The organism is uncultured Psychroserpens sp. (genome assembly GCF_947492715.1).
Classification (GTDB): Bacteria; Bacteroidota; Bacteroidia; order Flavobacteriales; family Flavobacteriaceae; genus Psychroserpens.
Map to the genome: position 1 here is coordinate 57672 of NZ_CANLNS010000009.1, position 57671 is coordinate 115342.

General features: G+C 34.3%; 45 protein-coding genes and 1 tRNA gene (2 of these 46 cut by a window edge). 41 read left to right on the plus strand and 5 right to left on the minus strand.

The features are described 5' to 3' along the window. Together Q0787_RS17800 and Q0787_RS17805 are read left to right on the plus strand one after the other, a co-directional pair. Positions 1-162 carry the final stretch of a metallophosphoesterase gene (locus Q0787_RS17800; protein ID WP_298904507.1) on the plus strand. The gene continues 1065 nt to the left of window position 1, outside the view, so 162 of the gene's 1227 nt are visible here — the last part of the coding sequence; its start codon lies beyond the left edge, outside the window; its stop codon occupies positions 160-162. A 144-nt stretch (positions 163-306) separates the two neighbouring features. Continuing rightward, complete coding sequence (locus tag Q0787_RS17805) at positions 307-603, plus strand: co-chaperone YbbN (RefSeq protein ID WP_028871703.1); 297 nt, start codon at positions 307-309, stop codon at positions 601-603. Position 604: 1 nt separating this feature from the next. On the opposite strand, the gene Q0787_RS17810 is transcribed toward Q0787_RS17805, so the two are convergent. Further along, positions 605-1240, minus strand: coding sequence for a polysaccharide deacetylase family protein (locus Q0787_RS17810; protein ID WP_298904417.1), 636 nt, complete (start codon positions 1238-1240; stop codon positions 605-607). An 11-nt stretch (positions 1241-1251) separates the two neighbouring features. Then, positions 1252-4575 carry a DUF2723 domain-containing protein gene (locus tag Q0787_RS17815; protein ID WP_298904419.1) on the minus strand — a complete coding sequence of 1108 codons (3324 nt, stop codon included), beginning with the start codon at positions 4573-4575 and terminating at the stop codon, positions 1252-1254. Positions 4576-4725: 150 nt separating this feature from the next. Here Q0787_RS17815 and Q0787_RS17820 point away from each other — a divergent pair. Next, positions 4726-4798: transfer RNA gene (locus tag Q0787_RS17820), tRNA-Gln, on the plus strand. A gap of 52 nt (positions 4799-4850) precedes the next feature. Here the strand turns inward: Q0787_RS17820 and Q0787_RS17825 are convergent. Further along, positions 4851-5675, minus strand: a complete 825-nt coding sequence (locus Q0787_RS17825) for a universal stress protein (protein WP_298904421.1) — start codon at positions 5673-5675, stop codon at positions 4851-4853. A 153-nt stretch (positions 5676-5828) separates the two neighbouring features. Here Q0787_RS17825 and rimP point away from each other — a divergent pair, with 153 nt between their 5' ends. The 3 genes from rimP to infB all read left to right on the plus strand — a co-directional run bounded on the left by rimP (position 5829) and on the right by infB (position 10354). Then, positions 5829-6293 carry a ribosome assembly cofactor RimP gene (rimP, locus tag Q0787_RS17830; RefSeq protein WP_298904423.1) on the plus strand — a complete coding sequence of 155 codons (465 nt, stop codon included), beginning with the start codon at positions 5829-5831 and terminating at the stop codon, positions 6291-6293. Positions 6294-6302: 9 nt separating this feature from the next. Further along, the gene (gene nusA, locus Q0787_RS17835) at positions 6303-7535 is read left to right on the plus strand and encodes a transcription termination factor NusA (protein WP_298761434.1); all 1233 of its coding nucleotides are present in this window, start codon (positions 6303-6305) and stop codon (positions 7533-7535) included. 65 nt (positions 7536-7600) lie between these two features. Further along, on the plus strand, positions 7601-10354 hold the full coding sequence (gene infB, locus Q0787_RS17840) for a translation initiation factor IF-2 (RefSeq protein ID WP_298904425.1): 2754 nt from the start codon (positions 7601-7603) through the stop codon (positions 10352-10354). 88 nt (positions 10355-10442) lie between these two features. Here infB and Q0787_RS17845 read toward each other — a convergent pair whose 3' ends face one another. After that, a complete protein-coding gene (locus Q0787_RS17845) occupies positions 10443-10823 on the minus strand; it encodes an SPOR domain-containing protein (RefSeq protein ID WP_298904427.1) in 381 nt (126 codons plus the stop codon). A 244-nt stretch (positions 10824-11067) separates the two neighbouring features. Between Q0787_RS17845 and Q0787_RS17850 the strand changes: the two genes are divergently transcribed. From Q0787_RS17850 to Q0787_RS18005, 32 genes are all read left to right on the plus strand, one after another. Continuing rightward, complete coding sequence (locus Q0787_RS17850) at positions 11068-12381, plus strand: c-type cytochrome (protein WP_298904509.1); 1314 nt, start codon at positions 11068-11070, stop codon at positions 12379-12381. 33 nt (positions 12382-12414) lie between these two features. Further along, complete coding sequence (locus Q0787_RS17855; RefSeq protein ID WP_298904429.1) at positions 12415-15585, plus strand: TAT-variant-translocated molybdopterin oxidoreductase; 3171 nt, start codon at positions 12415-12417, stop codon at positions 15583-15585. 30 nt (positions 15586-15615) lie between these two features. Further along, complete coding sequence (gene nrfD, locus Q0787_RS17860; protein WP_298904431.1) at positions 15616-17352, plus strand: NrfD/PsrC family molybdoenzyme membrane anchor subunit; 1737 nt, start codon at positions 15616-15618, stop codon at positions 17350-17352. Positions 17353-17361: 9 nt separating this feature from the next. Then, a complete protein-coding gene (locus Q0787_RS17865) occupies positions 17362-17892 on the plus strand; it encodes a DUF3341 domain-containing protein (RefSeq protein ID WP_298904433.1) in 531 nt (176 codons plus the stop codon). 9 nt (positions 17893-17901) lie between these two features. Then, positions 17902-18483, plus strand: coding sequence for a cytochrome c (locus Q0787_RS17870; RefSeq protein WP_298904434.1), 582 nt, complete (start codon positions 17902-17904; stop codon positions 18481-18483). A gap of 24 nt (positions 18484-18507) precedes the next feature. Then, on the plus strand, positions 18508-19896 hold the full coding sequence (locus Q0787_RS17875; protein ID WP_298904436.1) for a quinol:cytochrome C oxidoreductase: 1389 nt from the start codon (positions 18508-18510) through the stop codon (positions 19894-19896). 27 nt (positions 19897-19923) lie between these two features. After that, positions 19924-20988: a cytochrome c oxidase subunit II gene (locus tag Q0787_RS17880; protein ID WP_298904438.1), complete on the plus strand. Its 1065-nt coding sequence runs from the start codon at positions 19924-19926 to the stop codon at positions 20986-20988. Between the two features lie 23 nt (positions 20989-21011). After that, positions 21012-22802 (plus strand): cbb3-type cytochrome c oxidase subunit I, encoded by a 1791-nt coding sequence (locus tag Q0787_RS17885; protein ID WP_298904440.1) that lies wholly within the window; start codon positions 21012-21014, stop codon positions 22800-22802. Between the two features lie 87 nt (positions 22803-22889). Next, the gene (locus tag Q0787_RS17890) at positions 22890-23348 is read left to right on the plus strand and encodes a hypothetical protein (protein ID WP_298904441.1); all 459 of its coding nucleotides are present in this window, start codon (positions 22890-22892) and stop codon (positions 23346-23348) included. Between the two features lie 65 nt (positions 23349-23413). Further along, the gene (ruvB, locus tag Q0787_RS17895) at positions 23414-24436 is read left to right on the plus strand and encodes a Holliday junction branch migration DNA helicase RuvB (RefSeq protein WP_298904443.1); all 1023 of its coding nucleotides are present in this window, start codon (positions 23414-23416) and stop codon (positions 24434-24436) included. Positions 24437-24482: 46 nt separating this feature from the next. Next, positions 24483-25766, plus strand: coding sequence for an APC family permease (locus Q0787_RS17900; RefSeq protein WP_298904445.1), 1284 nt, complete (start codon positions 24483-24485; stop codon positions 25764-25766). Between the two features lie 6 nt (positions 25767-25772). Continuing rightward, a complete protein-coding gene (locus Q0787_RS17905; protein WP_298904447.1) occupies positions 25773-26672 on the plus strand; it encodes a mechanosensitive ion channel family protein in 900 nt (299 codons plus the stop codon). Further along, positions 26673-27545: a YihY/virulence factor BrkB family protein gene (locus Q0787_RS17910; RefSeq protein WP_298904449.1), complete on the plus strand. Its 873-nt coding sequence runs from the start codon at positions 26673-26675 to the stop codon at positions 27543-27545. A 42-nt stretch (positions 27546-27587) separates the two neighbouring features. Then, complete coding sequence (locus tag Q0787_RS17915; protein WP_298904511.1) at positions 27588-28922, plus strand: cytochrome P450; 1335 nt, start codon at positions 27588-27590, stop codon at positions 28920-28922. After that, positions 28922-29848 carry a tRNA epoxyqueuosine(34) reductase QueG gene (gene queG / locus Q0787_RS17920; RefSeq protein ID WP_298904451.1) on the plus strand — a complete coding sequence of 309 codons (927 nt, stop codon included), beginning with the start codon at positions 28922-28924 and terminating at the stop codon, positions 29846-29848. Before Q0787_RS17915 ends, queG begins: the two co-directional genes overlap by 1 nt. Before the next feature lie 47 nt (positions 29849-29895). Then, complete coding sequence (locus tag Q0787_RS17925) at positions 29896-31737, plus strand: histidine kinase (protein WP_298904452.1); 1842 nt, start codon at positions 29896-29898, stop codon at positions 31735-31737. Then, the gene (locus tag Q0787_RS17930; RefSeq protein WP_298904455.1) at positions 31730-32467 is read left to right on the plus strand and encodes a LytTR family DNA-binding domain-containing protein; all 738 of its coding nucleotides are present in this window, start codon (positions 31730-31732) and stop codon (positions 32465-32467) included. Before Q0787_RS17925 ends, Q0787_RS17930 begins: the two co-directional genes overlap by 8 nt. Before the next feature lie 112 nt (positions 32468-32579). Continuing rightward, complete coding sequence (locus Q0787_RS17935; RefSeq protein WP_298904457.1) at positions 32580-33353, plus strand: hypothetical protein; 774 nt, start codon at positions 32580-32582, stop codon at positions 33351-33353. 170 nt (positions 33354-33523) lie between these two features. Then, positions 33524-35152 (plus strand): vitamin K epoxide reductase family protein, encoded by a 1629-nt coding sequence (locus Q0787_RS17940; RefSeq protein WP_298904458.1) that lies wholly within the window; start codon positions 33524-33526, stop codon positions 35150-35152. A gap of 82 nt (positions 35153-35234) precedes the next feature. Beyond that, the gene (locus tag Q0787_RS17945; RefSeq protein ID WP_298904459.1) at positions 35235-35429 is read left to right on the plus strand and encodes a hypothetical protein; all 195 of its coding nucleotides are present in this window, start codon (positions 35235-35237) and stop codon (positions 35427-35429) included. A 124-nt stretch (positions 35430-35553) separates the two neighbouring features. Further along, entirely contained in the window at positions 35554-35724 is a 171-nt protein-coding gene (locus Q0787_RS17950) for a hypothetical protein (RefSeq protein WP_298904460.1), read from the plus strand. A 103-nt stretch (positions 35725-35827) separates the two neighbouring features. Beyond that, positions 35828-38011 carry a peptidase domain-containing ABC transporter gene (locus Q0787_RS17955; protein WP_298904461.1) on the plus strand — a complete coding sequence of 728 codons (2184 nt, stop codon included), beginning with the start codon at positions 35828-35830 and terminating at the stop codon, positions 38009-38011. An 80-nt stretch (positions 38012-38091) separates the two neighbouring features. Then, positions 38092-38256, plus strand: coding sequence for a hypothetical protein (locus tag Q0787_RS17960; RefSeq protein WP_298904462.1), 165 nt, complete (start codon positions 38092-38094; stop codon positions 38254-38256). 58 nt (positions 38257-38314) lie between these two features. After that, positions 38315-39601 (plus strand): HlyD family efflux transporter periplasmic adaptor subunit, encoded by a 1287-nt coding sequence (locus tag Q0787_RS17965; protein ID WP_298904463.1) that lies wholly within the window; start codon positions 38315-38317, stop codon positions 39599-39601. 116 nt (positions 39602-39717) lie between these two features. Next, positions 39718-41997, plus strand: coding sequence for an NADP-dependent malic enzyme (locus Q0787_RS17970; RefSeq protein WP_298904464.1), 2280 nt, complete (start codon positions 39718-39720; stop codon positions 41995-41997). Between the two features lie 82 nt (positions 41998-42079). Continuing rightward, the gene (ruvA, locus tag Q0787_RS17975; protein ID WP_298904465.1) at positions 42080-42661 is read left to right on the plus strand and encodes a Holliday junction branch migration protein RuvA; all 582 of its coding nucleotides are present in this window, start codon (positions 42080-42082) and stop codon (positions 42659-42661) included. 6 nt (positions 42662-42667) lie between these two features. Next, positions 42668-50104 carry a cell surface protein SprA gene (sprA, locus tag Q0787_RS17980; RefSeq protein ID WP_298904513.1) on the plus strand — a complete coding sequence of 2479 codons (7437 nt, stop codon included), beginning with the start codon at positions 42668-42670 and terminating at the stop codon, positions 50102-50104. A gap of 60 nt (positions 50105-50164) precedes the next feature. Continuing rightward, on the plus strand, positions 50165-50545 hold the full coding sequence (gcvH, locus tag Q0787_RS17985) for a glycine cleavage system protein GcvH (protein WP_298904466.1): 381 nt from the start codon (positions 50165-50167) through the stop codon (positions 50543-50545). Then, positions 50517-50900, plus strand: coding sequence for a VanZ family protein (locus Q0787_RS17990; RefSeq protein ID WP_298904467.1), 384 nt, complete (start codon positions 50517-50519; stop codon positions 50898-50900). The genes gcvH and Q0787_RS17990 overlap by 29 nt, the downstream gene beginning before the upstream one ends. Positions 50901-50964: 64 nt before the next feature. Further along, positions 50965-51690 carry an energy transducer TonB gene (locus Q0787_RS17995; protein ID WP_298904468.1) on the plus strand — a complete coding sequence of 242 codons (726 nt, stop codon included), beginning with the start codon at positions 50965-50967 and terminating at the stop codon, positions 51688-51690. A 116-nt stretch (positions 51691-51806) separates the two neighbouring features. Then, a complete protein-coding gene (locus Q0787_RS18000; protein WP_298904469.1) occupies positions 51807-52607 on the plus strand; it encodes an energy transducer TonB in 801 nt (266 codons plus the stop codon). Between the two features lie 119 nt (positions 52608-52726). Further along, positions 52727-54838, plus strand: coding sequence for a gliding motility protein RemB (locus Q0787_RS18005; protein ID WP_298904470.1), 2112 nt, complete (start codon positions 52727-52729; stop codon positions 54836-54838). A gap of 5 nt (positions 54839-54843) precedes the next feature. On the opposite strand, the gene Q0787_RS18010 is transcribed toward Q0787_RS18005, so the two are convergent. Next, positions 54844-55728 (minus strand): MBL fold metallo-hydrolase, encoded by an 885-nt coding sequence (locus Q0787_RS18010; RefSeq protein WP_298904471.1) that lies wholly within the window; start codon positions 55726-55728, stop codon positions 54844-54846. Between the two features lie 186 nt (positions 55729-55914). Between Q0787_RS18010 and cyoE the strand changes: the two genes are divergently transcribed. From cyoE to Q0787_RS18025, 3 genes are all read left to right on the plus strand, one after another. Beyond that, positions 55915-56808: a heme o synthase gene (cyoE, locus tag Q0787_RS18015; protein ID WP_298904472.1), complete on the plus strand. Its 894-nt coding sequence runs from the start codon at positions 55915-55917 to the stop codon at positions 56806-56808. Position 56809: 1 nt separating this feature from the next. Further along, positions 56810-57391, plus strand: coding sequence for a cytochrome c oxidase subunit 3 (locus tag Q0787_RS18020; RefSeq protein ID WP_298904473.1), 582 nt, complete (start codon positions 56810-56812; stop codon positions 57389-57391). A 138-nt stretch (positions 57392-57529) separates the two neighbouring features. Next, a protein-coding gene (locus tag Q0787_RS18025; protein WP_298904474.1) for a cytochrome c oxidase subunit 3 crosses the window boundary here: on the plus strand, positions 57530-57671 show its start. The gene runs 857 nt beyond the window's last position; only the first 142 of its 999 coding nucleotides appear in the window; it begins with the start codon at positions 57530-57532; the stop codon falls past the right edge of the window.

Sequence of the window (57671 nt, forward strand, 5' to 3'; positions counted from 1 at the left end):
CCTGTAAAATGGCGTTATAAGTATTGGGCAGGAATTTATGAAGAGTTGGGTCAGTATATAAATGTGAATAGAGGGTTTGGATATTTAGGATATCCTGGTCGTGTTGGAATTTGGCCAGAAGTAACAGTTATTACACTTAAAAAGGGAGTAAATAACGCTTAATAGTATGGAAATGTTATATTTACTTTGAAAATGCGTATTTTTATAAATATGTCATAGTGAACCTACTGGGTAATACTATTTAAAGTATTACCAAAAATTTTATGTAGGTTTGTATATGCATATCAGATTTAAAAGTTTAAATGTATGTCAAAATTTGGGGAACTTATAGACGTGGATATTCCAGTTCTGTTAGATTTTTTCACAGAATGGAATGAGCAATCTACTGCAATGCATCCAGTAATGAGAGATGTAGCAGCTGCTCTTGGTGATAAAGCAAAGGTCATCAAAATCGATGTTGATAAAAATAAAGAGTTAGCCGAAGCCTTGCGTGTTAAAGGTTTGCCAACACTCATCATTTATAAAAATGGTGAGATGAAATGGAGGCATAGTGGTGAGCAAGATGCCAATACCTTAATAGGAATCGTTCAAGAATATATCTAATCTAGAGCGCTTTAAATTCAAACCCTTTTTTACTGAAAAGTTCTAATACTTTAGGAAGTGTATAAGTCATGTTTTTAGATGCCTTTACGCTGTCGTGAAATACAATGATACTACCAGCTTTGCTTTTGGATAACACATTTTCAAGACATTGTTCTTCAGAAAGGCTTTGATCCCAATCAAAAGATAGAACATCCCACATAACTATTTTATATCCTAGGTTAATTATTTTTTTACCTTGTTTGGGCTTAATTTGTCCATAGGGAGGCCGAAACAATTTTATGTCATCTTTTTTTAGGGTATCAATAATGGTCTGTGTAAGGCGGACTTCACTTAGATAGTCTTTGGTTTTGGTTGTCCAGCCCTTAACATGTTGATGTGTATGGTTTCCTATGGTATGACCATCGTCAATGATTTTCTGGAATATGCCAGGGTATTTTTCAATATTAGAACCTATACAGAAAAATGTGGCTTTCGCGTTATAACGCTTAAGTGTTTGTAAAGTCCAATCGGTAATTTCAGGAGTTGGACCATCATCAAAAGTGAGGTACAACTCCTTACTACTGGTAGTAATATCCCAAAGATAATTTGGGAACATTTTTTTAGCAACAATAGGTGTTTTTACTGGAGCTATTTTCATTTAATTCTTTATTACAAACCTAGGATACTATCAATGGTATCTTTAGCAATGTCTCTGTCTTCTCTTACAGGTTCTGTTTCTGGTTCTTCATCACCAGTAAAGTGTTTAAATAATTTCAAGTAATTATTAAACTTCTCTGTCTCCTGCAGTGCAAATTCTTTATCATTATAGATAACTAAAACATCAACTAGGTTGCGATACCATTCAATATCAGATACAATTTCATCCAAATATCGAGTTTGGTTTTCAATAGAAAGCTCACTCCAATACGTTAATTTTTCCTGATATTTTCTGGTTACATCTGTATAAAGTTTTCTGGCTTTATCTGTTTTGCCTATTTCATAATAACCTGTAATGTAAGGCTCAAGTAGAGTGTAAAAGCCAAATTTGTTTACAGGCATTTTTTCCATGGCTAAATCAGCTACTTTTTCAGCTTTATCAAATTGATTTTCATTTATAAGCTGTTCCATTAATCTAGCTAGGTTGCCTCTATAGGTAATTCCATTTTTTCGAGTTTCGACATCATGATAGATTTTATCGCTACCGCTATTTCCCCAATCCCATGACATTACTTTTTCATACATTAAATCTGAATCTACTCGACCCATATCAAATGGATTTGCTCTATCTACTGGTGTTTTAATTGGAACCAATTTATAACACAAACCATCTAATTGAAGGTAGTCTTTCATCCAAATATAATCTTCATCGCTAAAAGCACCACCTGTAAAATATATTGGTCGTTTCCAGTCATTGTTAGCAATGATGTCAAGCATTAATAGACGGTTTTTATATAAAGCTCCGGCTGTAATTTTAAGATCTATGTATGGTACTATTTCGTCTTCGTCTTTTGGTTTTACAATACCGCTTTCTAAAACGTTGTCTTTGTTAACAGGTACTCTAATGTTTGAAGTAGGTAAATAATTTGAATTTTGCAATTGAGCTGGATAACCGTTAGGGTTTTCACCACGACTTTGCATTGCATATTTCAACTTATATCTTGGATCATCATTAGAAATGAAATTTATAAAGTCTTTAATGAGCATGGTGTCTCTGGTGAGTTCATATTTCATTATAACATCACGTGTTCCAAACCTATACTGATCATGCGTTAATTGCGATGGTATTGGATCACTATCATAAGCTTTTCGTTTCATTTGATCTATATACCAATCGGTTTGGAATAAACTTGTATTGACAACACGTACATCTGTTCTAACACCTTCTATTTCTTGTAAATACCAAAGTGGGAAACTATCATTATCACCAATAGTAAACAAAATCGAGTTTGGTGCACAAGATTCTAAATACTTCCTTGCCATTGCTTGTGCTGTGCATTTTGCCGATCTATCGTGATCATCCCAGTTTTCGGCTGCTAAAATGCCAGGAACTAGAAATAGACAAACTAAGGTGATAGCAGGTGCCAAAAATTTAGAGTTGGCATATTTCCGAAGCAAATCAAAAATGGCATAAACTCCAAAGCCTATCCAGATAGCAAATACATAGAAAGAACCTACTACGGAATAATCCCTCTCACGAGGTTCAAATGGTCTTACATTGGTGTAAAATTGAATGGCTATTCCTGTGAATAAGAAGAAAACAAGGAGTACCCAAAAGCGTTTAGGATCTCTAGTAAGTACAAATAAAAACCCTATGACCCCTAAGATTAAAGGTAGCATGTAGTATGTGTTTCGAGACTTGTTATTGGCAACGTCACTAGGCAGATTGTCTTGAGACATCCCTAAACGCCATGAACTCTCGTCAATAAAATCTATACCACTAATCCAGTTGCCATGTAAATCGTCATATTTACCTTGAATGTCGTCCTGTCTACCAGCAAAATTCCACATAAAATAGCGCCAATACATATAGCCTAATTGGTAGTCTAACATGTAATAAAGGTTGTCACCAAAGGAAGGCTTCTGTATGTCCAGATAATCACGTCCAAATTGTCTGAGGAAGCTATGATAATCTTCATAATCAATTTTTCCCTGAGCAACTTCGCTCCTAAATTCATTTACGACGCGGCGCACGTCATTATCCATTTGAAATTCAGGTTTGATTCTAAAATCCAATAAGCCTGTAAACATCATATAATTTTCGGCATGCTCTGTGCTCCACATTCTTGGTAACCATGCGGCCTGATCAGAATTATAATTTTGTTTCGTGTTTTCCCATTCATTTACAATGACATATTCTCCTTTTTCATAATCTTTTTCATATTTCGGCTTGTCGTCTATGTAAGGGTTGTTGCTATCTAAACCTGTGTACTGATCTGTAAATAATGGTCCATAAAACAAATGTGTTTCTGGATACTGCTCTAAGTTGTAATAGGCGAGCAATTCTCTTGCGCTCGAAGGATCATTCTCATTAATAATCACATTGGCATTAGCCCGAATAGGTAACATGGTCCATGATGAGAAGCCAATAAAAATAAAAATTAAGCAAAGCGTTAATGTGTTTGCATATTTATAGCCTTTGTCACGCGTATATTTTAATCCGAAATAGAAAGCTGCGATTAAAATTAAGGCTGCGATAATTGTTCCAGAGTGGAAAGGTAATCCAATACTATTTACAATAGTGACTTCCATCCAGCCAAAGAAACGAAGCGCATTAGGTAATAATAACTTAAATATAAATAAGAGAATGGCGGCTGAAATTACATTGGCTAGAATAAAATTTGTAACTGTAATTGTTTTATAGTTCTTAAAGAAATAGATAAGTCCTAGAGCAGGAATAGTTAATAATCCCATGAAGTGAACCCCAAAAGATAAACCGATAACAAAAGCAATTAATATTAACCATCTATGACCTCTTGGTTCATGCATGTCTCTTTCCCATCTCAGTCCTAAGTAAAACAGTATAGACATAATTAGGGTAGCCATAGCATATACTTCTGTTTCCACGGCATTAAACCAAAACGAATCGGTGAATGTAAATGCCAAACTTCCAACAAGAGCGCTTCCTAAGATAGCTACAGATGCATTTTTTGATAATTTTTCGTCTTCATTTTTGGCCAGTTTACGCAATAACATTGTAATGGTCCAAAACATAAAAAGAATTGTGAATGCACTTGAAACAGCGCTCATCATATTGAGCATGGCGCCTATTTGGGCAGGTTCAAGGGCAAACATTGAGAAAAAAGCGCCTAGCATTTGAAATAGTGGTGCGCCAGGAGGATGACCTACTTGCAATTTAGAAGAGGTAAGTATATATTCGCCGGCATCCCAAAAGCTCACGGTTGGCTCTATAGTTAAGGCATAGGTAATTAAAGCTACGGTAAAAGCTAACCATCCTAAAATGGTATTCCATTTCTTGAAGTTGAAATGTGTCATAAAAATAGTCTATTTAATGCGAGCGAATTTACTAATAAATATGATAAACGCTATAGATTTTAAGTAAACGTTACCATTTTTTAATTATTTTATAAAAAATTATTTGTACAAATAAAACTTTGTAGTAAATTTGCATCCTCTTTAAGAGATTGGCCTATGGTGTAACTGGCAACACATTGGTTTTTGGTACCAAAGAGTCTAGGTTCGATCCCTAGTGGGCCAACAAAAAAGTCTTCCTATAAATGGAAGACTTTTTTTATTTAACGGTATAACGATTAAATCTTAAAGGTAATTACTGGTCTTTTAGCATGGTTAACAAGGTCCTCACTAATACTTCCATTAAAGAAATGTGCAATTCCTTGTCGGCCATGAGTACTTATTCCTATCAAATCGGCATCAATTTGTTTTGAAAAGTTAAGTACACCCTTTTCCACAGATTCGTCATTATAAATATTTATAGTGTAGTTTTTGAAGCTGTAATCTTCAATAAAATTAATGATGCGGTCATTTGCTTTTTTTGTGGTTGTAAAATTACTAGCAGTATTTACCATTAATAAGTGAACTTGAGCCCCAAAAGCTGTTGCAAACTCTGTAGCTTGTCTATAGGTTTCTTTGTTATCGTTTTTAAAATCTGACGCAAACACAATATCATCAACACTAAAATCATCATGACTATTTTTTATAACTAAAACGGGTACATCAGAGTTTCGTACTGCTTTTTCGGCATTAGATCCAACAAACATCTCCTTAATACCACTTGCGCCATGAGAACCCATAGTAATCATTGTAATACCATGTTCTTTGCAAATTTCAGAAATACCATTAAAAGAACCATCAGGCTTAACGATTTCATGCACAGTTAAATCATCGAGGTATTCACTATTCATGATGTCTTCAAATTTTTGATGAGCCATTTTCATAAAAAACATTACCTCAGGGACTTCTGCTTGCGTACTCACGGCATCAATTTCCTGCATTGGAATCTCTAACATGTGTAATAAATAGATTTCACTACCATGTTTTTTTGCTATTTGAGAGGCAACTTTTAGAGCGTTTTCTGCTTCTTGTGAAAAATCTGTTGGAACTAGTATTTTTTTCATTTTTGATGTGTTGATTTGTATTACATAAAATTAATAATAAAAATCGACATATCGGCAGTTGTAAAAATCAATAAAAATGTTGTATATTTGCAGCGTTGTTTGAAGAAAAAAGAATAATGAGCGGACGGGAAGTCCGCTCTTTTTATACTAAAAATGTTCAGAGAGACTGTAAAAAATTTATTAGACGAAGGATTAAAACAACGAGAAGACTTGTTTTTAATTGATTTTGATGTGTTAACAGATAACACTATTAAAATAGTAATTGACGGAGATAACGGGGTTTTAGTTGAAGATTGCATGTTTATAAGCCGCGCTATAGAGCATAACTTAGATCGTGAAGAACAGGATTTTTCGTTGGAGGTATTATCAGCAGGTGCAGCTGCACCATTTACTAATAAACGACAGTATAAAAAAAACCTAGGTAGAATGCTTAGCGTGAAAACAACAACGAACGAAACCATAGAAGGAAAACTTACTCAGGTTAATGAGGATAAGATTCTTTTAGAATGGAAGGCAAGAGAACCTAAGCCAGTTGGTAAAGGAAAAGTAACCGTAAAAAAACAAGCAGAGATTTCGTATGATACGATTTCAAAAGCTCAAGTTGTAATAAAATTTTAATTCATAGTTATGGAAAATATTGCGTTAATTGATTCTTTTTCAGAATTTAAAGACGATAAATTAATAGATCGTGTAACGTTAATGGCGATTTTAGAAGATGTATTAAGAAATGCATTGAAAAAGAAATATGGTGATGACGATAATTTTGATATTATTATTAATCCAGATAAAGGAGATTTAGAGATTTGGAGAAATAGAATTGTTGTTGCAGATGATGAAGTAGAAGAACCGAATCAAGAAATTGCATTGTCTGAAGCTCAAAAAATTGAACCTGATTTTGAAGTTGGAGAAGATGTAGCTGAAGAAGTGAAGCTCGTAGATTTAGGACGTCGCTCAATTTTGGCATTACGTCAAAATTTGATTTCTAAAATTCACGAGCATGACAATACTAATATTTATAAGCAATTTAAAGAATTAGAAGGAGAGATTTACTCAGCAGAAGTTCATCATATTAGACATAGAGCAATCATCTTGTTAGATGATGAAGGTAACGAAATCATCCTTCCAAAGGATAAACAAATACCTTCAGACTTTTTCAGAAAAGGAGAGAATGTTAGAGGAATTATTGAAAGTGTTGAATTAAAAGGAAATAAGCCAGCAATTATCATGTCTAGAACAGCACCAGCGTTCTTAGAAAAATTGTTTGAGCAAGAAATCCCTGAAGTATTTGACGGATTAATCACTATTAAAAACGTAGTGCGAATTCCAGGAGAAAAAGCGAAAGTAGCTGTAGATTCTTATGATGATAGAATTGATCCTGTTGGAGCTTGTGTTGGAATGAAAGGATCTAGAATTCATGGTATTGTTCGTGAATTAGGGAATGAAAATATTGATGTTATTAATTATACAAATAACTTACAATTATTCATCACTAGAGCATTAAGCCCAGCAAGAGTAACTTCGATCAAACTTGATGAAGAAAACAAACGTGCAGAAGTGCTATTAAAACCAGAAGAGGTTTCAAAAGCTATTGGTAGAGGTGGTCACAATATTAGATTAGCTGGTAAATTAACTGGTTATGAGATAGATGTATTTAGAGAAGGTGCTGAAGAAGATGTAGAATTAACTGAGTTCTCAGATGAAATCGAAGGATGGATTATTGATGAATTTAGTAAAGTTGGTTTAGATACCGCAAAAAGTGTACTTGAACAAGATGTTGATGATTTAGTGAAGCGTACAGATTTAGAAGAAGAAACAATTTTAGATGTTATTAGAATTCTTAAAGAAGAATTCGAAGATTAATACCAAACTTATGCAATAAAAAGTTAATTTGGTAGAATATATTTTTAAGTTATATTACACAATTTATGGCTCAAACGAGATTAAATAAAGTATTAAGGGAATTAAACATCTCTATAGATCGCGCAGTTGATTTTTTAGAATCAAAAGGTGTCGAGATAGAGAAGAGTCCTAATACAAAAATATCAGAGGAGGTTTATGTAATTCTTTCCAACGAATTTCAAACCGACGCTAGTAAAAAAGTAGCTTCTTTAGAAGTTAGCGAAGCGAAGCTAAAAGAAAAAGAAGAGTTGCGAGAGCAACGTGAGCGTGAATTGGAAGAGAAAGCTCAAAGAGAAGCCAAGAGTCGTGAAGTGGTTAAGGCCAAAGCAGAATTAAGTGGTCCTAAGCAAGTTGGAAAAATCGACTTAAACAAGAAAGAAAAGGAAGAGGCTAAAGAAGAAGCATCTATAAAAGAGGAAGCTCCTAAGGAAGAAGCCCCTAAAAAAGAAGAAGCCCCGAAGGAAGAAGCGCCTAAGAAGAAGGAAGTTGCGAAGGAAGAGGCACCAGTGAAAGCAGCGCCTAAAGCGGTTGAGAAACCAAAAGCCAAAGAAGCGCCTAAAAAAGAAGTTGAGGCCAAAACCGAAACGCCGGCGACTCCTGCCGAACCTGTAGAGGAAACGCTTAAAACACAGTATAAGAAACTTTCAGGGCCTAAAATTGCTGGAGATAAGATCGATTTATCTAAGTTTAATAAGCCTAAGAAAAAGAAAGAAGAAAAGAAATCTGATTCAGATTCTGATAATAAAAAGAAAAGACGCCGTATTAGTAAAGGACCATCTGGTGGTGATAACAGACCTAATAACAGAGGCGGAAATCAAAGAGGTGGATACAAAGGTAAAAACCAAGGAAAACGTTCTGTTGTAAAAGAAGAGCCTAGTGCAGAAGAAGTACAGAAACAGGTACGTGAAACTTTAGAGAAACTTCAAGGAAAATCTAATAAAGGAAAAGGCGCTAAATACCGTAGAGAAAAACGTGAGCAGCATAGAGAGCAAACGGAAAAAGATCTACAGGCAGAAGCGGCTGAAAGTAAAATACTAAAGGTAACAGAGTTTGTTACTGCTAGTGAGGTTGCTACGATGATGAATGTCTCAGTGACAGAAATTATCTCAGCGTGTATGTCGCTTGGTATGATGGTAACCATGAACCAAAGATTAGATGCTGAAACTTTATCTGTTGTAGCTGATGAATTTGGTTATGAAGTAGATTTCGTAACGGCGGATATTGAAGAGTCTATTGAAGAAATAGAAGATAAACCAGAAGATTTAGAAGCACGTGCTCCTATTGTAACCGTAATGGGTCACGTAGATCATGGTAAAACGTCATTACTGGATTACATTCGTAAAGAAAATGTAATTGCTGGTGAGTCTGGTGGAATTACACAACATATTGGAGCCTATGGTGTTCAGTTGGATAGCGGACAAAAAATTGCTTTCCTTGATACACCAGGTCACGAGGCCTTTACAGCGATGCGTGCTCGTGGTGCTCAAGTTACAGATATTGCAATTATTGTAGTGGCTGCGGATGATTCTATCATGCCACAAACCAAGGAAGCAATTGCCCATGCACAAGCTGCTGAAGTGCCAATTGTTTTTGCAATAAATAAAATTGATAAGCCTGGTGCAAATCCTGAAAAAGTAAAAGAGGGATTAGCTCAAATGAACTTATTAGTTGAAGACTGGGGAGGAAAAATCCAATCTCATGATATTTCGGCTAAAAATGGTACAGGAATTAAAGAGTTACTTGAAAAAGTGTTGCTTGAAGCCGAATTGTTAGAGCTTAAAGCGAATCCTAATAAAAATGCAACAGGTACTGTTGTAGAAGCGTTCTTAGATAAAGGTCGTGGATATGTATCTACTATTTTAGTTCAAGCTGGAACTTTAAGTGTTGGAGATTATGTGCTTGCAGGGAAAAACAGTGGTAAAGTGAAAGCTATGCATGATGAGCGTGGTAACGAAGTTGCTGCTGCAGGACCATCAACACCAGTGTCAATTTTAGGTTTAGATGGAGCACCACAAGCGGGTGACAAGTTCAATGTCTTTGAAGATGAGCGTGAAGCGAAACAAATAGCGATTAAACGTACACAACTGCAACGTGAACAAACCGTAAGAACAACTAAGCATACAACATTAGATGAAATCGGTCGTCGTATTGCTCTTGGTAACTTTAAAGAACTTAATATTATATTGAAAGGTGATGTGGATGGATCGGTTGAAGCCTTAACAGATTCGTTCCAAAAGCTCTCTACTGAAGAAATTGAAGTTAAAATCATTCACAAAGGAGTTGGAGCTATTACCGAAAGTGACGTCTTGTTGGCAACAGCATCAGATGCCATTATTATTGGGTTCAATGTGCGTCCAATGGGTAATGCACGTCAAATAGCAGATAAGGAAGAAATCGATATCAGAACATATTCAATTATCTATGATGCAATCAATGATCTTAAAGATGCGATGGAAGGTATGTTATCTCCAGAGCTTAAAGAAGAGATTACTGGTACTGCTGAAATTAGAGAAACCTTTAAGATTTCGAAAATTGGTACTATTGCTGGATGTATGGTAACTAACGGAAAAATCTTTAGAAATTCTGGAATCCGTTTAATTAGAGATGGTGTTGTTATTCATACAGGTGAATTGGTATCGTTGAAACGTTTTAAAGATGATGCTAAAGAAGTGTCTAAAGGCTATGATTGTGGTATGCAACTTAAAGGTTACAATGATATACAAGTGGATGATGTATTAGAAGCATTCCAAGAAGTTGAGGTGAAAAAGAAACTCAAGTAATAAATACATAACAAATAGAGAATAAAAAAAGCGACTTAATTAAGTCGCTTTTTTTATATGCTTTATCGTGGTTTTCTAAGCCCTAGCTTTAATCTTCTTTTTTAGGTTCGAAAACCATAGCTTTTGAAAATTTCTTTTTAATTTTTAAGAGTGCAATATCTGCTTCTAGTCGCGTATTAAAATTTCCAACCCAAACTTTATAATTAGGAGTTTCATAAACTAATTCTGATGGCCATTGCGAAAATGTGTTTCTAAATTTTTGGCGCAAAGCCATAGCCTCAGATCGCGATCCAAAATCTAATTGTATTTTATATAAATCGGCAGTTTTTACATCTTTCTTATATTCTAAGAGCTTCGTGATGTCACTGTCTTGGTCAATAGTAACCGTTCCATCTTGGGCAAAGGTCTGGTTTCCAATAGCCAAGAAAGCTAAAATTAAGACTGCTATTTTGAGATTATTTACTTTCATAATTTTTGAAATTTAGTACAAAGAAAACGTTTTTTTTTGACTGTTGTTTCCAGAGTTAAAATTAATAACTAAATTGGCGGCTAAAATATTATTTAGAATCCTTATAAATTATCAATTAACAGTTCTGTAACATTTCCAAAATCGACTTTATATGTTATTTTTGCATGAGATTTTACAAACGTTTTTTTCAATAGTAATAATGAAAAAATCATACCAAAGTTTAGAAGATAATTCAACTAACAATATGATACAGGTGATTTACCGTCAACTAGCCTCAAAGATTCCTTATTTAGGACTGGTTATTTTACTCACGTTTTCCACTTCACTTAATGCCCAAGAAGGCGACATTTCAAAAGGAAAAGCTTTATTTAATACCAATTGTGCTTCTTGTCACAACCTAGACCGTGTTATGACAGGTCCTGCGTTGAGAAATGTTCAGGCGCGTTTGGAAGAAGATCAAGGTTTAGATAGAGAGTGGTTAAATAAATGGATTAGAAATAGTGCCGATTTAATTAGTTCTGGCGATGCTTATGCAAATAAGATTTACAATGAATACAGTCAGACGCCAATGAATGCGTTTGCTGCTTTATCAGATCAGGATATTACAGATATTTTAGCTTTTACGGCTGTGGATCCTTGTGAACTAAATCCGCAATCTTCTCCTGATTGTCCAGGTTATGTTAAACCTGAAGGTGGAGAGGTTTCTCAAGCAGAAGGAATCTCAAACAAATTAATCTTAGGCGCTTTAGCTGTGTTATTTGCATTATTAGCAATGGCTTTAGTGTTAGTAAGACGTACATTAAATCGTTTTGCTGAAGAAAAAGGGATTGAAGCTGCTACTAAAGATAAGAGCCTTCCAATATGGAAAGCTTTTGTTCAAAATCAATTTTTAGTATTGGTGACTGCAATCTTCTTCTTATTAGCGAGTGCATATTTTGTTTATGGATATTTATCTCAAATAGGTGTAGATCAAGGTTACGAACCTGTACAACCAATACATTTCTCACATAGAATTCACGCTGGTGAAAACGGTGTTGACTGTAAGTACTGTCACTCATCTTCTAGAGTAAGTAAAACATCTGGTATTCCTTCACTTAATATTTGTATGAACTGTCACAAATCTGTATTTGAAGTATCTCCTGAGACGCAACAACAAGGTCTAGCAGAATTTAATAAAGATTACAATGCCGAAATCCAAAAGTTATATGATGCTGTTGGATGGGATGGTCAAAACTACACAGGAGAATCTAAACCAGTAAGATGGGTTAGAATTCATAACCTTCCAGACTTTGCATATTTCAATCACTCACAACACGTTACTGTTGCTGGTGTAGAATGTCAAACATGTCATGGTCCTGTAGAGGAAATGGAAGTTGTATATCAATATTCATCTTTAACGATGGGATGGTGTATCAACTGTCATAGAGAAACAGATGTAAATGTAAAAGATAATGCGTATTACACTAAAATACATGAGCAATTATCTAAAAAATATGGTGTAGACAAACTTACTGTCGCTCAAATGGGTGGACTAGAATGTGGTAAGTGTCACTATTAATAAATTTAATAAGAAGTAATTCAATTATATAATATGTCATCAAACAAGAAATACTGGAAAAGTGTTGAAGAGCTAAAAGAGAATAGCTCTATTGTTGAGACGCTAAAACAAAATGAATTTGTTGAAGAGATTCCTACTGATGAATTTTTAGGAGATAAAGAAACATTAGAAGCCTCTTCTACTACGCGTCGTGACTTTTTGAAGTATGTAGGTTTTAGTACTGCTGCTGCATCTTTAGCAGCTTGTGAAGGACCTGTAATAAAATCAATTCCTTATGTAGTGCAACCAGAGTCTATTACTCCTGGTGTAGCTAACTACTATGCAACGACAATTGCAAACGGATTTGATTTTGCTAGTGTTTTAGTAAAAACACGTGAAGGTCGTCCAATCAAAATTGAAAACAACAACTTAGCAAAAACAAATAATAGTGCTAATGCAAGAGTTAACGCTTCTGTTTTAGGACTATATGATAGTTTAAGAGTTAAAGGCCCAATGAAAGGTGGAAGCGCTATTTCTTGGGAAACCTTTGATGCTGAGACTAATCAAAGTCTAACAGACTTGATGAATGCTGGTAAGGAGATTGTAATACTAACACAAACGTATGCAAGTCCTTCAACGTCAAAATTAATTGCAGAATTTAAAGCGAAATACGGAAATGTTCGTCACGTGGTTTATGATGCAGTTTCAGAATCTGCTGCGCTAGATGCATATCAAGCTCAGTATGGTACACGTGGAATGGCAAGCTACGATTTCTCAAAAGCAACTACTATTGTTTCTGTTGGAGCCGATTTCTTATCAGATTGGCAAGGTGGAGGATTTGACGCTGGATATGCGCAAGGTCGCGTTCCTAAAGATGGAAAAATGTCACGCCACATTCAGTTTGAATCTAATATGTCACTTACTGGCGCGAACGCAGATAAACGTGTGCCATTAACACCAACTCAGCAAAAACTTGCTTTAGCTAAATTATATAGCGAAGTGGTTGGTGGAGCAGTATCTGTAGATTTACCAGAACATATAAATACAGCTGTTCAAAAGGCGGCTTCAGAATTAAAACTAGCTAGAGGTAATGGTGTTTTAGTAACAGGTATTCAAGACGTGAATGCGCAAACAGTTGCCATTGCCATCAATGAAGCCCTTGGAAGTAAAGCGTTTGATCCAGAGACTCCTATATTAACAAGACAAGGTAATAACGCATCTGTTTCTAAATTAGTAGCAGATATGAAAGCGGGTAATGTTGGAGGTATCATCATGAGTGGTGTTAACCCAATGTACACTTTACCTAATGCTTCAGATTTTGCTGCAGGTTTAGCTGAGACAGACTTATCGATTTTGTTTTCGATGAAAGCAGATGAAACGGCTAAGGTTTCACAATATGTTGCTGCAGCACCTCACTATTTAGAATCTTGGGGAGATGTTGAGCTTAAAAAAGGACATTATAGTTTAATGCAACCGACAATTCGTCCGTTGTTTGATACACGTCAATTCCAACAAGCGTTATTATTATGGACAGGTAGTGATAAAAGCTATCGCGAGTACATAAAAGAGGCTTGGGGAAGTAATATTTTAACAGGATCATCTTTTAATAAAGCATTACAAGATGGTGTTTATGTTGGCAGTATTGCTACAGAAACTGTAGATACAACTGCCGATGCTGATACATCTACCGATGATACATCTGCAGATGCAGAACCAACTGCTTCAGCTGTTTCAGCAGGAAGTGCGGCACGAGCTTTAGCATCTGCTAAGCCTAGTGCAGGTTTAGAGTTATCACTATATACTAAAGTGAGTATGGGTGATGGTCAGCAAGCTAATAACCCTTGGTTACAAGAATTACCAGATCCTTTAACACGAACAACTTGGGATAACTACTTGACAATGTCTGCTAAGGATGCAGAGAAGTATCAAGTTAAAAACTGGCATGTTGCAAATGGAGGCTTAAACTCTAGTTTAGTAGAGTTAACTGTAAATGGAGTTCCTGTAACAGTACCTGTTATTATTCAACCTGGGCAAGCACAAGGTTCTATTGGTTTAGCCTTAGGTTATGGTCGTAAAGATGGTTTAAAAGCGGATATGCAAACTGGAAAGAATGCGTACCATTTCTATAAAGATTTTAATACAACTCAAACCGATGTCTCATTAAAAGATATTGGTGGCGAGCATGAATTTGCTTGTACACAGTTGCAAAATACATTAATGGGTCGTGGTGATCTTGTAAGAGAAACGACATTAGAGATTTTTAACTCTAAAGACAGAAATCATTGGAATGCTATTCCAACGGTATCTTTAAATCACGAACCTGTTGAAGTAACTTCTGAGAAAGTTGATTTATGGGATGAGTTTGATCGTTCAATTGGACATCACTTTAACTTATCAATCGACTTAAATGCCTGTACAGGTTGTGGCGCATGTGTTATTGCATGTCATGCTGAAAATAATGTTCCTGTAGTTGGTAAAGTGGAAGTTAGACGTAGCCGTGATATGCACTGGTTACGAATAGATAGATATTACTCATCTAATGACACGTTCGAAGAAGATCTTGTTGAAAAAGATGATGCTGATGGATTAGGATTAGGAAACTATCTATTTGGTGATGGTGAAGGCGACGGTTCTTTATCTACATTTGCTAGATTAGAAGATCCAGCTGATAATCCTCAAGTAGTATTCCAACCAGTAATGTGCCAACATTGTAACCATGCACCTTGTGAAACTGTTTGTCCAGTAGCGGCAACATCACATGGTCGTCAAGGTCAAAATCATATGGCATATAACCGTTGTGTAGGTACACGTTATTGTGCAAATAACTGTCCGTATAAAGTACGTCGTTTTAACTGGTTCTTATACAACAATAACGATGAGTTTGATTACTACATGAATGACGATTTAGGTCGTATGGTATTAAACCCAGATGTCGTTGTACGTTCTCGTGGTGTGATGGAAAAGTGTTCTATGTGTATTCAAATGACACAGAAAACAATTCTTGATGCTAAGCGTGACGGACGCCCAGTTAAAGATGGTGATTTCAAAACAGCGTGTTCTGCAGCTTGTAGCAGTGGAGCGATGGTGTTTGGAGATATCAACGATAAGCACAGTAAAGTTGCAAAACTAAAAGAAGATGATCGTATGTATCACTTATTAGAAAGTGTCGGTACTAAACCAAATGTTCAGTATCATACTAAAGTGAGAAATACAACAGAAGCATAAAAATTAATTAAGAAACAATTATAATAGATTATGGCGTCTCATTACGAAGCACCTATTAGAAGACCCTTAGTTACAGGAGAAAAATCATATCACGATGTATCGGTAGATGTGGCAGCGCCTGTTGAAGGAAAAGCAAATAAATCTTGGTGGATTGTATTTTCAATAGCACTTGTCGCTTTCCTTTGGGGAATTGGGTGTATTATCTATACAATTTCTACAGGTATCGGAACTTGGGGTTTAAATAAAACCGTTGGCTGGGCTTGGGATATTACTAACTTCGTTTGGTGGGTTGGTATTGGTCACGCAGGAACATTAATTTCTGCAGTACTATTACTTTTCCGTCAGAAATGGAGAATGGCAATTAACCGTTCTGCAGAAGCAATGACAATTTTCTCGGTAGTCCAAGCAGGTTTATTCCCAATTATTCACATGGGTCGTCCATGGTTAGGATACTGGGTATTACCAATACCAAACCAATTTGGTTCGCTTTGGGTAAACTTTAACTCTCCATTACTTTGGGATGTATTTGCAATCTCGACGTATTTATCAGTTTCATTGGTATTCTGGTGGACTGGTTTATTACCTGATTTTGCGATGATTCGTGATAGAGCTGTAAAGCCTTTCCAAAAGAAAATTTATTCATTATTGAGTTTTGGATGGTCAGGACGTGCTAAAGATTGGCAACGTTTTGAGGAAGTATCATTGGTACTTGCAGGTTTGGCAACACCATTAGTACTTTCTGTACACACCATTGTATCGTTTGACTTTGCTACCTCGGTTATTCCTGGATGGCATACAACAATCTTCCCGCCTTACTTCGTTGCTGGAGCGATTTTCTCTGGTTTTGCGATGGTAAATACGCTCCTCATTATTATGAGAAAAGTATGTAGTCTTGAAGATTATATCACAGTACAACACATCGAGTTAATGAATATTGTCATAATGATTACTGGTTCTATCGTTGGTGTAGCATATATTACTGAGTTATTTATTGCTTGGTATTCTGGAGTTGAATATGAACAATATGCATTCTTAAATAGAGCAACAGGACCTTACGCTTGGGCGTATTGGATGATGATGTCATGTAATGTATTCTCTCCTCAGTTCATGTGGTTCAAAAAATTAAGAACAAGTATCATGTTCTCATTCTTTATTTCTATTGTTGTAAACGTAGGAATGTGGTTTGAACGTTTCGTAATTATTGTAACATCATTACATAGAGATTACTTACCTTCTTCATGGACAATGTTCCAGCCAACCTTTGTTGATATTGGAATATTTATTGGAACGATCGGGTTCTTCTTTGTACTCTTCTTATTATATGCTAGAACATTCCCTGTAATTGCTCAGGCAGAAGTTAAGACGATTTTGAAGTCTTCTGGAGAACGTTATAAAAACATTAGAGAACGTGGAGACAGTTTAGTTGGAACTGGAGCAGATTCTAGAACTTCTAATGTTATTTCGAATGTTAATACTGAAGTGCCTAAAGCAGTTTCAGAAGAAGATAATTCGGCTAAAGTTAATGACTTATTAGGTAGTATAGGAGCGTTTGATTCTAATACACAAACAGCCGACGACTTGAAAAAGGTAAATGGTATTGGTCCTAAAATGGAAGAAGTACTTAATAGTATTGGTATCTATACATTTTTACAAGTAAGTAAAATGACAAAAAGAGAATATGACTTACTAGATGCTATCACTGGTTCTTTCCCTGGAAGAGCAGAACGTGATGATTGGTCTGGTCAAGCTAAAAAATTAATAAACTAAAAATAGTACATGGAAGCTTCAAAAGTAATTCACGCTATTTATACAGATGATGATGTTTTAATGGCAGCCGTTAAAAAGGTTAAGTCTGCACACCATCATATTGAAGAAATATATACACCTTTTCCAGTTCACGGATTGGACAAGGCTATGGGACTCGCTCCAACAAGAATAGCTATTGCATCATTTATGTATGGTTGTGTTGGTTTAACTGTGGCAATTGTTATGATGAATTTCATTATGATTCAAGATTGGCCTCAAAATATTGGTGGAAAACCAAGTTTTAGCTATATCGAAAACATGCCAGCATTTGTACCAATTATGTTTGAGTTAACTGTATTTTTTGCTGCCCACCTTATGGTTATCACCTTTTATTTAAGAAGTAGAATGTGGCCATTTAAGAAAGCTGAAAATCCAGACCCAAGAACAACAGATGATCATTTTTTAATGGAAATCGCAGTTCATGATAACGAACAAGAACTCTCTAATTTATTGAAAGAAACTGGAGCAGTAGAAATTAATTTAATTGATAAAGCGCATTAATTGATAAAGATGAAAAGCTTATTTAAAATAGTAGTAGTACTCATGGTATTTGCAAGTGTTGTTGCCTGTAAAAAGGATACAAGACCTAATTACCAGTTTATGCCAAATATGTATGAGCCTGTAGGTTATGAAACTTACCAAGAGGCTAAAGTTATGGTTGATGGCAAAGAGATATTAAAGAATGATATGGAAGCGCTAATACCTGCTGAAGGTTCAATTCCAAGAGGAGGACATATGCCGTTTGAAATTGAAAACACCAACGAAGGTTATATCCTTGCAAAAGAAACATTGACGAGTCCTTTAGATTCTACTCAAATTGATAGTCCAAGAGCAGGAGAATTATATGATATCTACTGTGGAATTTGTCATGGTAAAAAAGGTAACGGACAAGGAAACTTAGTGAAGCGAGAAAAAATATTAGGGGTTCCTAGTTACGATGATGCAGGAAGAGCAATTACCGCTGGTAGTATTTACCATACTATTTATTATGGGAAAAATACAATGGGTTCGTATGCTAACCAATTAAATGAAGAGGAACGCTGGCAAGTTGTTGATTACGTATTGAAACTTAAAGCAGACTTAGAAAAATAAGATAGATAAAGATTATATATAGATATGTATACATTTTCAAGTAAATTAAAATCAGCTGCAATCGGCCTAATGATAATAGGTGCAATTGGCGTTGCTTATGGTTTTTTCACATCTAACAAAACTTTCGAACAAGTAGAAACTATGTTGGCTAATGAATCTCATCATGGCGGTGGTCATGGAGAAGATGCAGGTCACCATGAGGCAGCGGATAGCGATGCTCATGCTACAGAAGGATCACATGCTGTGTCTGAAGCAACAGAAGGAGGGCATGCTGAAGTTGACGAACACACAAAACATGTAAATCATGTGATGCACGGAATGCATAACAGACCTTGGTCTGCATTATATGTTGCTGCATTCTTTTTCTTTATGATTGCACTTGGTGTATTAGCATTTTATGCGGTTCAGTATGCAGCTCAAGCAGGTTGGTCTCCACTACTTTTAAGAGTCATGGAAGGAATAACTGCTTATATGTTACCAGGAGCATTAATTGTTTTATTGATTGCTTCTCTTTCTCATTTTATTGGACATGATGCTATATTTAACTGGATGAATCCTGATATGGTCGATCCTGATAGTGATAAATTTGATAAACTAGTTCATGGTAAGAAAGGATGGTTGAACTATTGGGGATTCCTAATTAGAGGTTTAATCTTTGTTGGTGGTTGGTACTTATATAGACATTTCTCTCGTAAATTTTCAATTGCTCAAGATAAAGCAGATGATAATAAAAACTTTAAGAAAACATTCCGTATCTCTGCTGCATTTTTAGTGTTCTTCCTATACACAGAATCTATGATGTCATGGGATTGGATAATGAGTGTAGATCCTCACTGGTTCTCAACATTATTTGGATGGTACGTACTTGCAGGAATGATGGTTTGTGGTATTACAGTAATCGCAATGATTACAATTTACTTGAAATCTAAAGGACTTTTACCAAAGGTTAATGATAGCCATATACATGATTTAGCTAAATTCATGTTTGCGTTTAGTATTTTCTGGACATATCTATGGTTCTCTCAATTTATGCTTATCTGGTATTCAAATATTCCAGAAGAGGTAACTTATTTTGTGACGAGGTTCCAAGACTACCAATTACCATTTATAGGTATGGTAGCAATGAACTTTGTATTCCCATTACTTGTATTAATGAATAGTGATTACAAACGTATTCCATGGTTTGTTATTATGGCAGGGATTGTAATCTTAGTTGGTCACTATATAGATATATTTAACATGATTATGCCTGCTACAGTTGGAGATCAATGGTCTATCGGTATTCCAGAAATTAGTTCAATACTTCTTTTCGCTGGATTATTTATATTCATTGTGTTTACAGCATTGACCAAGGCGTCTTTAGAACCAAAACGAAATCCTTTCATTAAGGAAAGTGAACATTTCCATTATTAATAAAATTTATAAAGAACAGAAACGACAATGACTGCTTTTTTAACAATTATAATAGTACTTTTCATAGCTGTTGCCATTTGGCAAATGGTTAAGATATTTGATTTAGCTCAAGTAGGCACTTCAAATGATCAAGTAGCTACAGATAAAGACAATAGAATTAACGGGTATTTAATGATGGGATTTTTAATCTTCATCTATGCCATAACTATTGCTAGTTTTTGGTATTTGGGAGACCAACCTTTAATGTCTAATGCTGCGTCAGAGCATGGTGTTCAAATTGACAATTTGATGATCATATCAATGGTTATCATTTTTATTGTTCAAACTTTTACTCAGTTTTTACTGCATTATTTTGCTTTTAAATATAAAGGAGAAAAAGGGCGTAAAGCCTTATTCTATGCCGATAATAATACATTAGAGGCTATCTGGACATTTATTCCTGTTATTGTGTTAGCTGGTTTAATCATCTATGGTTTATTTACATGGACAAGCATTATGAATGTTGATGAAAGTGATGATCCATTAGTTGTTGAGTTGTATGCGCAGCAATTTAACTGGAAAGCGCGTTATGCAGGAGAAGATAATGTATTAGGAATGGCTAATGTAAGACTTATTGATAATAATCGTGCTAATATTTTAGGACTAGATGAGTCTGATCCAAATGGACAAGATGATGTGATTGTAACAGAATTACATTTACCTGTAGGACGACCTGTGTTATTTAAAATGCGTTCTCAGGATGTATTACACTCGGCTTATATGCCTCATTTTAGAGCCCAAATGAATTGCGTACCTGGTATGATTACACAATTTGGTTTTACACCAACAGTGACTACTGCAGAGATGCGTAAGAATCCTGATATCGTTGAAAAAGTTGAAAACATTAACGCGATTAGAGCAAAGAATAGAGCAGCTATTGAGGCTGTAGGAACGCAGGATGTTATATATGAGTTCGACTACTTATTGCTATGTAATAAGATTTGTGGAAAATCACATTACAATATGCAAATGAAAATTATTGTAGAAACTCAAGAAGAGTATGACGCTTGGATGAAAGAGCAAAAAACATTCAAAAATTCCTTAACTAACTAAAAAGATTTAAAAGAAAATAGATTATGTCAGCACACGCAGATACTCACGAACACGACGATCACGGACATCATCATAAAGAGACTTTTGTTACTAAATATATATTTAGTCAAGATCATAAAATGATTGCTAAGCAGTACCTTATTACAGGTACTATTATGGGAGTTATTGGAGTTTTGATGTCAATAATGTTCCGTATGCAAATTGCATGGCCAGAGCAACCTAATGTATTGTTTGAAGCATTACTAGGTAAATGGGCTCCTGGAGGTGTTATGGATGCAGATATTTATTTAGCATTAGTGACCATACATGGTACTATCATGGTATTCTTTGTATTAACTGCAGGGTTAAGTGGTACGTTTAGTAACCTCCTTATTCCATTGCAAATTGGAGCACGTGATATGGCTTCAGGATTCTTAAACATGATTTCATACTGGTTATTTTTCCTTTCTAGTGTGGTTATGGTTATCTCATTATTTGTAGAAGCAGGACCTGCAGCGGCTGGATGGACAATTTATCCTCCTCTAAGTGCATTACCAATGGCTCAAGGTGGATCTGGTGCAGGGATGACTTTATGGCTAGTTTCAATGGCAATATTTATTGCTTCGTCTTTGTTAGGATCGTTAAACTATATTGTAACGGTTATCAATTTACGTACTAAAGGTATGTCTATGACAAGACTACCGTTAACAATTTGGGCATTCTTTGTAACTGCTATTATTGGTGTAGTATCGTTCCCTGTTTTATTATCAGCGGCTTTATTATTAATTATGGATAGAAGTTTTGGAACATCATTCTTCTTATCTGATATATTTATTCAAGGTGAAGTTTTACATTACCAAGGGGGTTCTCCGGTATTGTTTGAACACTTATTTTGGTTCTTGGGTCACCCAGAAGTATACATTGTATTATTACCAGCCTTAGGAATCACTTCCGAAATTATAGCAACAAACTCACGTAAGCCAATCTTTGGTTATCGCGCCATGGTTATGTCCATATTAGCCATTGCCTTTTTATCAACGATTGTTTGGGGTCACCATATGTTTATTTCAGGAATGAATCCATTCTTAGGTTCAGTATTTACATTTACAACCTTGTTAATTGCAATTCCTTCCGCAGTAAAAGCATTTAATTATATTACCACGCTCTGGAAAGGTAACCTTCAAATGAATCCAGCTATGCTATTCTCTATCGGTTTAGTATCAACGTTCATAACAGGTGGTCTTACTGGTATTATTTTAGGTGATAGTGCATTAGATATAAATGTGCATGATACGTATTTTGTTGTGGCACACTTCCACTTAGTAATGGGTATCTCAGCACTTTATGGAATGTTTGCAGGAATCTATCATTGGTTCCCTAAAATGTTTGGTAGAATGCTAAACAAAAATCTTGGATATTTACATTTCTGGGTAACTGCAATCTGTGCTTATGGGGTATTTTTTCCAATGCACTTTATAGGAATGGCAGGTTTACCAAGACGTTATTATACGAATTCTAATTTCCCATTATTTGATGATACTGCAAATGCGAATGTTGTGATTACAATGTTTGCTATAGTAGGTGGAGTCTTCCAGTTAGTATTCTTATGGAATTTCTTCTACTCTATTTTCTACGGAAAGAAAGCAGTACAGAATCCATGGAGATCAAATACATTAGAATGGACAGCGCCAGTAGAGCATATGCACGGAAACTGGCCAGGTGAGATTCCTCATGTACATCGTTGGGCTTATGATTATAGTAAACCAGGTCACGATGATGATTTCGTACCTCAAAATGTACCATTGTATGATGGCGAAGAAGAATTACAACATTAATTAAAGACCTTTTAAGTAAGGTATATTATAAATAAACAAAGACCTTTAGTGTACATACATTAAAGGTCTTTTTCATTATATTTGAGTATGCCTAGGTTTAAATTTTGTGTTTTTCTTTTTGTATTCTGTTTATCATGTCAAAACAAGATTAAGCATAGCGAAGACAACAGAATCATTTATGAATTAAAAGAAGAGTATTCGGAATATTTTATTAATTATTTCGAAACCGCATACAAGAATACGAATGACGAAAGGTATAATCTTAAAAAGCAATTTGTTGAGATTAATGGAATAAAACAAGACTTTACCATTCACTTTGACATTTGCGATGAGTATAACAAATATGAACGCTATGTGCGATTAACGAATAGATTTCTAAAACTTTCAGATGATTATCTTATTCCAATAGTTCCTGGCGAGGATGATGCGTTCTCAATAAAAGAAAATAAAACTGAAAGCAATGTCATAAAATCAAGAGTTGGTTCGAGCGCTATATCTTTTATTGTAATTGAAGGGAGTTCAATTCAAAAACTATCCATAATGTAATTTGTTATTATTAAATTTGATTTGATAATCCTTAAAAGGGATGTCCTTACTAGCAAGCTGTAAACATGAATGAAAACTTAGATCCAACAAACGATAATTTTTCTCCAGAAGAACTAGATGTAGAAAAAAAATTAAGACCCTTATCATTTGATGATTTTACAGGTCAAGATCAGGTTTTAGAAAATCTTCAAATTTTTGTTCAAGCAGCTAATGGTCGAGACGAAGCCCTAGATCATACTTTGTTTCATGGCCCTCCTGGTCTTGGTAAAACAACTTTAGCACATATCTTGGCAAGCGAACTTAATGTTGGTATCAAAGTAACCTCTGGCCCTGTTTTAGATAAACCAGGAGACCTCGCAGGCTTACTTACTAACCTTGATGATCGCGATGTCTTGTTTATTGATGAAATACATCGTTTAAGCCCAATTGTTGAAGAGTATTTATATTCTGCAATGGAAGATTATAAAATTGATATTATGATCGAGTCTGGACCAAATGCTAGGACGGTTCAGATCAATTTAAATCCGTTTACTCTCGTTGGAGCTACAACGCGATCGGGACTATTAACTTCTCCAATGCGAGCACGTTTCGGAATTCAAAGTAGACTTCAATATTATAACACAGAATTATTGACAACAATTGTTCAGCGTAGTGCTTCTATTTTAAATGTGCCTATCTCAATGGAAGCTGCAGTTGAAATTGCTGGACGAAGCAGAGGAACGCCAAGAATTGCAAATGCTTTATTAAGAAGAGTACGCGACTTTGCCCAAATAAAAGGAAATGGAAGTATCGATATTAAAATTGCAAAATTTGCTCTAGAGGCACTTAATGTAGATGCACATGGTTTAGATGAAATGGACAATAAAATTTTGGAAACAATTATCGATAAGTTTAAAGGAGGTCCTGTGGGGATTACAACCTTAGCAACCGCTGTAAGTGAGAGCGCCGAAACTATTGAAGAGGTATATGAGCCTTTTTTAATTCAACAAGGGTTTATTATGCGAACACCTCGAGGACGAGAAGTAACCGAGCTTGCGTATAAGCATCTGGGTAAGATTAAAGGGCCAATTCAAGGAGGGTTATTCTAAATACCTTATAGTGGAGTAGTAAAGCATATTTTTAAATCTGTAAATTATGAGTAAAAAAATAGGATTAAAAGAAGCCATGTCTATCGGAATAGGTGGTATGGTTGGCGGTGGAATTTTTGCCGTGCTTGGCCTTGCTGCTGCACTCGCTAAAGGAGGAACTCCTGTCTCATTTTTAATTGCTGGTTTAATTGCGCTAATTACATCATATAGCTATGTGAAATTATCCTTGAAATACCCAGACAGGGGAGGTACAGTTAAATTTGTAAACCAAGGTTTTGGTATTGGGTTATTTAGTGGAGGAATTAATAATTTACTTTGGTTTAGCTACATTATTATGTTGGCATTATATGCTTCGGCCTTTGGGTCTTATGCTCCAAACTTATTACAACTTACGGGAGACAAGGTCGTTGATTCACACATATATGCTACGGCCATTGTACTCATAGCTGCATTTATCAACTATTACAGTATTGTTGTTGTTGGAAAAATAGAGTCTTATGCTGTTGTCATAAAATTAATTATTTTACTGTCTTTTGTTGGCTTTGGACTCTACGGCTTATTTGGAAACCCACATTTAGAACAATTGTCTCCAGAACATTGGGAATCACCTTTTAAATTACTCACAGCCGGAATGGTAATTTTTGTCGCTTATGAAGGTTTTGAATTAATTGCAAATGCTGCACCAGATATAGAAAACCCTAAAAAGAACATACCAAGAGCATATTTTTGGTCTGTTATTTTTGTAATATTCTTGTATATAATTATTGCAGCAATAACCGTTGGATCTTTAGCGTTTAGTGAAATTGCTACAGCACAAGATTACGTCTTGGCCGAAGCGGCAAAACCTATGCTAGGTAAAGTAGGTTTTACGATTATTACAATTGCAGCATTGATTTCTACATTTTCGGCAATCAACGCATCATTATATGGTGGAAGTAAGGTTAATTACGAAATTGCAGAAGATGACGAATTACCAAAACAGTTTACGTGCCAACTTTGGAATCAACCAATTGGGTTATTAGTAACAACTATAGCTACAATAATTCTGGTAAATACCTTAAAACTTGAAAGTATTTCAACGGCTGGAAGCGTCGGGTTTCTGCTTATTTTCTCAATTGTGAATTTTACAGGATTTAAGTTATCAAAAGAAATAAATGGAAAAAAGAGCATTCCTATAATTGGTGCTGTCTTATGTTTTTTAGCTATGATAGCTTTATTAGTTCAGCACTATTCTGTAAGTAAAGTTGACGTTTTTATTGCTTTAGGAATAATCGCATTTAGTTTTTTAGTTGAATTTATTTATAAAAAGACAGAACGAAAGAAAGGATAGTGCATTATGGATGATATTAAAAATATTAATCAATTACTAGATAAATGGGGAGATTCGTTTGTAGGCTATTTACCTAAAGTTGCCTTGGCGATATTAATTGTTGTTGTTTTTTATTTTATCGCCAAAGGCTTTAAAATATTAGGATTGCGGTTTTATTCTAGAGTATTTAAAAAACAGTCGGATGTTGCGAAACTTATTTCTGTAATTATCTACTTTTTCTTTTTACTATCAGGGATGTTTATAGCACTCGAAGTCCTAGGTCTTGAAAGTGTTTTAACAAAATTATTGGCTGGTGCAGGTATTGTTGGTATTGTAGCAGGTTTTGCGTTTAAAGATATTGCGTCCAATGCATTTGCTGGGTTTTTACTTAACATGCAAAGACCATTTAAAAAAGGAGATTGGGTCGATATAGATGGCACTTTTGGTACGATAGAAGATATTGGTGGGATTACTACATCTATTAAAACCATTTCAGGTCAAGAAGTTTTTGTGCCTAATCAGCTCATTTATAATAATACATTTACAAACTACTCGACCTTTGGTAAGCGCCGAGTTATTTTTAAAAGTGGCGTCTCTTATGGTGATGATTTAGATTTAGTAAGGCGCGCTTCTTTGGAAGAAGTAGATAAGATTAATGCTGTTTTGAAAAATGAAGTGATCGATTTCTATTTCACTGAAATAGGAAGTTATTCTTATAATTTTGAGCTTCGTTTTTGGATTAAGTTTACCCATCAAAAAGATTATTTAAGCGCCATGAATGAGATTGTTATGAGAATTAAAAAACGTTTCGAAGAAGAAGACATCTCGTTGGCTTATGCTGTAACAACCCTCGACTTTGGAGTAAAAGGAGGGGTTAATATCTTTGATAAACCGATTCACTTTGAAGCTAATAAAAATAACGTCTAAATGATAAAGTTTCTAAAAGAGGTTTTTAATCATTTCTTTAATAGTAATACGTTTCAAAAAGGTGCGGCTTTAGCCTACTATGCCGTGTTTTCAATATTTCCAATAATCATAATTGTTGTATCAATAATGGGTATTGTATTTGGAAAGCAGGCTGTGTCTGGAGAAGTATTTACCCAACTCAAAGATACATTAGGGAGTACAGCAGCATTACAAATTCAAGATATAATAAAGCATCAACATATTAATAATAACTCTATTCTAACGAGTATTTTAGGTGTTGTAACCCTAGTTTTAAGTGCTTCAGGAATATTTAGTCAAATTCATAATGCGTTTAATAATATCTGGAATATTAAGGCTAAGCCTAAAAATAGTATTCTCAGATATTTCACGAAGCACATGTATTCGTTTATACTCTTAATGGTTTTGTTTTTTATTTTGATTGTAAGCACATTTGCCAATGCTTACTTAGTAGAATACATGTCGTTTTTAAGTAAAGAGTATAAGTTGTATATCTTCTATGAACATGTATCGTCGTTTCTAATTATTTCGATACTTTTTGCCATTATGTTTAAGTTTTTAGGTGATGCAAAAGTCCATTGGAAACCAGCCCTTATTAGTGGCGTTTTTACTGGACTTCTATTTGTCCTTGGGAAGTTGGGAATTACGGCATATCTAGGCAAAAGCCATTTGTCTTCTACATTTGGCTCGGCAAGTATATTGGCCTTAATTATGCTTTGGGTCTATTATACGTCACAAATTATTTTTTTAGGAGCCTCATTTTTAAAAATATTGAGTCAAAAGTTACATTTAGATATAAAACCTAACGCCAATGCAGTAGCTTTTGTTAGGCAAGAAATTGAAAACGAAAAATAGCGATTAATAATAAGCCAATTTTATTTTGGTCAATCTTTTATGATGTCAGATAAACGAGAAATACTAACAGTACCTTTAATACGATTCTTAAAGCATTCGTTTGATATTTTAAAAAACCCTCTACCATTTCATCATCATAACTTTGTCAGCTTAGGAGATGTATTTCGCTTAAAAATAGGACTTAATACAAGTGTTTATTTTTGTAGAGATGCAGGTCTTGCCGAGTACGTGCTTCAAAAGAATCAACGTAACTACGTTAAGTCTAAAATCCAAACTGAAGATTTAGTCAAATACGTTGGCAAAGGCCTATTAACCTCTGAAGGAGATCATTGGCGCAAGCAAAGAAAACTTATTCAACCTGCCTTTCATAAAAAGCAGTTAGAGAATTTATTACAGTCTATACACAGTGCCATTTTATTAGAATATAGGCGTATTGAAGCGAACAGTACGATTGATATATTTCCTATTTTAAATGATTTAGCTTTCCAAACGGTTGTCAAATCTCTATTTAGTAGCGCTGTGAGTCAAGAGGACATCAATCGCCTGCAGTACATTACGGAAACGGCTCAAAGAATGCTGGTAAAAGAATTAAGACAACCCTATTTAGGTTGGTGGTTTAAAACCAGTGGTGAAATTAAAAAGCACATTAATTTAACGCGCGAAGCTCGTGATATTTTGAAACGTATTGTTAATGAAAGACGTTTATCTGATACTAAAGAAAATGATCTGCTAGACATGCTTCTTGATGCTAAATATGAAGATGGAGCATCTATGAGTGAAGAGCAACTTATTGATGAGATTTTAATTTTATTTACGGCAGGACACGAAACGACATCTAACGCACTTACCTTCACATGTCAGCTTTTAGCATTGCATCCAGAATGGCAAGACAGGATTTTTAATGAACTTGTTGAAATACAAGAAGAATCCAGTGATTTAATGACTATCATTAGTAGGTCCAAACAATGCCAACAGGTTTTAGAGGAAGCCATGAGATTATATCCTCCTGCCTATTTTATTGATCGCGTAAACATTGCGAAAGACGAATACAACGGAATGCACTTTAAAGCGGGATCGAGTTTGCTGTTCTCGGTTTACGAAATACATCGTCATCCTAAATTATGGGAACAACCAAATGAGTTCTTGCCAGAAAGATTTGCCGAAGGAGGACGAAAATTCTCATCGCAATACTTCCCTTTTGGAGCAGGACCAAGAAAATGTATTGGTAACAATTTTGCCATGTTTGAAATGATTATGGCAATTTCAGAATTAGTAAAAACGTTTAAAATATACCCAGATTTTGACACTATAGATATAACACCATTAATTACGCTAAAACCTAAAAATGCTATTTTGCGTTTTGAAAAGCGAGCTTAATGACGTCTAATGCATCCACATATAGCCAATTTATAAAGGCAGAAGCTAAACGCTTAGGGTTTTTATCTTGCGGGATAAGTAAAGCAGGGTTTTTAGAAGCAGAAGCACCTCGTTTAGAGAAATGGCTTAAGTCTAACGCTCATGGTGAAATGCATTATATGGAAAACCACTTTGATAAACGTCTTGACCCTACGAAATTGGTAGAAGGATCAAAAAGTGTGGTCTCTTTATTGTTAAATTATTTTCCTTCGGAAACGCAAACCTCAGAAAGTTATAAGTTATCTAAGTACGCTTATGGAACCGATTATCATTTTGTAATTAAAGCGAAATTAAAAGAACTATTACAGTCTATCCAGGATGAAATAGGACAAGTTCATGGTCGGGCTTTTGTAGACTCGGCACCTGTGTTAGATAAGGCATGGGCGGCAAAATCGGGTTTGGGATGGATTGGAAAGCATAGTAATTTATTGACCCAACAAGTAGGGTCGTTCTATTTTATTGCGGAGCTGATAATTGACTTAGAATTAGAGTACGATTCTATTGTTTCAGATCATTGTGGTACATGTACCGCATGTATAGATGCATGTCCAACACAAGCCATCACAGAGCCATATGTAGTAGATGGGAGCAAATGTATTTCCTATTTCACGATCGAATTAAAGGATAATATACCTTCAGAATTTAAAGAACAATTTGATGATTGGATGTTTGGTTGCGATGTTTGTCAAGATGTTTGTCCGTGGAATCGTTTTTCAAAAGCACACGACGAACCATTGTTTAATCCTCATCCCGAATTATTAACAATGACTAAAAAAGATTGGGAAGAAATTACTAAGGACACGTTTAATAAAGTCTTCAAAAAATCTGCCGTAAAACGAACTAAATTTGATGGATTACAAAGGAATATTAGCTTTATAAGAAAGTAATTTGTTTGTTTAAATAGTGGTATCTTAAACATCTTAAAAAGGGAAAAATGCTAAAACAATTTTATGTCATTCTTATCTTGTTATTGGTTGGTTGCGGCAAAGAAAACACACAGGAACAACTTAAAGCTGATATTACTAAAATAAACAGGCTGCATAAGCTATCGGCCGAAGAAACTAGCGATTCTACACTTTTATACTTAAAAGAAGCAGAACAGATTATTAGTAATACTACTGAAATTCCAGACACAATTCATATTGAGAACAGCTTTTTAAAAGGGTATTATTATAAACGCATAAATACTATAGATTCGGCATCTTATTATTTTCACAGAACTATTGATTTGATTAAAGGTCCAAACACAAGAGACAGGAATTTAGTATACTTTAGGGTGGCATGGGAAACAGATGAAAATAGTAATAAAATGGCCAATGCTGTAAGCATAGCACATAAATTTATAGAAATTTCAGATGAAGATAAGCATGCAAAAGGCTTGACATATGCCTATAATTTTCTAGAGCGTATTAATTTTGATCTTGGCAATCACGAAAAATCATTGTTTTATAATGCCAAAACATTGGAAGCTGCTAAAAAATCTTCCGACACGTCAATGTTTGTTATAACTCTAAATTCTAGGGCAGAAAAACTGTATGGATTAGGCAAGAAAGAAGAGGCTTATAAACTTCAAGACAGTGCAGATCAATTTAAAAACGTTCCTAAAGATGTTAGGAGACAAGTATATCGAAATTACGGCGTACTGTATTTTTATGATAAAGACTACAAAAAGGCTATAGAAAAATATTTACCTGCCTTAGCACTTTCAAAAGAAATAGAAGGGAATAAAAATTATAACTTAATAGAGTCCTACAATAATATTTCTGAGGCATATATTAAACTTGGAGAATTTAATTTAGCTAAGGCTTATTTAGATTCTACGCAGCACATAATTCGCCCCGATTCATTTCAGGAGTATGTGAATTTCTATAAGGAATTAAGATTTTTGTTGAATTTTAAAACGAGTAAGAATATAGAAGAGATTAGTCTTGAGTATAATAAATTGGTCGATGATTATGAAAGACAACATGAAGAAAAAATAAATGAAGAACTTGTAGCGTTAAAATTAGCTAATGAAAAAGAACAGGAAGCATTAACGCAAAAGAAAGAGGCAGAGATTACTAACGTTAAACTAATGTCTTTGTTAGGGTTTTCTGTACTAGTATTAATTATAGGATACTTGTATTATAGACAGCGACGATTTAAATTTGAAAAACAAGATATGCAAATGCAACAGCGTTTGTTACGATCTCAAATGAGCCCTCATTTTATGTTTAATACCTTGTCTGCAATTCAAAATCAAATTAGAGATAATCAAAAAGATGCAACGGATTATCTAATTAAGTTTTCGAGGTTATTGAGGTTAATATTAGAAAATTCAATAAATAACTATGTCGAAGTAGATAGTGAATTAGAGTCACTTCGGAAATATATAGATTTACAACTGTTACGATTTCCTAACCAGTTTGAATACACAATTACGCTAGAGAATTTTGAGGAAGATGAAGGGGTTTGTATTCCTCCTATGTTGCTTCAACCTTTTGTTGAAAATAGTATAGAGCATGGCTTTTTAGGAATTGATTACAAAGGGCAAATAGATATTACATTGGCATTACAAGACAAATACATAGCTTGTACAATAGAGGATAACGGAATTGGGTTAAAAACATTAAACAAGGATTATCAAAAATCTGTTTCGACACAATTAATTTCAAAATTCGTTTATAAAGTAACAAAACAAAGCGTAATTACTTTAGATAAAAAAACAAAGGATTTATCCAATTCAGGGGTTATAGTTAAATTTTTAATTCCATATAAATTTTCAGAACATGATTAAAGCAATATTAGTAGATGATGAGGCTTATATTAGACAAAATGTTAGTAGCAAACTAGAGGCATACTTTAATAATGACATAGAAGTTGTAGGCGAGGCCGAAAGCGTAAAAGAAGCTGTGGCGTTAATTAAAGAAAAAAAACCTAATCTGCTTTTTTTGGATGTTCAGTTAAAAGACGGAACCAGTTTCGATATTCTTAACAAAATTGAAGATAAAAATTTTGATATCATATTTATAACTGGCTTTGATAATCATGCTATAAAAGCCATAAAGGTTGGTGCCCTAGACTATATTTTGAAACCTATAGATGATGAAGAATTTAAAGCAGCCGTACTTAAGGCGATTCAAAATGTTAAGGAAGAAAATGATATCGATAAATTAGTTGAAATATCTAGTGAATATTTTCTTGGCGTTAAGAAAAAAAGAATCATTTTAAAAACGATGGAAAACGTTTATGCGGTCTATGAAGACGATATTTTATACTGCAAATCTGAAGGAAATTATACAACATTTTACACCAAACAATCTGAACGAATATTAGTATCTAAGTCGATAAAAAAGGTAGTAGAATTATTATCTGAAGACGTTTTTATTAGATGTCATCAATCGTATTTGGTTAATAAAAAACATGTTGTTAGGTACAATAAACAAGGTGTGTTGGTCATCATAAATGAAGTTAAAGTACCTGTTTCAAGCAGAAGAAAAGACTATGTTATAGAGAAGATATTTTGATTTACGAATTTGAAATTTAAACCAACGCATTTGAATTTATGACGCACGAATATGAAACCCCCAATTTTAAAAACGATTATTCATTAAATTGGGTAAAAAAATCAGTTGTCTTATGAAAAATTTCCATAAACTAGCTTTTGTATTGCTAGTAATAATCAATGCTCAGTCTTGTGAAAAAGAAAATGTAAGTGACGAAACGAACGGTCAAAACATACAAGAGACAGAAATGTATGCTAGAGGCAAAGCACAATCTCAGGCTCAAATTAGCGCTGCCGAAGCACTAGAAAACAATATGCAATGGGTTGCCTTTATGACTGCTCAAATATTAATTAAGGAAGTCGATGGTGCAAATCAATTTGTGAATCTATATAATTCAGGTATGCTTAACAATGACCACGCAATTGTTAAGTTATCAGATTTATTAAACATTCAGCAAACAAACCAATCGTTTCGGGATGCCTTTGAACATGAGTTCAATATTTTTAATGGTTATGCGCATAATCCATGTGAGAATCAAGGAAAACCAAAATTGCGGCCAACGCCTCCGCCTTGCGATCCAATGCCATGCGCTTTGCCAAATCAAACATTTGATGCTTACGTAGATTATCTAATAGAGGAGCATTGCTTAGAGATATATGTAACGGCAGGTCTCGACTTATCTCAAAATATTTTGTCTTCTGCTCATCCAATGAATACGACGCATATGAATATAGGATTTGAGCATTTTGATTCTAATGAATGTAATGTCAATCAAATTTCAATACATGGTAGTGCGATAGGTAATATTTATGACAATTTAATTGTTGTAAGACCTTATAGAGCGGCAGATGAATGTGATTATGATGAATTTTCTGAAATTGTAGACTTTACACTGTTTCCTATATAATTTTAAAATACCTCTTGATACAAACCTCTTAATTTAAGAGGTTTTTTTAGTTCATATTGGCGTTGTATTACGAATATGAAATAATTACTAGCGCTTTTGAATTAGCTATAGTAAACTAATTTTTTTTTGATGAATTTCAGCATAACAAATGAAAAACCGCTCGTATTGTTATGCAAAATCACTTATATGAAATTCTGAAAAAACTCCTTGTAAACAATAATATTAAAATCAATAATGAGGAGCTAAAACTGCAATTGTCAAGTCATCCGTCTTATCCGAGTTTACATGCACTCACAGGCGTTTTAGATCATTTTAATATACCAAATTTAGCATTACAGCTAGCTGTCAACAATGACATATTCGAACAACTGCCAATAAGTTTTATTGCTAATGTTTCTATAGACAAAGGAGATCACCTAGCTTTAATCGAGAAGAAGAAAAATAGGATTAAAATTTTAACTGACACCAATAAAAATAGATTCGTTACAAAAGAAGAATTTTTGGAGCAATGGAATGGAATAATAGTAGCTATCGAGAAAGATGAAACTGTAAAGGAAGCTATTAACAATCCAATAACAAAAGTCACTAAACAGATATTGATAGTTTTAGGAATTCTTTTCACAGGATATTTAATGTATTCATACAATATCCTTTTTGCTCAAGTGCATTTTCTTTTAAGTGGTCTTGGTCTTATGGTAAGTGTATTTGTGTTAAAACACGAGTTAGGCACGCAATCAAGTACAGCAAACAGTTTTTGCAACTTATCTCAAAAAACAAGTTGTGACGCCGTATTAAATTCGAAAGGAGCTACTATTTTGGGTGCAATCAAATTAAATGACATTAGCATCGTGGTGTTTTCGTGTTATAGTTTATGTTGGTTTTTACTATTTGTTAGTAAAAACCCTAATTTCTCAATAATGTCAATAGTTACGCTATTGGCATTTCCTTTTGTATTATACTCGATATACTATCAATATAACGTTGTTAAGAAATGGTGCCCGTTGTGTCTTGTAATTGCATCTGTATTCATGTTTCAAATAGGGGCGTTATTTTTTACCAAAGCCTATGTAGAGTTAATAGCATTTGACGTCCAGAGTACATTGTTGTTTTTTATAGCATTAATTACAGTAATTGGCTTTTGGAGCTTTTTCAAACCTTTATTAAAGAAAAAGACATCTTTAGAGAAAACAGAAATCGAGCATCATAAATTCAAGCGTAATTTTTCTTTATTTAATGTACTTCTTAATGAAGGAGATACTTTGGGAAATTTTACGCCAATAGAAGGAGAGCTGTCCTTTGGAAACCCAAAGGCCTCAATACATTTAGTATTAGTTACAAGCCCATTATGTTATTACTGTAAAAAAGCTCATAACGATATTGAACAGTTAATACATAAAGTTGGAAATAAAATAAATCTAACAATACGGTTTAATTCAGATGTCACTAATCAAAACAGTCAACTATATAAGATTGCGTCAAGACTCCTTGAAGTGTATAATTCAGAAGGAGAAACAGAAACTTTAAAGGTTTTGGCAGACGTCTATAGTGATGATGTTAACCTTGAAAATTGGTTATGGAATCAACCTCAAAACGTGTCGACAGATTATGATTCTATTTTAGAAAAACAAAGTAATTGGTGTGAAGCTAATGCTGTCAATTTTACTCCTGCTTTATATATAAATAACAAGCTATTCCCTTATGAGTACGACAGATTAGACCTTGTCTATTTTATAGATGATTTAATACAATTTCAAAACGCATCTTCAATACTATCAAATACTAAGGCAATAGCGTCTTAAAAATATTCTCTCGCGAAGAATAGACTCAAGCAGTGAGTGTCTTTAAATGTTTACTGTAATTATAATCTTTAAAATTTTAATTATGAAAAAATTATTAAATCTTGAAGGAGCTCATCAATTAGATAAAAATGAGCAATTGCAAATTAAGGGTGGTTACGATTACATTCCTTGTTCAGGAACGACTTGTAGCGGCTGTCCAACAGAACGGTTCTGTAATGGAAACCATTGTGTGCCATGTAAGTATGACACCAAGAACAGACCTTGTTGTAATCCTTAATTAGAGCAAGCCATTATCCTCAAATAGAATTAATTTTTATTTGGGGATAATGTGTTAACTCATGAAGTAGACATAATCAGTGAGTGTCTTTAAATGTTTCACTATAATTCTTAAATATTTAATTATGAAAAATTTATTAAACATAGATGGTGCTCAAAAATTGAGCAAAACAGAACAAGAATCAATAAACGGTGGAGGATTTGATATTATTTACCAAAGATGTGGTCCATTTGGAGAATGTCCAGGAGACTACTTTTGCAAAAATGGACTTTGTGTAGATTATCATATCTTATAAGATTCATCATTGGTCAGGATTATTGTTAAGTAATCCTGGCCTTTTTTTAGTCTTTATTATTCGCTTTTAATTGAATTATAAATCTAGTACCAATAGAATAAATTTGAAAAAGTTCCCAACATATAGACAAACAGAAGCTAAAGATTGTGGTCCAACATGTATTAAAATAATTGCTAAACATTATGGTAAAACAATCAATACACAACAATTAAGACAGCTAAGTGAAACTACCAGAGAAGGAAGTAGTTTGTTAGGCTTAAGTGAAGCTGCCGAATCTATTGGTTTTCGTTCATTGGGAGTTAAATTGTCATTTAATAAATTAAAGGAAGCACCACTACCTTGTATTGTGCATTGGAATAAAAAACATTATGTTGTTATATATCGAGTAAAAAAAGACAAAATTCATATCTCCGATCCGGCTCAAGGCTTACTAACCTACACAAAAAAAGAGTTTATTAAATTTTGGATTGGTAACAATGCCAACGATATAACAGAAGAAGGCATAGCCTTAATGCTTGATCCAACACCTCAGTTTTATAAATCTGAATTTGATGATGATGAAAAATTTGGCTTTAACTTCATTTTTAAGTACCTCTTTCGGTACAAAAAGTTCATTATTCAATTAATTATTGGGCTATTGGCTGGGAGCTTATTACAATTAATTCTTCCGTTTTTAACCCAAAGTATTGTAGATATAGGCATTAATAATCGAGATTTAAATTTCATTTATCTCATACTTTTTGCCCAAATAGCACTCTTTATTGGTAAAGCTAGTTTAGAAATTATAAGAAGTTGGATTCTACTTCATCTAAGTACACGTATTAATATTTCATTGATTTCAGACTTTTTTATCAAGCTTATGAAGTTACCTATTTCATATTTTGATGTACGAATGACTGGAGATTTGCTACAAAGAATAAATGATCACAAACGTATTGAACGTATACTTACCACCTCCTCTTTAACCATGCTTTTTTCATTTTTTAATCTCATAATATTTGGTCTTGTTTTAGGCTATTACAGCCTTCAAATATTTGCTGTATTTATTATCGGAAGTGTGTTTTACTTCGGATGGGTTTTGTTCTTTTTTAAAAAGAGAGCGGTTTTAGATTATAAGAGATTTTCAGAAATAAGTGATGAGCAAAGTAAAGTGATTGAGTTAATTGGCGGAATGCAAGAAATTAAATTGCATAACGCCGAAAGACGTATGCGATGGAATTGGGAATATGTCCAAGCCCGTTTATTTAAAATCGCTTCAAAGAGTTTAGCCCTAGAACAAACACAGAGTGTGGGCTCAAACTTTATCAATGAAATTAAAAACATGTCTATTACTGTACTGTCTGCAAAACTAGTTATCGATGGAGATATTACCTTAGGTATGATGTTAGCAATTAGTTATATCGTAGGTCAGTTAAATGGGCCTATTGCTCAACTCATTGATTTCATGAGAGATATTCAGGATGCAAAAATATCTATTGATCGATTAGGAGAAATACACAATATGGAAGAAGAGGAAAACGATGAAGAAAAGATAAATTCAATTCCTGTAAATGCAACTATAACATTACATGAAATTTCATTTAGATACACAGGAGCCTTAGAACCTGTACTAAAAAATTTATCGCTTACAATACCTGCTAATAAAACAACAGCTATTGTTGGGGTAAGTGGTTCTGGAAAAACAACACTTATGAAAATGTTGTTGCGTTTTTACCAACCAGATCAAGGAGAAATCAACGTTGATAAATTTAACTTAAATACAGTATCTCAACAAACTTGGAGAGCGCATTGTGGCGTAGTAATGCAAGAAGGCTATGTGTTTAATGATACGATTGCTAATAACATTGCTGTAGGGCAAGATCATATTGATAAAGACAAGTTAGCACACGCTATTGATGTTGCTAACATCTCAGATTATATAGACAGCTTGCCTTTAGGTTACAATACTAAAATTGGAGCAGAAGGATCTGGTCTTAGCACAGGACAAAAACAACGGTTGTTTATTGCTCGGGCGGTTTATAAAGACCCAAAGTTCTTGTTTTTTGATGAAGCCACTTCGGCCTTAGACGCTAATAATGAAAAAGTAATCATGAAAAAATTAGACACATTTTTTAAAGATAAAACGGCTGTGGTTATTGCGCATAGATTGAGTACTGTGAAAAATGCACATCAAATTGTCGTACTGAATAATGGTAACATTTCAGAAATAGGAACCCATAAAGAATTAATCGCCTTAAAAGGAGGGTATTACAATTTGGTGAAAAACCAATTAGAACTAGGGCAGTAAAGATATTTTAGCGAGAGATAGACATAAACTGTAAATGTCTTAAAATGGTTACAGACAATTAATATTAAAATTTTTTAATTATGAAAAATCTTTTAAAACTGGGAACAGTTATAACAAAAATAGAGCAAATGCAAATTCATGGAGGCGGGTTAGGTTTCTGCTGTGAATGGTGCTCTGACGGATCATGTAATGGATGGGTTGGAGACCCAAGAACACCATGCCCATTTGCTGCATCATGTAGCTAAATTATAACAAACATAAGGGCATTTGCATTAATGCTCTTATGTTTTAAATCATATACGTATGCCAGACAATAATATAGAACTTCGCAGCGAACAAGTTCAAGACATTCTAGATGCCATACCTAATTGGATGATTCTTTGGGGAAACACATTAATCATGTTACTTATAATTATGCTTTTGTGTATATCTTGGTTCGTGAAATACCCTGATATCATAAATGCAAATGCAGTAGTTACCACAGAAATCCCATCTCAAAAAATATATGGAAAGGTAACAGGAAAACTAAATGCATTATTGGTTTCTGATAATCAAGAGGTTGGAAAATCTCAACCTTTAGCTATTATAGAAAACTCGGCAAATTATCAAGACGTATTCATGCTTAAAGAAGTTTTAGATACAATAACTATCAATAAAAAAACGGTCAACTTTCCTATTGATAGCATGCCAATATTGTTTTTAGGTGACATTGATACCCAATATGCACTATTTGAAAATAGTTATATTCAATATAAACTGAATAAGGAGTTACAGCCGTTTTCAAATGAAGCACTTGCCAATCAATATTCGATTTCAGAATTAAACCAAAGATTTCAAAGTTTAAATGCTCAAAAACGCATTAATAAAAAGGAACTTGAATTTAAAAATAAAGAGTTACAACGTCATAAGTCGTTGTTTGATAAAGGTGTTATTTCTGCACAAAGCTATGAAAGTAAGCAGCTTGAGTATGCGCAAACAGAACGAAACTATAAAAATTTTGAAACTTCAATTTCTCAAATAAAAGAGAGAATTAGTAATGCTCACAAAACATCTAAAGGTTCCAAAATTAATCAGATTAAGGAAGAAATGGGACTGCTAAAAAACGTCATTCAATCATTTAATCAGTTAAAAAATGCAATTAAAGCCTGGGAGCAAATGTATGTACTTCAATCTGCCATTAATGGACAAGTATCATTTTTAAATTATTATAATACAAACCAAACAGTGAATCAAGGTGATTTGGTGTTTACAATTATCCCCAATGAAAGTTCAACATTCATAGCTAAATTAAAAACACCTGCTCAAAATTCGGGTAAGATAAAAATAGATCAAACAGTAAACGTCAAAGTGGATAACTTTCCAAAATCGGAGTTTGGAGTTTTAAATGGTAAGGTCATGTACATTTCGGCAATTCCTGATAAAGATGGATTGTATCTAGTCAATGTAAAATTGCCTAAAGAACTTGTAACATCTTACAATAAAAAAATAGAATTTAAACAAGAGATGTTGGGTTCTGCTGAAATTATAACAGAAGACCTGCGTTTAATTGAACGGTTCTTTTATCAACTAAGAGAAGTTTTAGGTAGTTAGTGCACGAAAGTGTCTTTATATCTCTCTTGCTTTTATATTTCATTTCTCATAAAACACTTACATTTGTAATTCGGTTTGTCCGAAGCGATAATTATTGATTAATTCACATAACATATATGAGCAAGCAAAGTAAACGTAGAGAAGCCTTAGTTTATCATGCAAAACCAACCCCTGGAAAGATTCAGGTTGTTCCAACCAAAAAATACGCCACCCAAAGAGATTTATCTTTGGCTTATTCTCCAGGAGTTGCAGAGCCTTGTCTAGAAATAGAAAAAGATAAAAATAATGCCTATAAATATACTGCCAAAGGAAATTTGGTTGCCGTAATTTCTAACGGAACTGCAGTTTTAGGCTTAGGGAATATTGGTCCGGAAGCATCTAAACCCGTTATGGAAGGTAAAGGTTTACTCTTTAAAATCTTTGCAGATATTGATGTGTTTGACATCGAAGTTGACACTGAAAATATTGACGAATTCGTAGAAACGGTAAAACATATTGCACCAACATTTGGGGGAATTAACCTTGAGGACATTAAAGCACCAGAAGCCTTTGAAATAGAACGTAGGTTAAAAGAAGAACTGGATATTCCAGTAATGCATGACGATCAACATGGAACAGCTATTATTTCTGCGGCAGCTTTACTAAACGCTTTAGAATTAGCGGAAAAAAGTATTCAAGATGTGAAAATTGTTATAAGTGGCGCTGGAGCGGCTGCTATTTCGTGTTCTAGATTATATCAAGCCTGTGGAGCAAAGCGCGAAAACATGGTGATGTTAGATAGTAAAGGCGTGATTAGAGATGATCGAGAAAACCTTACAAAGGAAAAAGCCGAATTTGCTACACATCGGAAAATAGATACACTAGACGAGGCCATGAAAGATGCCGATGTTTTTATAGGCTTATCAAAAGCTGATATAGTATCGCAAGACATGTTGAAAATGATGGCTCAAAACCCTGTGGTTTTTGCCATGGCTAATCCAGATCCCGAAATAAAGTATCAATTAGCAATAGATACTCGCGACGACATTATTATGGCTACAGGTAGAAGTGATCATCCAAATCAAGTAAATAATGTACTTGGGTTTCCTTTTATTTTTAGAGGCGCATTAGATGTGCGTGCTACCAAAATTAATGAAGCAATGAAAATGGCAGCAGTATATGCCTTAGCTAAACTGGCTAAAGAACCTGTGCCAGAACAAGTAAATATTGCCTACGGTGAAACCCGTTTAACTTTTGGAAAAGATTATATCATTCCTAAGCCTTTCGACCCAAGATTAATTGCTGAAGTACCGCCTGCCGTTGCAAAAGCAGCGATGGAAAGCGGAGTGGCCCAAGAGCCAATTGAAGATTGGGAAAAATATAAGGATGAACTTTTAGAACGATTAGGTTCAGATAATAAAATTGTTAGGCTCCTATTAAATAGAGCAAAACTAAACCCTAAGCGTGTTGTTTTTGCCGAAGCAGATCAGTTAGATGTATTGAAAGCGGCTCAAATTGTTTATGATGAAGGTATTGCCATACCAATATTATTGGGAAGAAGGGATAAGATTCTTATGCTCATGGAAGAGATTGAATTTGAAGGCGATTTAGAGATTATTGATCCAAAATCTGATGAAGAAGAAGCACGCAAAAATGAATATGCTAAAGTATATTGGGAGCAACGTAAACGTAAAGGTGTGACCTTGTTTTCTGCTGAAAAATTAATGCGTGAGCGTAATTATTTTGCAGCAATGATGGTTAACGAAGGTGATGCCGATGCTTTAATATCAGGTTACTCTAGAAGTTATCCATCTGTTGTAAAGCCTATGTTAGAGCTTATTGGTTTGGCATCTGGATCTACCAGAATAGCAACTACTAACGTGATGATGACTCAACGTGGCCCGATGTTTTTAAGTGATACATCCATTAACATCAACCCATCAGCGAATGACCTTACAAGAATTGCTCAAATGACAGCTGGTGTTGTTAAAATGTTTGGTATGGAGCCCGTAATGGCAATGATTTCATATTCAAACTTTGGTTCTTCTAAAAACCAAACAGCTACTAAGGTTAGGGAAGCCGTAGAATATCTGCATAAGAGGCATCCAAACTTGGTTGTAGATGGTGAATTACAAACTGATTTTGCACTTAATAAAGAAATGCTTCAAGATATATTTCCGTTTTCAAAGCTAGCTGGGAAAAAAGTAAATACACTTATTTTTCCAAATTTAGAGTCGGCAAATATTACCTATAAATTACTTAAAGAACTCAATAAAGCAGACTCTATCGGTCCAATTATGATGGGCATGAAAAAACCAGCCCATATCCTACAATTGGATGCTAGTGTAGACGAAATAGTCAATATGACTGCTATTGCTGTTATTGATGCACAACAAAAAAGTAAAAAAAGAAGCTAATAATCATAGCGTTTTAGCCAAATAATCACCTTTGAAATGTAAATAATTTTATTACATTTGAGTTTTTAACGAAAGCGAGTAAATGATAACACACATTCAAGGTAAATTGGTGGAGAAAAATCCAACAGATGTCGTTATAGATTGCAATGGTGTTGGTTACCTTTTAAATATATCATTACACACGTTTTCTCAAATTCCAGATAGGGAAGCGCTTAAACTATATGCACATTTAATTGTTAGAGAAGATTCTCATACGTTATATGGTTTTTCTTCTGTTGCAGAGCGCGAAATTTTCAAGCTTTTAATTTCGGTAAGCGGTATTGGAGCCAACACAGCTAGAACTATGTTGTCGTCATTATCCCCGCAACAGGTAAAAGAAGGTATTGCTCATGGTGACGTGGCCCTAATACAATCTATTAAAGGTATAGGTGCCAAGACAGCAGCCCGTGTAATACTAGATTTAAAGGATAAAGTGCTAAAAGTTTACGATATTGACGAAGTTTCTGTTAATAAAAACAATACCAACAAAGATGAAGCGTTATCAGCTTTAGAAGTTTTAGGATTTGCTAAAAAGCAGTCCGAACGTGTCGTGGATAAAATTGTGTCTCTTCAACCAGATGCAAGTGTTGAAACTATTATTAAAGAAGCTTTAAAAAATTTATAAAATTTGATTACAACTAACTTTACTATATCAAAATCATCGCGTTACCTTTTGTTTGCTCTAGCATGTATGTTGGTTAGCAATTTTGGCTATTCACAGACAACACCAGCAACTCAAGATTCGACAAAAACAGGTTTCTCTCTTGGCGTTTTAAAATTTCCTAATCCACAAAGTATTGTTTCTAAATACACTTATGACCCAATAACAGATAGGTACATTTATACTGAAAAAGTTGGAAGTTTTAATATTAATTATCCAATCATTCTTACACCAGCCGAGTTTCAAAAACTGGTGTTAATGGAACAACAACGGTTATACTATAAACAAAAAATTGACGCTAAGGAAGGAAAGAAAGAAGGAGCCGAAGATCAACAAAAAAACTTAATACCAGAATTATACGTTAACTCAAGTTTCTTTGAATCTATTTTTGGAGGAAATACTATAGAAGTAATTCCACAAGGTTCTGCCGAGGTTGATTTAGGTGTGTTATTTACAAAACAAGATAATCCAACATTCTCACCAAGAAATAGAAGTAATTTTACCTTTGATTTTGATCAACGTATTAGCTTAAGTTTATTAGGAAAAGTAGGTACACGTTTACAAGTAACTGTAAATTACGACACAGAGTCTACTTTTGATTTTCAGCAACTTACTAAGTTAGAATATACACCTACAGAAGACGATATTGTTAGAAAGATAGAAGTTGGTAATGTGAGCATGCCAATTAATAGCTCATTAATTACAGGTGCTCAAAGTTTATTTGGAGTAAAAACCGAATTACAATTTGGAAAAACGAGAGTGACAGCTATTTTTTCTGAACAAAAATCGCAATCGCAATCGGTTGTTGCTCAAGGAGGAGGGACAGTAGAAGAGTTTGAGTTTTTTGCTAGAGATTATGACGAAAACAGGCACTATTTCTTAGCACAATACTTTAGAAATTCTTATGACGATGCTATTCGTCGCTACCCGTTTATCAATAATAATATTCAAATTACCAGAATTGAGGTTTGGGTAACGAATAGAAGTAACCAAACAGAAAACGTAAGAAATATTGTAGCGCTACAAGATATTGGTGAATTTGAAACCATAGGACTTAACGGAGGAGTGCCTCCTGGTGGTTTTTTGAACCCTGGAGGTTCGCAATTTCCAGATAACGGAAACAATGCTTTCGATCCAACTAATATTGGTGGAGCTGGTTCGTTCTTATCGCCAAGTGTTAGAGATATCACTACTGCAGAGCAAGGGATTTTAACACCAGCCAATGAAGGGTTTGATTTTGGTAAATTAGAAAATGCAAGAAAATTAGAGCAAGGGAGAGACTATACACTTAACACACAATTGGGATATATTTCATTAAATCAGAGATTATTAAATGATGAAATTGTAGCAGTAGCATTCCAATATACTATTGGAGGTGAAGTGTTTCAAGTTGGTGAATTTGCCAACGATGGTGTGAATTCTACAGCAACTGCCGACGATCAAGATGGTGATGGCATTCCTAATGTTGCCGATGTTGATCAAGATGGTGATGGTACGGCCGATAATGGTGTAGATACCGATGGCGATGGTATTAACGATGCAACAGATTCTGATGTCGATGGTGATGGGCTTATAGATAATGGACCAGATACCAATGCAGATGGAATTAATGATAGTTTTGTAATTGCGGTTGGATCTACGCAAAGTTTAATTGTTAAAATGCTTAAGAGTCCAATCACAGATGTGAATCAACCTATATGGGATTTAATGATGAAGAACATCTATGATACTGGTGCATTTCAGCTAGATCAAGAAGATTTTAGATTAAATATATTCTATACAGAAGCATCACCACTTAATTATATTGCTCCTGTTGAAGGGACGTCATTCCCTATTTTTGATAACAACACACCATTTGATAATACTGATGATGGTGAAATAATTGACACACCTTTAATTAGATTATTTCATTTAGACCAATTAAATTTCAACAGAGATCCACAAATAAATGGTGATGGATTTTTTGACTTTGTTCCAGGACTTACCGTGTTAACCGAAAACGGCAAAATTATCTTTACCAAAGTAGAGCCTTTTGGTCGCTACCTTTTTGATATTCTTGATGATGATGGTAACCCCAATAACAATGAGGTGGATTATGAACAAGACACGTATGCCAATCTCAATCAAGAAAAGTATGTTTATGATATTCTATATAAACAAACAAAAACAGCGGCTTTAGATGAAGCTGAAAAAAATAAGTTCCAAATTAAAGGTCGTTTTAAATCTTCTGGAGGCGATGGGATTCCTTTAGGTGCTTTCAATGTGCCAAGAGGATCTGTTATTGTTACCGCTGGAGGTAGAACGCTTGTTGAAGGACAAGACTATACTGTAAACTATCAAATAGGTCGTGTTTACATCATTGATGAAGCCTTAAAATCGTCTAATATTCCTATTAATGTTTCCGTAGAAAATAACGCTGTATTTGGACAGCAAACAAGACGTTTTACAGGGGTTAACGTAGAGCATCAATTTAATGAAAATTTTGTGCTAGGTGCAACCTTATTAAACCTTAATGAACGTCCTATCACACAGAAAGCAAATTATAACACAGAGCCAATTAACAACACTATTTTTGGATTCAACGGAAACTACTCTACAGAAGTACCGTTCTTTACAAGATTGGTGAACAAGTTGCCTAATATTGATACAGATGCGCCTTCAAATCTTTCGGTAAGAGGTGAATTTGCCTATTTGGCGCCAGGCGCTCCAAAAGGCACCGATTTTAATAGTGAAGCTACGGCGTATGTAGATGATTTTGAAGGAACACAAGGCGCTATCGATTTATTATCACCACAATCTTGGTTCTTATCTAGTAGACCTCGTACAGTTAACGGTGTGCCAGAAAATGACGCGATAAATAACCCAGGAATTGAAAATGGATATGGAAGAGCATTCTTAAACTGGTATACAATCGACCCAATTTTCTATAGCAACCAAAGACCAGATGATATTAGTGACGATGATGTTTCTGATTTATATACAAGGCGTGTTTTTATAGATGAAGTTTTTCCTGAAATTGATATTGCTCAAGGGCAAAGTACTGTGATTAACACCTTAGATTTGGTGTATTACCCAACAGAAAGAGGGCCATATAATTTTGATCCTGGTGCTGTAAATGACAATTTAGATCCTGCAACTAGTTGGGCAGGGATTACAAGACAGATAACCTCTACAGATTTTGAACAAGCCAACGTTGAGTATATAGAATTTTGGTTACAAGACCCTTTCCTTAATGCACCACCAGCGAGTGGTTTGTCAGGAAAGTTATTTGTCAATCTTGGTAATATTTCAGAAGATATATTAAAAGATGGGAAAAAGCAATATGAAAACGGATTGCCAGAAAATGGAGATATAACACCATTATTACCTCAAACCGCATATGAAAGCGTAGTACCACGAAACCAATCTTTAATTTATACATTTTCTACAGGTGGAGAACAACGTACTAATCAAGATGTAGGTTATGATGGTTATGACGATACAGAAGAAGCATTACAATTTACTAATGGTGCATTGTTTGGACCGGATCCGGCAAAAGATAACTATACATATTATCTAAATACTACAGGAAATATCTTTGAACGTTACAAGCAATATAACGGTCAGCAAGGGAACTCCCCAGATGTGTTTACAGATACAAATAGAGGGTCAACGCCTCAACCAGATGTTGAAGATATCAATAGGGATAATACAATGAATACAATTGATAGTTACTATCAATATGAAATTGAGATTAATCAAAATACACTCGATATTAATAACCCTCAAATAAACGATGTAAAAGATAGAGATGTAACTTTGCCAAACGGACAAACAGCATCAGTGCGATGGTATCAATTTAGAGTTCCAATAGGAGAAAGCCCATTTAGAACGGCTGTAGGAGGTATATCAGATATTAGATCTGTACGTTTTGCGCGTTTGTTTTTAGAAGATTTTACAGAGACTACAGTATTACGTTTTGCAACTTTAGACCTCGTTAGAAGTGATTGGAGACGTTACACATTAACCTTAGATGATGAGCCAAATAATGATAATGACAACACAGAGTTTACTGTTGGTGTTGTTGGGCTTCAAGAGAATGATGGTAATTATGTATTACCTCCAGGTGTTGTTTTAGAACAGTTGAATAACAACAACAACATTATTAGACAAAATGAACAGTCATTACAAGTTGAGGTTTGTGATTTAGAACCAGAAGATTCTAGAGGAGTCTTTAAAAATATAAATGTAGACATGCGCCAGTATAATAAACTGCGAATGTTTATTCATGCTGAAGAAGGAGATACAGGAACACTTAATGATGGCGACCTTGTTGGGTTTATTAGAATGGGTAATGATTTTACCCAGAATTTCTATCAAATAGAAGTTCCTTTACAAGTGTCTTCAGGAATGTCTACTCCAGAAAGTATCTGGCCAGAAGTTAATGAGATTAATGTAGAATTGGATGTTTTAGAACAAATGAAATCTCTCGGGATTGCCAACGGAACATTGGCTAATATCGATCCTACATTCTACGATTTGGTAAATGGAGAACTTACCCAAGTGGCCGAGTTCGACCCATACACTATTGGTCAGCAAAGAGTCGCTATAAAAGGTAATCCTAACTTTGGGGACGTTCGTGTACTTATGGTTGGTGTAAAAAACTCTGGTCAAAGTGGTACAGATGCGTGCGGAGAAATTTGGTTTAATGAATTGCGTTTAGCCGATTTAGATAATGAAGGTGGATGGGCTGCAGTTGGAGCCTTGGATGCTAACTTTGCAGATTTTGCAAATATAAGTGCAACAGGACGAAAAAGTACAATTGGCTTTGGCTCAGTAGAACAAAGACCAAATGAAAGAAGCCGTGAAGATGTTGAGCAGTATGATATTGTTACCAATTTAAACCTTGGACAACTATTACCTAAAAAATGGGGCATTCAGTTGCCATTTAATTATGCGGTTGGAGAACAAATTATAACGCCAGAATATGACGAATTCTATAGAGATATTAAACTGCAAACACAATTAGATAATACAACCAATAGAGATTCAATTTTAAATGTTAATGAGAATTATACCAAGCGAAAAAGTATCAATTTTATTGGTGTTAGAAAAAATAGAACTACAGATAAGAAACCGAGATTTTATGATGTAGAAAACTTAACATTTAATTATTCCTATAACAAAGAAGAGCGACGAGACTTTGAAATTGAAAATTCTCTAAGTCAAAATGTAAGAGCTGGTGTAAATTATAACTACACTTTTGAGCCAAAAAGTATAGAACCTTTTAAAAAGAATGATTCGCTGTTTACAGGAAAATATTGGAAAATATTAAAGGACTTTAATTTTAACCCAATTCCTACCAGTTTTTCTGTCAATACAGATATTATTAGGCAGTTTAATAAGCAGAAATTTAGAGAAGTTGACTTAACTGGAGATAATATTGGTTTACAAGAACTGTTTAGACGAAATTATAATTTCAACACGCAATATGCCATTAATTATAATTTAACAAGAGCCTTGAGTTTAAACTTTACAGCCGCTAATACTAACATTGTAAGAAATTATTTTGTTGGAGGTATTATAAATGGCAGACAAGACCCAAGCCTAGACGTTTGGGATGGCTTCTTTGATCTTGGTGATCCTAATATTCAAAACCAACAATTACAGGTTAATTACGAATTGCCGTTAAATAAGATTCCTACGTTGAGTTTTATCCGCGCTACGTATTCTTATACTGGAGATTTCCAATGGCAAAAAGGATCTGATTTGAATAGTAATTTACCAATTCAAAATGAAGACGGAACATTTACAACCTATAACTTGGGTAATTCAATCCAAAATGCCAACACACATAATATTAACTCAACATTTAATCTAGAGACATTATATAAACATGTTGGGTTAACCAAAAAGAAAACCAGAACATCAAGATCTAGAGCAGCTACTCCAGGAGCCTTAACTAAGGATGGTAATGCTACAACTGCAAATAATGCAACTCAGCAGTCAAAGAAAGGCGCAGGTTCTAAAATATTAGATGGTGCCATTGATTTATTAACTGCAGTAAAACGTGTTCAAATAAATTACACCGAAAACAATGGGTCTTATCTTCCTGGTTATCTCAGAACACCTGGTTTCATAGGAACATTTAAACCTACATTAGGTTATACTTTTGGAAGTCAACGTGATATTAGAGATTTAGCGGCACGTAATGGATGGCTTACAGTATTCCCTGATTTTAATCAACAATATAGTGAAACCAGAAATCGTATTTTAGATATTTCAGCAGATGTAGAATTAATCAAAGACTTAAATATCGACCTTACAGGAGGACGCGTATACTCTGAAAACACAACACAAAATTTCAATACGACAGATACAAATGGTGATGGTTTTAGTAATACCTACAATAGGTTGATTACAAACTCCTTCGGAAACTTTAATATTTCAACAGCTTTAATAAAGACAGCATTTAGTAAAAGTGATGAAAATCAATCTGCCGCTTTTGAAGATTTTAGAAATAATAGATTAACAGTTGCTAGACGATTGGCAAGAAATTTCTACGGCAACAATAACTTCGGTGTTGATGGTGAAGGTTATCCTCTTGGATTCGGAAAAAACAGTCAAGCCGTATTATTGCCTGCATTTTTAGCAGCCTATAAAGGAACAAATCCAGATAAGATTAGTTTATCGGCGTTTAGAGATATACCAATTCCAAATTGGCAATTAAAGTATACAGGTTTCATGAAAATGAAATGGTTTAAAAAGAATTTTAAGCGTTTCTCTATCACTCATGGTTATCGCTCTAGCTATACAATTAATCAGTTTAGAACAAACTTAGATTTAGATCCTACATTGTTACAACCAGGTGTACCTTATGAAAATCAAAACCAGGATGTTTTAGATCAATCAGGTAACTTCAAAAACGGAACAATCTATAGTAATATTAACTTAGAAGAGCAATTTAGCCCATTGTTTAGATTAGATTTTGAAATGAAAAACTCGATTAAAATCTTAGCCGAGATGAAAAAAGATAGAATCTTATCGTTGAGTTTTGATAATAATCTACTTACCGAAATTCAAGGTAATGAATACATTTTAGGATTAGGATATCGTATAAAAGATCTTCGTATACGATCTAAGTTAGCAGGTCCGAGACAAGTGATTAAGAGTGATCTTAATATGAAAGCAGATATTTCAGTAAGAAATAATAAAACGATCATTAGGTATTTGGATATTGAGAATAATCAAATTACTCAAGGTCAAACAATTTGGGGACTTAAGTATACCGCAGATTATGCGTTTACTAAAAACCTCACAGCTATTTTCTACTTCGATTATACATTTTCAGAATATGAAATCTCTACGGCATTTCCACAAACAACCATTAGATCTGGATTTACCTTACGATACAATTTTGGAAATTAAGTAGTAATTAAAGTCTAAAAAAATTACATTTGTAGTCATACATTAATTTCAATTTATAAGATGAATATACCATCAGATTTAAAATACACCAAAGACCACGAGTGGGTTAAAATAGAAGGTGATACAGCTACAGTTGGCATTACAGATTTTGCTCAAGGCGAACTTGGAGATATTGTTTATGTTGAAGTAGAAACAGTTGACGAAACATTAGAGATCGAAGAAATTTTTGGTACTGTTGAAGCTGTTAAAACAGTTTCAGATTTGTTTTTACCATTATCGGGTGAAATTACAGAATTTAACGAAACTCTTGAAGATGAACCTGAAAAAGTGAATTCTGACCCCTATGGAGATGGTTGGATGATAAAAATTAAGTTTTCTGATGCCTCTCAAATAGATAACTTGTTATCAGCCGATGATTACAAAGCTATTGTTGGCGCTTAAAAAATGGGCATTGCCTGTTGTCATTTTATATGCACTGGCATTAACAATAGGTAGTTTAGCAACTATTGGAGATTTCCCAAGTTTAGGCTCTTCTTTTGATGATAAAATTTATCACTTTTTAGCCTATTTTGTATTTGCGTTGCTGGTTTTTAATTATTGCAATACAAAGCAAATGCGTAATGCAATAGTAATATCTGCAATTGTTGTAATCCTTTATGGCATTATTATTGAGGTTTTACAAAACCTAATAACATCTTACAGAACATTGGATGTTTATGACGCACTTGCAAATAGTCTAGGAGTCTTATTTGCAACTGTTGTGTTGAAATTTAGAAATAAACTAAAGTTAAAATGAAATAATAGCTTGCTTTTTTAACAAATAATTGGTTAATTTAGCATTCTTAAAACCTTTTAAGCACATGGAACCTAAAAAGAATATAAAATCAGATGTAAGCAGAAATAGCTCGCTTTATTTTGCAGTAGGTATGGTATTGATGCTAGCTTTAACGTATATGACTATCAATTATAAGTCTTACGAAAAAGAAGCCATCGATATAGGACAACTAGATTTGGATGCTCTTGAAGATGAAGAAATTCCAATTACAAACCAAGAAATTATTCCACCACCTCCACCGCCTCCACCACCAGTGGTACCTGAGGAAATAGAGATTGTGGAAGATGAAAAAGAAATTGAAGAAACCGTAATTGAATCTACAGAAACAGATCAAGAAGAAGAAATTGTTGAAGTTGAAGAAGTAGAAGTAGAAGAGGTTGAAGAAGATATTGAAGTTCCTTTTGCAGTAATTGAAAACGTACCTGTATTTCCAGGTTGCGAAAAAGAAAAAGGTAACAATGCGAAAAAGCAGTGTATGTCTGACAAGATTAGCAAGTTTGTAAATAAGAAATTTAACACAGACTTAGCTAGTGATCTAGGATTATCTGGAAGACAGCGTATCAATGTGATTTTCAAAATAGATAAAACAGGAAACATAATTGGTGTTCAGGCCAGAGCTCCGCATCCAGGTCTTGAAAAAGAGGCTAAGCGTGTCATTGGACTTTTACCTAAAATGAAACCTGGTAAGCAAAGAGGTAAGGCGGTTACAGTACCTTACTCTTTACCAATCCTATTCCAAGTGCAAGACTAGATATTATAAGATATATCATAAAATTTCAAAATCCCATCTAATTAATTAGATGGGATTTTTACTTTGGTATGCTTATTGTGTTTTTATCATAATATTAACATTATAAATTAAGTATTATGAAAGATTTTGACAAATCGCACAACATTGCTGGTCAGAGCAATAAAACAGTGCAAAAACCACACAAGCACGATGCAAATTTACAAAAAAACTCGTCGCTTTATTTTCAAATTGGTTTGATTCTTTGCCTCTTAGGGACCTATGCCATGTTTGAAATGCAATTTGAACACAAGGCTACAACCGATGGAATTGTTTATTTAGAGCCTGATGAGGACATGTATTTTACCACCCAAGTTATTCCAGAACCAGATACGCCAAAACAAGATCCTGCTAAACAGCAGAAAAAGAAAATTATATTAACACAACCGCCAAAAGTTGTAGACCATACTGATTCAACACCAGAAACTCCAGAATTTTTAACAGCTCCAGATCCAACTCCTGGACCAATAGTTGACCCTGATAGCGTTGTTGATCCAGGGGAAGTAGATACTATTCCAGAGGTTTTCACATTGGTAGGTGTGGAAGTTGTACCTATTTACCCAGGTTGCGAAAAAAAGAAAACCAATAAGGAACGCGTAAAATGTATGTCGGATAAGTTAGGACGATTGGTGCAAAAGAAATTCAATACAGATTTGGCTGCAGAACATGGCTTAAGTGGTGTTCAAAAAATTCAAGTACAGTTTAAAATAGGTCCTAATGGAAATATTACCGAAGTACTTACAAGAGCACCTCACCCAAGCTTAGAAAAAGAGGCAGAACGATTAACCAAAAAGATTCCGCAAATGAAACCAGGATTGCAAAGAGATAAGCCTGTTTCAGTAATATACAACCTTCCAATTGTATTTAAGGTAGATAATTAATATCACTTTAGTTGCAAAATAAAAAAGACAGCCTAAAACCATCTAGACTGTCTTTTTTTTATTGCTTGCTTTTTGAAAAAAATAGTATCTTTCGACAACTAATGTGATGCGCTCGCTCTATGAAGAATAGCTTCTTATTCATTGTTTTATTTTCTTTTGGTTTATTAACTGCACAAAATGTATCAACTTTTGAGAAATCACCTATTTATCCAGGCTGCGAATCACAACCCATAGAAGCATTAAAAGCCTGTTTTAATACTAAATTGAATACAGAGATTTACACCTCATTTAAGATGCCCCAAATAGTTTCTGATGACAACTATACAGGTGAGGTTAATGTGCTTTTTGAAGTTGATAAAGAAGGACAGATTACCATACTTTATGTGGATGCCGTTTATAAAGAACTAATGGATGAAACCAAACGCATTTTTGAAGCCTTACCAAAAGTAACACCAGGAACCTATAATGGTAGACCTACGTTTTTTCAATATTCACTCAGTATTAAAATCCCGTTAGAAGACCCTTCAGAAATTAAAACTCAAGAAGAAGACACCTCAAGTCTAGACATTAGAAAGGTAGAAAATCTCAATGCTGATGTGAGTAATGAATTTGATAATGTAAATGACAGCATCGTTAAGTATGAAAAATTAGAATATAGTAGCCAGTTAAATATTCCTTTTACACATAATTATTATGCACGTTTTGATCAACAAATGAACGGATTGGGAACTAATAGTCATACAGCCTCAAAACCTTTTATTTATGAAGATGTGGCCAAATATTATGACTTTAAAGCCGAAAAAGAAGCGCTAGTTAAAGGGAGTGATGCGTGGTGGAGCAGAAAGTTGTGGAATGAGCATTTAGTACAGGTACAAGGTAAGGATTATTGGTTTACAGTTGATCCTGTATTTGATTTGCAACTGGGAAAAGACACTGAAGCCGATTTTAGTACAACCTATAACAATACAAGAGGGATATTTATTCAAGGTGGACTTGGGAAAAAATTTAATTTTTCGGCATCTATTTATGAGAGTCAAGGTCGTTTTGCTCAATATTTTAACGAATATGCAAATGCACTTACAGCGGCTGGTGGAGAACCAATTGTTCCCGGAAGAGGTTTAGCAAAAATATTTAAAGATGATGGTTTTGATTACCCTGTAGCAGAAGCATATTTGTCTTATACACCTGCTAGTTTTATAAATATTCAATTTGGACACGGTAAGAATTTTATTGGAGATGGCTATAGATCACTATTACAAAGTGACGCCACCAGTCCATATCCATTTTTGAAATTAAACACTAAGTTTTGGAAAATAAAATATACCAATACTTGGATGTGGCTTAGAGATGTTAGAGCAGAAGTAAGGGAAGATGGCGCTTTTTTAACAAAATATATGGCCAATCACTATTTAAGTTGGAATGTTTCAAAACGTTTAAATATTGGCTTATTTGAATCTGTACTTTGGAGCAATGACAATAATAGAGGTTTCGATATTAATTATTTAAACCCAGTTATTTTTTATCGAGCAATAGAATTTTCTACTGGTCAAGATGCAGGAAACGCTATATTGGGAGCTTCGGTAAAATATAAATGGAATAATAAAGTAAATCTTTACGGACAATTTATTCTTGATGAGTTTTCAATAAGTGATATTACAGGAGGTGAAAAAAGTTGGAAAAATAAATTTGGCTATCAACTAGGTATTAAATATTTCAATGCCTTCAAGGTTGATAATTTATTACTTCAGTTAGAATACAATAGAGTGAGACCTTATACATATTCTCACAATTCTATTGTATTAAATTATGCCCATAACAATCAACCTATGGCTCATCTTTGGGGAGCAAATTTTAGTGAAGCTATTGCCATTGGACGCTATCATTATAAACGTTGGTTTGCAGATGCTAAATTTATCTTCGGAAAACGTGGTTTTGATTTCAATGATGGCAATGATGATTTCAACTATGGAAGTAATATCTACAGAAGTGAAATTGATAGAAATGCAGATACTGGAATTACTGTAGGACAGGGGAATACTACAACAGTTTTTCAGGCCGATTTAGGCGGAGGGTATGTTGTTAACCCAGTTACGAACCTCAGATTATTTACCAATATTACCTTCAGAAATTATAATCCGGAAGCCAATACCGCTGCAGCATTAAATACAGATACCGTTTGGTTCACTGTTGGGTTAAGAACCGATTTATTTAATTGGTATAATGATTTTTAAGACGTTTAGTTCTTCAGACTTCTGTAAAATGTACGACGTATCGTTTCAGAGTTAATATAACCCGTTCCATAGTTTAAGTCATCATACTTTTTTGTAACACTTGCATTTTTTGCTACTTCGTCCTCAGTTTTACCAGCCTTTATTTCTTTAAGCACAGCTGTTCTTAAATCTTCCAGCATGCTCAAAAACGATTGATACTCGTCTTTAGTTGATAGTGTACCATGACCTGGAATAACTTTGGTGTCGTCGTCAATAAGCTTTAAGCCCAATTTGGCAGCTTCAATATAGCCATTAACACTTCCTCCAGATTTTAAATCGATATAAGGATAGCGTCCTTTAAAATAAGTGTCTCCTGTATGCAGCACATTACTTTTTGTAAAATACAATAAGGCATCACCATCTGTATGCGCATTATCAACGTGAAAAACACCAATTTTTTCACCATTGGCATGAATACTCATCTTGTCATTAAAAGTAATTACGGGCAATGCAGCCTTAGGTTGAGAAGACCCATCGCGCTTTGGGGTTGTCTCTAAACGTTCTCTTACATTATCGTGAGCAATAATTGTAGCACCCAATTTTTGCATATTCTCATTTCCACCTGTATGGTCGCCATGATAATGGGTATTTACTAAAAAGTTAATGGGTTTATCACTAAGTGCTTTAATAGCTGTATGTATTTTTTCGGTGAGAGGTGCAAATTGATCATCAATAACAAACACACCATCATCGCCTAGAGAAATACCAATATTTCCGCCGGCACCTATAAGCATATAAACATGGTCAGAAACCTTTACTGTTTCTATTTTAACATTGTCAAAGCGTTGTGCATAGATGGCATTTCCAAAGAAAAAGGAAGCCAAAAGGATAAGAGTAGAGATACGTTTCATAGTGTAAAGATTTTAATCTAAAGTCTCCTAAAGATACGGAAACTTACAATCATTAAATTCAGATTTAAAACTTAGCGTTATTTTAGTACTGAAAGTATTATACGTCTATGTTGATTTTAATTATGTTTAGAATTGCCCAAAAGCTTTTTTCAGAGTATCTTTGCAAACGCAATAAAAGGACGAGTATTGAGTACTACAAAATCATCTGTTAAACAGGCTTCAATAATTTCAGATTTTAAAGAAATCACTAAGATAAGACTTTCTGTAAGTGTTGTATTTTCTGCACTCGCTGGATATTTACTTGGTGCAATAGAAGTAGACCTTTACACACTGGTATTACTTGCCTTTGGAGGCTATTTTATGGTAGGAGCATCTAATGCCTTTAATCAAATTATTGAAAAAGATTTAGATGCCTTGATGGATCGCACTAAAAACAGACCTATTCCGGCAGGTCGAATGAGTGTACGTTCGGCATTTATTATTGCTAGCTTATTCACGATTCTTGGGATTGTTGTGTTGTATATAATTAATGAAAGAACGGCTATGTATGGAGCTATTTCAATCTTTTTATATACTTGTGTATATACACCATTAAAAACAAGAACGCCCTTAGCCGTATTTGTTGGCGCTATTCCTGGAGCTATTCCATTTATGCTAGGTTGGGTCGCAGCAAGAAATGATTTTGGAATCGAACCGGGAACATTATTTGCGTTGCAGTTTTTTTGGCAATTTCCTCACTTTTGGGCTATTGGCTGGTTTTTATTTGAAGATTATAAGAAAGGTGGATTTTATATGCTACCCACAGGAAAAAGAGATAAAGGTACCGCTGTACAAACTATTATGTATACGATTTGGACCATATTAGTATCTATTGTCCCTGTATTTGGTGTAACTGGAGATTTGAGATTATCAATCGTTGCGGCGATAATTGTTTTTGCTCTTGGGCTATTTATGTTGTACTATGCTTTCGAATTATTTAAAAAACGAACCTCTAAGGCGGCAAGACAACTAATGCTGGCAAGCGTCTCGTATATCACCTTATTGCAAATTGTATATGTTGCAGATAAATTTATAAGATAAAATGGATTTAACAGAAGGAACTATAGAAGAAAAGACTAATAGAGCTAAACGCATGATGCTTTGGTTTGGAATAGGCTCACTAATTATGTCATTTGCTGGTTTAACGAGTGCCGTTTTGGTGAGCAGAAAAAGAGAAGATTGGCTTCATGACTTTACAATGCCAAAATCCTTTTTGATTAGTTGTGCATTAATTGTTATTAGTAGCATAACTTTTATTGCGGCTAAAAAAGCCTTAAAAAACAACAATAGAAGCCTTACAACAATTATGTTGTTACTTACTTTCGGACTTGGAGTTGGATTTATAATAAGTCAGTTTCAAGGCTTCGAAGAAATCGTAAATTCAGGTTATCATTTTACAGGAAAGACGTCTAATGTGACCATGAGTTTTATTTACATCATTGCAGCGGTACATATTTTACATGTTGTTGCTGGATTGATTTCAATAATCGTCGTAATTTATAATCATTTTAAACAAAAATATTCAGCGACACATATGCTAGGTATGGAGCTCTCTGCTACCTTTTGGCATTTTGTAGATATACTGTGGCTATTCTTGTTTTTATTTTTAACATATTTGGTTTAATTTTTTAATCATTTTTATAAGCTTAAACAAGTGATTTTGACTAGTAAGGATGTATGTTTTTAAATTTTAGAAACGGATGTTTTTTTAGATAGATAAAATGATTATTTTTGTGCAACTTTTAACAACTAAATGCTTTATATGGATACTACAGTAGGAAATACTGGAACAGAAGGCAAAACTTGGGGCGGAGGAAATAAACCTCTAAAGGCAAGTTATGGTAAAATGATGATGTGGTTTTTTATCGTGTCTGATGCGTTAACGTTTTCTGGATTTTTAGCAG

What these genes read in the sequence shown, in the direction of transcription:
- Q0787_RS17805 (WP_028871703.1), top strand. Translation starts at nt 307, where the DNA reads ATGTCAAAATTTGGGGAACTTATAGACGTGGATATTCCAGTTCTGTTA.
- Q0787_RS17810 (WP_298904417.1), bottom strand. Translation starts at nt 1,240, where the DNA reads ATGAAAATAGCTCCAGTAAAAACACCTATTGTTGCTAAAAAAATGTTC.
- Q0787_RS17815 (WP_298904419.1), bottom strand. Translation starts at nt 4,575, where the DNA reads ATGACACATTTCAACTTCAAGAAATGGAATACCATTTTAGGATGGTTA.
- Q0787_RS17825 (WP_298904421.1), bottom strand. Translation starts at nt 5,675, where the DNA reads ATGAAAAAAATACTAGTTCCAACAGATTTTTCACAAGAAGCAGAAAAC.
- rimP (WP_298904423.1), top strand. Translation starts at nt 5,829, where the DNA reads ATGTTCAGAGAGACTGTAAAAAATTTATTAGACGAAGGATTAAAACAA.
- nusA (WP_298761434.1), top strand. Translation starts at nt 6,303, where the DNA reads ATGGAAAATATTGCGTTAATTGATTCTTTTTCAGAATTTAAAGACGAT.
- infB (WP_298904425.1), top strand. Translation starts at nt 7,601, where the DNA reads ATGGCTCAAACGAGATTAAATAAAGTATTAAGGGAATTAAACATCTCT.
- Q0787_RS17845 (WP_298904427.1), bottom strand. Translation starts at nt 10,823, where the DNA reads ATGAAAGTAAATAATCTCAAAATAGCAGTCTTAATTTTAGCTTTCTTG.
- Q0787_RS17850 (WP_298904509.1), top strand. Translation starts at nt 11,068, where the DNA reads ATGATACAGGTGATTTACCGTCAACTAGCCTCAAAGATTCCTTATTTA.
- Q0787_RS17855 (WP_298904429.1), top strand. Translation starts at nt 12,415, where the DNA reads ATGTCATCAAACAAGAAATACTGGAAAAGTGTTGAAGAGCTAAAAGAG.
- nrfD (WP_298904431.1), top strand. Translation starts at nt 15,616, where the DNA reads ATGGCGTCTCATTACGAAGCACCTATTAGAAGACCCTTAGTTACAGGA.
- Q0787_RS17865 (WP_298904433.1), top strand. Translation starts at nt 17,362, where the DNA reads ATGGAAGCTTCAAAAGTAATTCACGCTATTTATACAGATGATGATGTT.
- Q0787_RS17870 (WP_298904434.1), top strand. Translation starts at nt 17,902, where the DNA reads ATGAAAAGCTTATTTAAAATAGTAGTAGTACTCATGGTATTTGCAAGT.
- Q0787_RS17875 (WP_298904436.1), top strand. Translation starts at nt 18,508, where the DNA reads ATGTATACATTTTCAAGTAAATTAAAATCAGCTGCAATCGGCCTAATG.
- Q0787_RS17880 (WP_298904438.1), top strand. Translation starts at nt 19,924, where the DNA reads ATGACTGCTTTTTTAACAATTATAATAGTACTTTTCATAGCTGTTGCC.
- Q0787_RS17885 (WP_298904440.1), top strand. Translation starts at nt 21,012, where the DNA reads ATGTCAGCACACGCAGATACTCACGAACACGACGATCACGGACATCAT.
- Q0787_RS17890 (WP_298904441.1), top strand. Translation starts at nt 22,890, where the DNA reads ATGCCTAGGTTTAAATTTTGTGTTTTTCTTTTTGTATTCTGTTTATCA.
- ruvB (WP_298904443.1), top strand. Translation starts at nt 23,414, where the DNA reads ATGAATGAAAACTTAGATCCAACAAACGATAATTTTTCTCCAGAAGAA.
- Q0787_RS17900 (WP_298904445.1), top strand. Translation starts at nt 24,483, where the DNA reads ATGAGTAAAAAAATAGGATTAAAAGAAGCCATGTCTATCGGAATAGGT.
- Q0787_RS17905 (WP_298904447.1), top strand. Translation starts at nt 25,773, where the DNA reads ATGGATGATATTAAAAATATTAATCAATTACTAGATAAATGGGGAGAT.
- Q0787_RS17910 (WP_298904449.1), top strand. Translation starts at nt 26,673, where the DNA reads ATGATAAAGTTTCTAAAAGAGGTTTTTAATCATTTCTTTAATAGTAAT.
- Q0787_RS17915 (WP_298904511.1), top strand. Translation starts at nt 27,588, where the DNA reads ATGTCAGATAAACGAGAAATACTAACAGTACCTTTAATACGATTCTTA.
- queG (WP_298904451.1), top strand. Translation starts at nt 28,922, where the DNA reads ATGACGTCTAATGCATCCACATATAGCCAATTTATAAAGGCAGAAGCT.
- Q0787_RS17925 (WP_298904452.1), top strand. Translation starts at nt 29,896, where the DNA reads ATGCTAAAACAATTTTATGTCATTCTTATCTTGTTATTGGTTGGTTGC.
- Q0787_RS17930 (WP_298904455.1), top strand. Translation starts at nt 31,730, where the DNA reads ATGATTAAAGCAATATTAGTAGATGATGAGGCTTATATTAGACAAAAT.
- Q0787_RS17935 (WP_298904457.1), top strand. Translation starts at nt 32,580, where the DNA reads ATGAAAAATTTCCATAAACTAGCTTTTGTATTGCTAGTAATAATCAAT.
- Q0787_RS17940 (WP_298904458.1), top strand. Translation starts at nt 33,524, where the DNA reads ATGCAAAATCACTTATATGAAATTCTGAAAAAACTCCTTGTAAACAAT.
- Q0787_RS17945 (WP_298904459.1), top strand. Translation starts at nt 35,235, where the DNA reads ATGAAAAAATTATTAAATCTTGAAGGAGCTCATCAATTAGATAAAAAT.
- Q0787_RS17950 (WP_298904460.1), top strand. Translation starts at nt 35,554, where the DNA reads ATGAAAAATTTATTAAACATAGATGGTGCTCAAAAATTGAGCAAAACA.
- Q0787_RS17960 (WP_298904462.1), top strand. Translation starts at nt 38,092, where the DNA reads ATGAAAAATCTTTTAAAACTGGGAACAGTTATAACAAAAATAGAGCAA.
- Q0787_RS17965 (WP_298904463.1), top strand. Translation starts at nt 38,315, where the DNA reads ATGCCAGACAATAATATAGAACTTCGCAGCGAACAAGTTCAAGACATT.
- Q0787_RS17970 (WP_298904464.1), top strand. Translation starts at nt 39,718, where the DNA reads ATGAGCAAGCAAAGTAAACGTAGAGAAGCCTTAGTTTATCATGCAAAA.
- ruvA (WP_298904465.1), top strand. Translation starts at nt 42,080, where the DNA reads ATGATAACACACATTCAAGGTAAATTGGTGGAGAAAAATCCAACAGAT.
- gcvH (WP_298904466.1), top strand. Translation starts at nt 50,165, where the DNA reads ATGAATATACCATCAGATTTAAAATACACCAAAGACCACGAGTGGGTT.
- Q0787_RS17990 (WP_298904467.1), top strand. Translation starts at nt 50,517, where the DNA reads ATGATTACAAAGCTATTGTTGGCGCTTAAAAAATGGGCATTGCCTGTT.
- Q0787_RS17995 (WP_298904468.1), top strand. Translation starts at nt 50,965, where the DNA reads ATGGAACCTAAAAAGAATATAAAATCAGATGTAAGCAGAAATAGCTCG.
- Q0787_RS18000 (WP_298904469.1), top strand. Translation starts at nt 51,807, where the DNA reads ATGAAAGATTTTGACAAATCGCACAACATTGCTGGTCAGAGCAATAAA.
- Q0787_RS18005 (WP_298904470.1), top strand. Translation starts at nt 52,727, where the DNA reads ATGAAGAATAGCTTCTTATTCATTGTTTTATTTTCTTTTGGTTTATTA.
- Q0787_RS18010 (WP_298904471.1), bottom strand. Translation starts at nt 55,728, where the DNA reads ATGAAACGTATCTCTACTCTTATCCTTTTGGCTTCCTTTTTCTTTGGA.
- Q0787_RS18020 (WP_298904473.1), top strand. Translation starts at nt 56,810, where the DNA reads ATGGATTTAACAGAAGGAACTATAGAAGAAAAGACTAATAGAGCTAAA.